We start from the raw sequence: 57,033 nt of genomic DNA, 5'->3' as shown, positions 1-57,033 counted from the left end.
GGACTTCTTCGGCCGCGTGAAAAGCCTGAACGACGCGGCGCTGGCGGCCTACCTGGCCACGGACGAAGCGCGCCAGGCGGCGCAAATCGGCCTGGTGGCCGACGTGGCCAAGGCCTATTACACGGAGCGTGCCTACGCCGAGCAGTACGCGCTGGCCCAGCAAAGCTTCGAGACCCGCCAGCGTACCTACGACCTGACGCGCCAGCGCGCCAACGTGGGCGCCTCGTCGCTGCTCGATTTGCGCACCAACGAAACGCTGATGGAGACGGCCCGCGCGGCCGCGCTCACCCTGGCGCGCCAGCGCGCGCAGGCGGAGAACGCGCTGACGCTGCTGGTGGGCCAACCGCCCGCCCCGGCACCAGCCGCTACGCCGGCCAATGCTGCCGGCAATGCCGGCGCCGGCGGCAGTGCCAGCGGCAGCGCCCTGGCCAGCGACGCCCAGATCGACGCCATGAGCGCCCTGCCGGCCGGCCTGCCATCTGACCTGCTCACGCGCCGCCCCGACATCCGCGCCGCCGAGCAGCGCCTCAAGTCCGCCAACGCCAACATCGGCGCCGCGCGGGCCGCCTTCTTCCCGCGCGTGAGCCTGACGGCGGCCGTGGGCAGCAGCAGCCCCACGCTGGGCGGCCTGTTCGGCAGCGGTTCCGGCAGCTGGTCGTTCGCGCCGCAACTGGTACTGCCCATCTTCGACGCGGGCCGCAACCGCGCCAACCTGAACTTGAGCGAAGTACGCAAGAACCTGGCGGTGGCCGACTACGAGAAGACCATCCAGGTCGCCTTCCGCGAAGTGGCCGACGCGCTGGCCGCGCGCAGCTACCTGGGCGACCAGGTGACGGCGCAGCGCGCCATCCAGGACGCCCAGGCCGACCGCCTGCGGTTGCTGGAACTGCGCTTCGCCAACGGCGTGGCCAGTTCGCTCGACGTGCTCGACGCCCAGCGCGAACTGTTCGCCAGCCAGCAGTCGCTGGTGCAGGCGCGCCTGCTGCGTACCACCAGCGCCATCGACCTGTACCGGGCGCTGGGCGGCGGCTTGAAGTGAGTGTAAAGACCGCATGACGTCACCGATCACCATCCGCCTGGGCCGGCGCGCGCGCGAGCGCATCGCCGCCGATGGCCTGCGGCCGGAAGACGTGGCCATCATCCCCGCCGCGGCCGGCGGCCCCAAGGGCCTGATCCTGAACGGCATCGACTGCTGGCTGTTCGGTTCCTGGCTGCCGCAGGCCCCGCGCCAGCGCGCGCTGGTGGGCGCCTCGATCGGCGCCTGGCGCATGGCCGCCGCCGCGTTCCACGATCCCGTGGCCGCGCAGCGCCGGCTGGCCCGCCTGTACGCGGCGCAGCGCTACCCGGCCAAGGTGGATGCGGCCTACGTCAGCCGCACCTGCCGCGCGCTGCTCGATGAAGTGCTGGACGGGCGCGGCGCCGAAGTGCTGAGCCACCCCGGCCACCGGCTGGCCGTGCTCACCGTGCGCGGCACGGGGCCGCTGGCGGCAACGGGCGGGGTACGCTGGCGCGAAATGGCCGGCTTCCTGCGCGCCGCCGCCAGCAACGCGCTCTCGCGCAATCGTCTGGCCGCATCCATGGAACGTGTGGTGTTTCACGACGGGCGCGACGAGGCGCACTGGTTGCGCCAGCCCTTCGACGCCTTCGCGGGCCACTTCGTCGGCCTGTCCGACGCCAACCTGCGCGACGCGCTGCTGGCCTCCGGTTCCATTCCGCTGGTGCTGCAAGCCGTGTCGGGCATCGCCGGCGCGCCGGACGGCAACTACTGGGACGGCGGCCTGATCGACTACCACCTGCACCTGCCCTACCAGCGCGATCCCGGCCTGGTGCTGTACCCGCACTTCGCCGACCACATCGTGCCCGGCTGGCTCGATAAATCCATGCCGTGGCGCCGCGCGCGCGACGCCGCGCTGGACAACGTGATCCTGGTCTCGCCCTCCCCCGACTTCGTGGCCAGCCTCCCCAACGGCAAACTGCCGGACCGGCGCGACTTCAAGTTCTACGGCCAGGACCACGCGGCCCGCACGCGGGACTGGAGCCGTGCCATCGCCGAAAGCGAACGCATGGCCGAGGCGCTGGCGCGCTGGAGCGAACGGCCCGACTTGCGGCAGGCGCTGGCATTCTGAGGACGGCCCCGCTGTCCTTTCGCAATGAAATATTGTTTCAAAAAAGCAACAAACACGACCGAAAATTTCATGCCGGAAGGCGACGCTTGAGCGCATACTAACAGCGCCGCCGCCCCCAAAATCCCCCGTGGCTGGCCGGCTTTTCAGGGAGATTCGCCATGAAATTCCTGTCCCACCTGCGTATCCGCACCCGCCTCTCGATCGGCTTCGCAGCCGTGTTGTTGATGTCCGTGTTCGCCACCTCGGTCGCGCTGGTGGACGCCCGCGCCAACGCCGAGGCGACCAAGCTGATGATGGCCAAGCCGCTGGCCAAGGAACGCATCGTGTCGGACTGGTATGTGCTGATCTACTCGGCCATCGCCCGCACGGCGCTGATCGCCCGCAGCACGGACGAGACCTTGTCCGTCACCTTCGCCGACGTGATCGCCGACAGCGTCAAGCAGGGCAGCGCGCTGCTGGCCAGCATCAAGGAACTGCTCGTTACACCGGAAGAAAAGGCCTTGTACGACCAGGCCATCTCGCTGCGCAACGCCTACCAGTCATCGAAGAACGCCGTGATGGCGGCCCGCAAGAAAGGCGACGCGGCCGAAGCGGAGCGCCTGTACCAGCAAGTGTTCACGCCGGCCGCCACAGCCTACCAGAACAAGGTCAAGGCGCTGCTGGCCTACCAGCGCAAGGCCATAGACGACACGGCGCTGGCGATCGAGGCGGCCAACGACCGGGGCACGCTGCTGCAAACGATATTGTCGGTGCTGCTGATCGTGGTCGGCAGCCTGGCCGCGTGGGTGATCTCGCGCAGCATCACGGCGCCGCTGCAATCGGCGGTGAGCGTGGCCAGCACCGTCGCCACGGGCGACCTGACCACCAAATTTGAGGCCGAAACCTCACGCGACGAAATCGGCGACTTGATGAAAGCCCTGCACGGCATGAACGACGCGCTGCGCCACGTGGTCAGCCAGGTGCAGCAAGGCACCCACACCATCGCCACCGCCTCGACCCAGATCGCGGCCGGCAACCAGGACCTGTCCTCGCGCACGGAGCAGCAAGCCGGCTCGCTGGAGGAGACGGCGTCCTCGATGGAGGAACTGACCTCCACCGTGCGCCAGAACGCCGAGAACGCGCGCCAGGCCAACGTGCTGGCGAAGGCGGCGTCGGACGTGGCGGAAAGAGGCGGCGCCATCGTCGGCCAGGTGGTCGACACCATGGGGTCCATCGACGCGTCGGCCAAGAAGATCGTGGACATCATCGGCGTGATCGACGGCATCGCCTTCCAGACCAACATCCTGGCCCTGAACGCGGCCGTGGAAGCGGCGCGCGCCGGCGAACAGGGACGCGGCTTCGCCGTGGTGGCGACGGAAGTGCGCAACCTGGCCCAGCGCAGCGCCGGCGCGGCCAAGGAAATCAAGGCCCTGATCAACGACTCGGTGGAACAGGTGGACCAGGGCGCGCGCCTGGTGCAGCAGGCCGGCAGCACCATGCAGGAAGTGGTGGCCAGCGTCAAGCGCGTGACCGGCATCATGGCCGAGATCACCTCGGCCAGCAGCGAGCAAAGCGCGGGCATCGACCAGGTCAACACGGCCATCACGCAGATGGACAACGTGACCCAGCAGAACGCGGCGCTGGTGGAACAAGCGGCAGCAGCGGCGGCCAGCATGCAGGAGCAGGCGGCGCGGCTGGCCGAAGTGGCCGCCTCATTCAAGCTGGGCAACGAAGCCATGCTGGCGCCGCCGGCGCACGCCCCCGCCGTGAAGGTGGCGGCGCAAAAAGCACCGGCAGCCCCGGCGCGCGTCGCGGCAGCGGCGCCCCGGCGCCTGGCCACCGTGCCTGCGCCCGCCCCGGCCAAGGCCAGCGCGCGCAAAGCGGCCACCGTCGGCGGCGACCAGGACTGGGAAGAATTCTGAGCCCTACTCTGGCCATTGAAAATTTCTTGACCTTCCGCCGGTGGTAAGGTGTAGTGTCGCGCACACCGATTCACACCATGCAGAAGGAAGCCGAGAATGAAAGCACTACGCACCGTCATGGTCATCGCCGCCATGGCTGCCGCCACGCTGGCCAGTCCGTACGCGGCCGCGCACGCGAGCCTGAAGAGTTCCAACCCGGCGGCTGGCGCCACCGTCGACGCCGCGCCGAACGAAGTGGCGCTCACGTTTAGCGAAAAGGTCGAACCTGCCTTCAGCAGCATCACCGTAACTGACGGCCAGGGCAAAACTGTCGCGACCGACAAGGCCAAACCCGATACGGCCAACCCGGCCATCCTGCGGCTAACAGTGCCAGCGCTGGCTTCGGGCACCTACACGGTCAACTGGGCGGTGGCCGGCCACGATGGCCACCGCCGCAAGGGCGATTTCAAATTCACGGTGAAGTGAGTGGATGCGGTCTCGCTGCTGCAGCTCGCTTCAACGTTCCTGCTCAATGCCAGCTTCGCCTGGCTGCTTGGCGCCTGGTGCGCGCGCCGCTGGATGCGCGCCGACGGCGCCAGCCGGCGTGACTTCGAGCCCGCGCTGCGCCGGCTGGACAGGATGGCCGCAGGATTGGGCGTTGTCAGCGGTGCGGTGGGTCTGCTGGCCGCCACCGCGATCATGGGCGACGTCGGCCTGCGCGAAGCGTGCCCGATGTTCTGGCAGATGTTGACCGGCACGGACTATGGCCGCGCCGGCTGCGTCACCATCGCGGCGATGGTGGCGCTGCTGGTGCTTCGGTGGACTGGCAGGACTGGCCTGAGCCGCCGTACCGGCGACGTCGGCGTCCTGCTGGCGTTGGGCTTATTTGCACTGACGCGCGCATCGATGGGGCACGCCGGCGAGGAAGGCTATTGGTCCGTGGCGTTGGCGGCGGAAGCCATCCACTATGCGGCCATCGGCGTCTGGCTGGGCGTGGTGCTGCTCTCGGCGTGGTTCTCGCTCGATGATGCGCGCTGCAGCGCCGGCGAAATCGGCGCGCAAGACACCTACCTGTGCCGCATGTCGCACGCGGCCATGGCCGCGGTGATGGCCATCGTCGTCACGGGCGTGTACAGCGCCTGGCGCCGGGTGGGGACGCCGGATCACCTGCTGCACACAGGGTACGGCGCGATCCTGCTGGCCAAAATGGCGCTGGTACTGGCCGCCATCGCACTGGGCGGCTACAACAAGGTGATCGGGCTGCCCGCCGCCAGCCGGTCGCACCGAGGACTAGTGCGGGTTCGCGCCGTGCTGCGGCTGGAAAGCGTGGTCTTGCTGGCAACCTTGCTGGCCGCGTCGATACTGGTATCGCTGCAGCCGCCAGCCGCGCAGTGACCCCGGCAGACTCACGCCCGCAGGAACATCTCCTGCAAATCGTTCAGGAAGCGCTGCCCCAGTTCCGTCGGGCGAATCACCAGGTGGTCGCGGTACAGCAAGCCCTTGGCCTCGGCCGCGTTGAGCGTCTTGTCGATCGCGTTCAGGCTCATGCCGGTGCGCTCGGCGAACAGGTTGGGCGGGAAGCCGCCGTGCAGCCGCAACGTGTTGAGCATGAATTCGAAACCCATGTCCTCGCGCGCGATCTCGAATTCCTCCTGCACCGGGGTGCCGTTACGCACCTGCTCCATGTAGCTTTTCGGCTGCTTGTAGCGGGCCTGGCGCAGCACCCGATGGGGGAACGACAGCTTGGAGTGGGCGCCCGCGCCGATGCCCAGGTAGTCGCCGAACTCCCAGTAGTTCAGGTTGTGGCGCGCCTGCCGGCCCGGCTGGGCGTAGGCCGACACTTCGTACTGGCCGTAGCCGTTGGCCGCCGTCAGCTCCGCGATCATGTCCTGCATATCGGCGCTGGCGTCGTCGTCGGGCAGCGTGGGCGGGTACTTGGCGAACACCGTGTTGGGCTCCATCGTCAGATGGTACAGCGACAGGTGCGGCGGCTTGAACGACATGGCCGTCTCCACATCCAGCCGCGCCTGCGCCAGCGTCTGCGACGGCAGCGCGTACATCAGGTCGAGGTTGAAGTTGTCGAAATTGGCCTGCGCGATTTCCACCGCGCGGCGCGCCTCGTCGCCATCATGGATGCGGCCCAGCGCCTTCAAGTGGCCCGCGTCGAAGCTCTGGATACCGATCGACAGGCGGTTGATGCCGCTGGCGCGATAGGAGCGGAACTTCTCGGCCTCGAACGTGCCGGGGTTGGCCTCCATCGTGATTTCCGCATCGCCATCCAGAGGCAGCAGCGTACGCAGGTCCGACAGCAGCCGGTCCAGCCCCGCCGCCGACAGCAGGCTGGGCGTGCCGCCGCCGATGAAAACGGTATAAATCTTTCTGCCCCAGATCAGCGGCAGCGCCATTTCCAGGTCGGCGCGCAGCGCGTCCAGGTATTCCTGTTCCGGGAAATCGCCGCCCTTGGCCTCGTGCGAGTTGAAGTCGCAATACGGGCACTTGCGCACGCACCACGGGAAGTGCACGTACAGCGACAGCGGCGGCAGCGCCTGCAGGTTCAGGGCGCCCGGCTGCAGGTACTTGACGGCGGCGCCGGCCGCATCGGACGTGGCCATGGCTGGCTTGGCGGGCGCGCCCGCGACTTTGATCGGGATCATCGCAGCTTTTCGACCAGTGCACGCAGCGCCTGGCCACGGTGGGACAGCGCGTTCTTCTCGTCCGACGTCAGTTCGGCCGCGCATTTGCCCAGCGACGCGATGTAGAAGTGGGGATCGTAGCCAAAGCCGCCATGGCCGCGCGGCTCGGCGATCATTTCGCCGTTCCAGCGGCCTTCCGCGATCACGGGCTGCGGATCGTCGGCATGGCGCACGTAGACCAGCACGCAATAGTAATAGGCCGACTTGTCGGCATGCTGCGCCAGGTCGGCGATCAGCTTGGCGCTGTTGGCGGCGTCGGACTTGGGCTCGCCCGCGTAGCGCGCCGAGTACACGCCCGGCGCGCCGCCCAGCGCGTTCACGCACACGCCGGAGTCGTCGGCCAGCGCCGGCAAGCCGGTCAGGCGCGCTGCATGGCGCGCCTTTTCCAGCGCGTTCTCGACGAAGGTGATGTGCGGTTCCTCCGCTTCGGGCACGTTGTATTCGCCCTGCGCGTGCACGGAGAAACCGACGGTGGACAGCAGTTCGTTAAATTCCTTGAGCTTGCCCGCATTGTTGGAGGCAAGGATGAGACGTTGGGTCATGTGTAATCTGGCTAGAGTGGCAATGCGCCCCGCACGCGGGGCTGGAAGTGCCGCCATTGTAAACCCAAACGCCAACGACGACGCCGGCCTCGCCAGCCGGCGTCATGGCCACGGGCCAAGGTCAGCCGCGCGCCACCTGCAGCACCAGCTTGCCGTTGTTACTGCCGTCAAACAGCTTCTGGAACGTTTCGGGGAAGGTATCCAGGCCCTGCACCACGTCCTCGCGGGTTTTCAGCTTGCCTTCCCTGATCCAGCCGCCCATGGCGACGATGGCCTCCATCGCGCGTGGATAGTAGTCCGCCACCATCACACCCTTCATCGTGGCGCGCTTGACCAGCAATTGCAGGTAGTTGGCCGGGCCGCGCACGGGCGTGGTGTTGTTGTACTGCGAGATGGCGCCGCAGATCACGATGCGCGCGTTGAGCGCCAGCCGGTTCAGCACCGCGTCCAGGATCTCGCCGCCCACGTTATCGAAATACACGTCCACGCCCTGCGGGCAGTGCTCGCGCAGCGCCTGCGCCACGTTTTCGTTCTTGTAGTCGATGGCCGCGTCGAAACCCAGCACGTCGACCAGGTAGCGGCACTTGTCCGCGCCGCCGGCGATGCCGACCACGCGCGCGCCCTTGATCTTGGCGATCTGCCCCACCACGGCGCCCACCGCGCCAGCCGCGCCGGAGACCACCACCGTTTCGCCGGCCTTGGGCTGGCCCACATCGAGCAGGCCGAAATAAGCGGTCAGGCCTGGCATGCCCAGCGCGCCCAGGTACAGCGGCAGCGGCGCCAGCTTGGGATCGACCTTGGTCAGGCCCTGGCCGCGCGAGACGGCATATTCCTGCACACCCAGCAGGCCGTTGACGTAATCGCCGGCCGCGAAGCCCGCATGGCGCGACTCGACCACCTGGCCCACGGCGATGGCGCGCATCACTTCACCAATCGCCACCGGCGGGATATACGAATCCTCGCTGGCGTTCATCCAGCCACGCATGGCCGGATCGAGCGAGATGTATTCCAGCTTGATCAGCAGTTCGCCCTCGGCCAGCGCCGGCACGGGCACGGCGGCGTACTCGAAATCGCTGCGCTGGACGGCGCCCAGGGGACGGCGGGCCAGCAGGAATTGGTGATTGGTGGTGGACATGGTGGTCTGCGCTCGCGAAAAGGTGGATAAAGGCGGGTAACGAACAGCAGTATAGGACGTGGCGAGATGCTTGATTAGTCATCAATTAAGCATTACATTGTTGCCCATATGGCGACAATCCCCTCCACACCGTTGCACGCTCCCGCCCTCCATTCGCAGCGGCTGGCCATTTTCGCCGCCATCGTGCGGGCCGGCAGCATCAGCGCGGCCGCGACCCAGCTTGGCTGCGGCAAGTCCGTCGTGTCGCGCCAGCTGGCGCGGCTGGAACTGGAACTGGGCGCGCGCCTGATCCAGCGCTCCACCCGGCGCCTGGCGCTGACGGAGATCGGCGCGCTGGTGCTGCAACAGGCGCAGCAGATCGAACAGGCGCTGGAACGCATCGCTGACATCACCGACCAGTACCAGCAGCAGGTGCGCGGCCTGCTGCGCGTGTCGTGCTCGATCGCCGGGCGCCGTCCGCTGGTGCCGCTGCTGGCCGAATTCGCGGCCCTGTATCCGCAAGTGAAGGTGTCGCTGCAACTGGAAGACCGGCTGGTGGACCTGATCGAGGACCAGATCGACGTGGCCATCCGCACCTCCAACCTGGTCGATTCCACGCTGGTGGCGCGCAAGCTGGCCGATAACGTGACGGTCATGGTGGCAGCCCCCGCCTACCTGGCGCGCGCCGGCACGCCGGCCACGCCGCAGGATCTGCGCGGGCACGCCTGCCTGGTCTACACCAACGGTGGCAAGGTCTACGACGAGTGGACGTTTATCGGCGACGAAGGGCCGTATGTGGTGAGGGTCGATGGCCCATTGCAGGTCAACGATGGCGGCTCGCTGGTGACGGCCGCCGCGGCCGGCGCCGGCATCCTGCGCATCCCGCAGGTGCTGGCGCGCGAGGAGCTGGCGCGCGGCGAACTGGTGCCGGTGCTGGCCGATTACCGGGTGCCGCCGGCGCCGGCCAGCTACGCCGTCTATCCGGCGCGCGATTTTCTGGCGCTGAAGACGGTCGCCTTTGTCGACTTCCTCCAGCGGAGGATGGGTGGCGCGGGTGGCGTCAGTCCGCCAGGCCCAGCGCCTGCTTCTGCATCCTGATCAGGTCCGCGATGCCGCCCTGGGCCAGGTCCAGCAGGCGGTTCATGCAGGCGCGGTCGAACGCCGCGCCTTCGGCCGTGCCCTGCACTTCGATGAAGTGGCCGGCGTCCGTCATCACCACGTTCATGTCGGTATCGCAGCCCGAGTCTTCCACGTAATCCAGGTCCAGCACCGGCACGCCCTGGTACACGCCCACCGAGATGGCGGCGACAAAATGTTTGAGGGGGATGGCCGGCACGGCGCCGCGCGCCACCAGCTTGGAGAACGCGTCGTAGGCGGCCACCATGGCGCCCGTGATGGACGCGGTGCGGGTGCCGCCGTCGGCCTGGATCACGTCGCAGTCGAGGTGCAGCGTGCGCTCGCCGATCGCTTCCAGGTCGAACGCGGCGCGCAGCGAGCGGCCGATCAGGCGCTGGATTTCCTGGGTGCGGCCGGACTGCTTGCCGCGCGCCGCTTCGCGGTCCATGCGGGTGTGGGTGGAACGGGGCAGCATGCCATATTCGGCCGTCATCCAGCCCTGCCCTTTGCCTTTCAGGAAGCCGGGCACCTTTTCCTCGATGCTGGCGGTGCAGATCACCTTGGTGTCGCCGCATTCGATCAGCACCGAACCCTCGGCATGCTTGGTGTAGTCGCGGGTCAGGCGCAGGGGGCGCAGCGCATCGACAGCGCGGCCGCTGGGGCGGGATACAAAAGTCATCAAGATTCCTATTTCAATATTTGGGAGGATTTTTCGATCGCACCGCGGATTTCCGCGATGGCGCGTTCGATTTCGTCGTCGTTGAAGGCGTCCACTTCCGGCGCCGGTTCAGCTGCGGCGTCGGCTGGGGCCTTGTCTGGCGCACCGCCATGGATGGTGGTGCTGTGCAGGTCTTCCGGCAGCGCCTCGGTCGAGATCACGGTGGACATGTCGGGCGCCGTCACGCTGGCGATGCCGTCGGTGACGCCGCCACCTTGCCACATGATGGCCAGCGCCGTCACATTGTCGCTGCCGGCACCGGCCTTGGCCAGCGCCGTGCTGACCAGGTCAGGGACGGCACGCACCACCGTCTGCGTGGTCAGCCGGCGCGCCATGTCTTCGTCCGGCAGCATAGACCACAAACCGTCGGAGCACAACAGCAGCTGGTCGCCCGGCAGCAGGCTGGCGCGGCCCGATATCTCGATGCGCGGCACCACGCCCGCCCCCAGGCAGTTATACAGCTTGTTGCGGTCTGGATGGGTGGCGCGCGCCGATGGCGGCACCACGCCGCGTGCGATCAGGCTTTCCACGTGCGAGTGGTCGCGCGTGCGCGCCAGCACGTGGCCGCTGCGCAGCCAGTACAACCGCGAGTCGCCCACATGGGCCCAGATGGCCGTGTTGTGCTGGACCAGGCATACCACCACCGTGGTGCGCGGCGTGTCCGGCAGGTTGTTGGCGGCGCTGTAGCGGTGGATCTCGTGGTGCGCCGCCATGCAGGCCAGCTCCAGGAAGCGCTCCGGCTTTTTCACGTAGGGCGTAGCCTGCTGCTGGAACATGGTGGAAATCGTCTGCAGCGCGATGGTGGCCGCCACTTCGCCGCGCAAATGCCCCCCCATGCCGTCGGCCAGCACCAGCAGCAGCGCGTCGCGGGTGAAGCTGTAGCCCATGCGGTCCTGGTTGACCTTGCGGCCGCCGATGTGGCTTTCCTGATAGACGGAGAATTGCATGGTGAGGCCCTGAGTAGGTTGATGCGTAGGTTGATGCCGTCGTTAGACGCTAATGCTGCGTGTCGGGTCCCGCCTTGGCGCCGGCCTTGTCCTTGCCGCGTCCGATGCCGCCCAGTCGGCCCACCAGGCCGCGCAAGCCGCCGCCCAGCTTTTCCAGCGTGCCCTGGGGCGCCGGCGCGGGCGCTTCCGGGGCCGGCGCCTGCAGCACCTTCTGCAGCGCGAACAGGCTTTGCGGCCGGGCCAGCGGGTCGAGCTCCAGGCACCAGCGCACCAGCTTGATCAGCTCCTCCGAATACAGCCCATCGAGCTTCTGGAAATGCGCCTCCATTTTATCCTCAGTCTTGCGCTGGTCGGCCGGTTGTGGCGGCGAACCCACCATACAGGCGAACATCGAGGCGCCGATGCTGTACACGTCCGTCCACGGCCCCAGCGCCGCATTGCGCGTGTACAGTTCGGGCGGCGCGAAGCCGGGCGTGTACATGGGCGTGAGCTTGGGCAGGTCGGTGTTGACGGTCTGGCGCGCCGCGCCGAAGTCGAGCAGCATGGGCGTGCCGTCCGTGCGCAGGTAGATGTTGGCCGGCTTGAGGTCCAGGTGCAGCAGCTTGTTGGCGTGCACCTCGCGCAAGCCGCGCAACACCTGGGTGAAGATCTGGCGGATGAACGCCTCGTTGGGCCGGCTGCCCTTGGCTTTGAGACGCGCGATATGTTCCTGCAGCGAGTGGCCGGATTCGTAGGCCATCACCATGTACACCGTGTCGTTGGCGCGGAAGAAATTGAGCACGCTCACCACGTTGGGGTGGGCGATGCGGGCCAGCGCCCGCCCCTCCTCGAAAAAGCACTTGAGGCCGATGCGAAACACGGGCAGGTTGGCCTTGGAAATGGCGGGCACCAGTTCACCTGGCTGGCGTAACGCCAGCGAACTGGGCAGATATTCCTTGATCGCCACCGCATTTCCATCCGGATCGTAGGCCAGATAAACAATACTGAACCCACCGGACGCAATTTTCTTTACAATGCGATATCCAGCAATTTCCAGGCCATCTGGTAACGGGGCGTTGTTTTGTGCAGCCATAAGTTTCCTCGCCTCAACAACCGGATTGTGTGGATAATTCACTGATTTGTAAAGATTAAACCGGGGACATCCTTTGAGCATTTCCAGCATGACAGGCTACGCGGTTGCCACCAGCGAGAGCGCGGCGGGAACCTTGACGATCGAAATCAAGAGCGTGAATTCGCGTTTTCTTGACCTACAGTTTCGAATAAACGACGATTTGCGCGCCCTCGAACCGGACTTGCGCGCCGCCATCATGGCCGCCATCACCCGGGGCAAGGTGGAGATTCGTCTGAGTTTCGGACGCAAGGCGGCCACCACCGGCAGCACGGCGCTGAACATGGCGCTGCTCGGTGAATTGCAACGTTTGCAACTCGAAGTGGGCAAGCATTTCGTCAACGCGCCGGCCATGACTGTGGCGGAATTGCTGCGCTGGCCAGGCGTGATCGAGGAAGCCCAGATCGGCCAGGAATCGCTGCAAGCGGACGTGGCCGCGCTCACGGCCCGCACCGTGGCCGCCTTCGTCACCAGCCGCCAGCGCGAAGGCGCGGCGCTGGAAGCCATGCTGACGGCCCGCATCGACGCCATGGAAGCCATCGTCAAGCGCATCACCCCGTTGATCCCGCAAGTGGTGGCCGCGTTCCAGCAGAAAGCCGTGGAACGCATGCAGGACGCGCTGGGCCTGGCCTGCCAGGGCTCGAATTCGTCGCTGTCGCGCCAGGACGCCTTGGAGCGCATCCGCCAGGAAGTGATCCTGTACGGCATCCGCATCGACGTGGCCGAGGAACTGGGCCGCCTGTCGGCCCACCTGACGGAAACCCGCCACATCCTGAAAAAAGGCGGCCAGGTCGGCAAGCGCCTGGACTTCATGATGCAGGAACTGAACCGCGAAGCGAACACGCTGGGCGCCAAGGCTTCCGTCAAGGAACTGGCCGACGCGTCGATGGAACTGAAGCTGCTGATCGAGCAGATGCGTGAGCAGGTGCAGAACCTGGAGTAAGCGCAAGGACAGGGCGTCCCCCGGCGCCCTGCCGCGTTCTTCCTGTCCTCAATTGTCACGTTACGGCATTCGATACCGTACTACCTGACGTCGGGCCGCTGTCCGCCTCCGCACTTTCTTCTTGCGTAACCTAAGTTGATTTGGTGACATTGCGACCTTTGCACGGCCATCGGCCCATAGGCGTTCGCCGCAAAACTATTGTCGCTATTGGTCTTGCTCAAAATATCGTTATCTGGCATGTTGGCTTTTTTAGAATATTGGCACAACATCCGTTCATGCTGGCCCCATTGATGATTCAGCTCGAAGTTCTCGAGGAAAGCGTTTCGTGGCCATTCACAATTCCTCCTGGCCGGAGCAATCACGACGGAGTGCCGTCGAATGTAACCAAACTTAGCGTCAACGCAAAACCTTGGCATTTAATCGGATGGAAGGACAGTAGCTCAAATTCGATTGGTATCGCCCGTAATCATCAAGCGATTTCGATCAACACGGAAAACCTAGACGGCCTATCAATTTGTTTTATGCGCAAAGCGAAGGGCGCAGGCTTCGTGTCATTTGAAGCGACGATTCTGGGGAATCGAAACAAGGTTGTCTTCTTCGAGGTCGATCATTTTAATGAGGATGCTTTGCTCTGGCTTCAAAGCAAAGCCAATAAATTGGAAACCTTGTTTGGCGTCCAAATTGCCGTCAATGACTATGGCTTTGATTACTAGCAAGTAGCCCGACATTGCGGTCAACCGGACAGCTTCCACGCCAGCCTGAACTGAAAGTAGCCCCACTCATGACAGCACTCGACTGGTTTAACAGCGCACTTTCAATTACTGGACGCCTTCTCGGATACATCAGTGCCAGGGGAGAACTCCAGCGTCTTCGAGGCATTCGCAAAGTTCCCAAGCTCATTAAGGAGAAGGCTTTCTATGAAAGACTTCGGGCTTCACCACCCGCCCAGCAAGCGTACCTATTGGAATCGGTGCTTATCATTTTGGCAATAATCGGAGCCGGTACGATGTGTGCCGCCTTGGTTTCTTTGCCGCCATCCAACTTCGCAAAATACGAGCCCCTTCGAAACTGGGCTGTCGGTGGGACGACTTATCTTTTCTCTTTATACCATCTGGGTAAGTACTGGAACGTCACCAAGCGATACGAGAAAACAATGAACCGCTTAAATGCAGAAATCACGCATTATCGTCAAGACTAGCCCTTCCATCTTGCAGTTATGTAGCAGTTACCCAACGTCAAGCTTTACTTGGTCACTGCTCATGTCCAATATCGGCGTCTCATACATGCGCGGTGAATTGCTAGTAGGAGGCGCTAGCACTAACGATTGCCAATAGTATCGATCAGCAGTACTATCAACCATGCCCATTGTTTCCTTCGCATGCGCTGAAACGAAGAGCTTGTTCCATGGCTGCCGCATCCAGCGCTTCGTCAAATTCGAAGCCGTCGCAATGCGCAAACTTGCCATGTTGAACCGTGCCGCCGTGCTCGATGATCTGCGCATACCACCTGGCAACAGGCTAGAGGCACTCAAGGGCAATCGCAAAGGCCAACACAGCATTCGCATCAATGATCAGTTCCGCATTTGTTTTTGTTGGACCCCAGCTGGTCCGGCCAACGTAGAAATCGTCGATTATCACTAATTGAGCTAGCATCATGCGCAGCGTCCCCTACCCTCACCCCGGCGAAATCCTCCTCGAAGAGTTTCTGAAGCCCATGGGCATCACCCAGTACCGACTGGCCAAGGAAATCGCGGTGCCACAGCGCCGCATCGGGGAAATTGTGGCCGGCTCGCGCGGCATCACGGCCGATACCGGCTTGCGCCTGTCCCGTTTCTTCGGGATGTCGGATGGGTTTTGGATCGGGTTACAAATGGACTACGAGGCTGCCATGGCGAAAGACCGCCTTGCCGAGACCTTGGCCAACATCCGGCCGTGGACCAGCAATCCTGCCCAGGGCCAACACCGCGCCGCAGCGGACGAGCCCTGTGCAAACTGACTGCCACCCTGCCGAAGTAGCGGTCAACCATTGCTTTTGGTAAAATGCGCCTTTGGGCGACGCCCACGTTTGGAAAGATCAACATGAGCCAACCTACCGCCTTCTCCGGCAGCCTGTTCATGGTAGTGGCGCCGTCGGGCGCCGGCAAATCGACCCTGGTCAACGCGCTGCTGGCGCAGGAACCGGCCATCAAGCTGTCGATTTCCACCACCACCCGCGCCCCCCGTCCGGGCGAAACCCACGGCAAGGAATACTATTTCACCAACGCGGAAGACTTCGTGGCCCGCGCCCAGGCTGGCGAATTCCTCGAATGGGCGGAAGTGCATGGTAATTACTACGGCACCTCGCGCATCATGGTCGAGCAGCAAATGCAGACCGGCACCGACATCCTGCTCGAGATCGACTGGCAGGGCGCCCGTCAGGTGAAAAAGCAGTTCCCGCAGGCGGCCGGCATCTTCATCCTGCCGCCGTCGATCGACGCGCTCGAGGAACGCCTGAACAAGCGCGCCACCGACGCGCCCCACGTGATCACGCGGCGCCTGCTGGCGGCCGGCGGCGAAATCGCCCACGCGCCGGAGTTCGAGTATGTTATTATCAACCAAGACTTTTCGGTCGCCCTGTCGGAGCTGAGCGCGATCGTCCGAGCGGCCCGTTGCCGGTTTGCGCAACAAGCGGCCCGCAACGCATCGCTCTTCGCCCAACTGGGCATCCACGCAGAATAATTACACCCGCTTTTAGGAGTTAAGATGGCCCGCATCACGATTGAAGATTGCCTCAAGAATATCCCCAACCGCTTCCAGCTGACCCTGGCCGCCACCTACCGCGCGCGCCAGCTGCTGCAAGGCCACACGCCTAAAGTGGAAGCCAAGGACAAGCCGACCGTGGTCGCCCTGCGCGAAATCGCGGCCGGCAAAGTCGGTCTGGAAATGCTGAAAAAGGTTCCGATGTAAGTGGCACCCGCGTTCCCGCAAAGTGATGATGGTCAGGACCTGGGCAGTTCTGCAATAATGCAGCTGGCGTGTTGACCATTTCACTGCGACGGAACGCGAACAAGATGAACCTGACTCCTGCCGATACCCTCACTTCCGGCACCCGCGCCAAGACCCCGCCCACGGCGGCTGGCGCCAGCACCGTCACACCTGCAGCAAACCCCGCCCCAGTTTCGCCCACGCCCATGTCGCCCCCATTAGCCGCCCCCGTTGTCACCGCCGGCGTGGCCTCCGTCACCCACCTGACGGAAAAACTGGCCGAATACATGAGCCCGGCCGACCTGAAAAAAGTCAAGGAAGCCTACCGCTTCTCGGATGAGATGCACCTGGGCCAGGTGCGCAAGTCGGGCGAACCGTACATCTCGCACCCGATCGCCGTGGCCGAGATCTGCGCCGACTGGAAGCTGGACGCGCAAGCGATCATGGCCGCGCTGCTGCACGACGTGATGGAAGACCAGGACGTCAAGAAGGAAGAACTGATCGAGCGCTTCGGCGCGCCCGTGGCCAGCCTGGTGGATGGCCTGTCCAAGCTGGAAAAGATCGAGTTCCAGAGCCAGATCGAAGCGCAGGCGGAAAACTTCCGCAAGATGCTGCTGGCCATGGCCTCGGACGTGCGCGTGATCCTCATCAAGCTGGCTGACCGCCTGCACAACATGCGCACGCTGGACGTGATGGCGCCGGCCAAGAAGGCCCGCATCGCCGGCGAGACCATGGAAGTGTACGTGCCCATCGCGCACCGGTTGGGCCTGAACAACATCTACCGCGAACTGCAGGACCTGTCGTTCTGCCATCTATACCCGCTGCGCTACCGCACGCTGTCCAAGGCCGTCAAGGCGGCCCGCGGCAACCGGCGCGAAGTGGTCAAGAAGATCCTGGAAGCGGTCAAGAGCACGCTGGCCATGGCCAACATCCATGCCGAAGTGTATGGCCGCGAAAAGACACTGTATGGCATCTACAAGAAGATGCGCAGCAAGCACCTGTCGTTCTCGCAGGTGCTGGACGTGTACGGCTTCCGCGTGGTGGTCGACAGCTTCCCCAACTGCTACGTGGCACTCGGTACGCTGCACTCGCTGTACAAGCCCATGCCGGGCAAGTTCAAGGATTACATCGCGATCCGCAAGCTCAACGGCTACCAGTCGCTGCACACGACGCTGATCGGCCCTTACGGCACGCCCGTCGAATTCCAGATCCGCACCCAGGAAATGCACCGCACGGCCGAATCGGGCGTGGCGGCGCACTGGCTGTACAAGAATGGCGACTCCAACCTGTCGGACCTGCAGCAGCGCACCCATGCGTGGCTGCAATCGCTGCTCGACATCCAGCAGCAGACGGGCGACTCGGCCGAATTCCTGGAACACGTGAAGGTCGACCTGTTCCCCGATTCCGTCTACGTGTTCACGCCCAAGTCCAAGATCATCGCGCTGCCGCGCGGCGCCACGGCGATCGACTTCGCGTATTCGATCCACACCGGCATCGGCGACCACACGGTGTCGGTCACCATCAACAACGAGCCGGCCTCGCTGCGCACGGAATTGCGCAATGGCGACATCGTCGAGATCGTCACGGACAACAACTCGCGGCCCAGCCCCACGTGGCTGTCGTTCGTGCGCACCGGCAAGGCGCGCTCGGCCATCCGCCACCACCTGCGCACCATCAACCTGCCCGAATCGATCACGCTGGGCAAGCAGTTGCTGGCCCAGGCCCTGACCACGCTGGGCATCGACCCGTCGATGGAAGACCAGCTGGTGGAACGGCTGCTCAACGAATCGAGCGCCAAGTCACTGGACGAGTTGTATGCCGACATCGGCATCGGCAAGCGCATGGCGGCGTTGGTGGCGCGCCACATCTTCGGCCTCAAGGGGGGCGAATCGGCCAGCGCGCCGATCGACCACAACAGCGCGACCGAGCTGGACCCCGTCACCATCTGTGGCAGCGAAGGCGTGTCCGTGCAACTGGCCCAGTGCTGCCTGCCGATCCCCGGCGACGCCATCATCGGCCAGCTGCGGCGCGACCAGGGCTTGCTGGTGCACACCAGCGACTGCACGCTGGCCAAGCGCCAGAAAGGCAAGGAGCCGGACCGCTGGATCGCCGTCAAGTGGGGCAGCGAGCTGAACCGGCGTTTCGATTGCCGCATCAAGCTCTTGATCAACAACGAAAAAGGCATCCTGGCGCGGGTGGCGGCCGAGATCGGCGAATCGGACGCCAACATCACCTACGTGGGCATGGACGAGGACAAGGAACACATCCTGCACCAGCTGCGCTTCACGATCCAGGTCAAGGACCGCGTGCACCTGGCCGGCCTGCTGCGCAACGTGCGCCGCGTGGCCGGCGTCAACCGCATCCTGCGCGAGCGCAGCTGATAAATCGGGGACGGACTCCGGTTTTCCCACAAGGGAAAACCGGAGTCCGTCCCCGATTTTTCAGCCTGCGTCGGGCGCCGGATAATGCACTTCCAGGATTTCCAGCTCCTCCAGCCCGTGCGGCGCCTGGAAGCTGACCACGTCGCCCACCCGCGCCTTGGTCAGCGCGCGCGCCACCGGGGCCACCCAGCTGATCTTGCCCTTGAGCGGGTCCAGTTCGTCGATGCCGACGATGGTGATGGTGCGCTCCTCGCCCGTCTGGTTGCAATACGTGACGGTGGCGCCGAAGAACACCTGGTCGCTGCCATGGTGCACGCTGGGATCGACCACGGCCGCCAGGTCCATGCGCTTGGTCAGGAAGCGGATGCGGCGGTCGATCTCGCGCAGCCGCCGCTTGCCGTAGATGTAGTCGCCATTTTCGGAACGGTCGCCGTTGGAGGCGGCCCAGTGCACGATGCGCACCACTTCCGGGCGCTCGACATCGATCAGCTGCAGCAGCTCATCCTTGATGCGCTGGTAGCCGGCCGGCGTGATGTAGTTCTTCGACCCGGGCGGGATGGCCAGCGCCAGCGCGGCCGCTTCCTCATCGTCGTCGTGGTCGGATTCTTTGACAAAGGCTTTGTTCATGGCGTCTATTGTAGCGGCTCGCCGGCGCCCTGCGCAGCAGGTGTTTTTTCACGTATGATCTGCGCATGCGCGCACTCGCCCTCCCGGCCAATCCGGCATGAAACTCTCGCCCACCGCGCGGCGCCGGCTGACGGCGCCCCTGGTCTACGTGGCCGCCCTGTTCCTGCTGCTGGAGGACTGGCTGTGGGACCTGGGCGCGGCCCTGATGGCCTACCTGGCCCGCTGGCCGCCGCTGCACCGGCTCGAAGCGTGGCTGCAGGGCCTGCGTCCGATGGCCGCCATGGCCGTGTTCGTGCTGCCGGCCCTGCTGCTGTTTCCCGTCAAGCTGCTGGCCCTGTTCGCCATGGCCCGCGGCCACGCCGTCATGGGCCTGGCCGTGATCGTGACGGCCAAGGTGGCCGGCGCGGCGGCCGTGGCCCGCCTGTACGCACTGACCCGCCCCACGCTGCTGACCATCGCCTGGTTCGCCAGCCTGCTGGCCTGGTTCCTGGCGCTCAAGCAGCGCTGGATCGCCCGCCTGCAAGCGACGGCCGCGTGGCGCGAAATGCAGGCGCTGGCCGCCGCCGTGCGCCGCTGGCGCCGCCGCCTGCCGCGCAAGCGCTGGTGGCCAACGCGGGTATTGCGCCGCTACGCGGCCCGCTGGCGCGCCCGCCGCCGCCGTTTTTCCGATGACCACGAATGATGACTGATCCTACCGTTTCCACCGACCCGGCCGCCGTGGCCGCCGAGCTGGCCCAGGTCCGGGCCCGCCTGGACGCCATCGTCTCCAACACGCCCGGCCTGGTGTACCAGTTCGAGCTGCACCCCGACCAGCGCGTGTCCTTCCCCTACCTGAGCGAGGGCTGCCAGGCCCTGCTGGGCCTGACGCCGGCCGCCCTGCACGCGGCGCCCGAATGCTTCCTGGCCCTGATCCTGGAACCGGACCGGCTGTCCTACCTGGACGCCATGCAAACCTCGGCCAGCACCCTGTCCAGCTGGAACTGGGAAGGCCGGATCTGGATCGAGGCGTGGAAAGACATCAAGTGGATCAACCTGCGCGCCACCCCGCACGCGCTGCCCGGCGGCGCCGTGCGCTGGGAAGGCATCATGACCAACATCACGGAAAGCCGGCGCGAGCAGCAGGAAGTGCGCCAGTCGCGCGCCCGGCTGGCCGAGCTGACGGCCCACATCGAGAAGGTCAAGGAACAGGAACGCACCCGCATCGCGCGCGAGATCCACGACGACCTGGGCGGCAACCTGACGGCCATCAAGATGGCGCTGGCCATGCTCTCGGCCCGCCTGCCCGAGGGCGACACGACGCTGCACGACAAGGCCGCCTACGTCGATGCGCTGGTCGACCGCACCATCGACGCCGTGCACCGCATCTCACTGGACTTGCGCCCGCCCCTGCTGGACCTGGGCCTGGTGGTCGCCCTCGAATGGCTGTGCAAGGAATTCGAGCAACAGGCCGGCGTCCATTGCGCCTTCAGCGCCAACGCCCGCGAGTTCGCGCTCGACAACGACCAGACCACGGCCCTGTTCCGCATCGTGCAGGAAGCGTTGACCAACATCGCCAAGCACGCCGGCGCCACCCGCGTCACCGTCAAGCTGGCCCGCACCCGCCACCACGTGAGCCTGAAAATCAGCGACAACGGCGGCGGCATCTGGCAGGGCGACCGCGCCAAGCCCGAATCGTTCGGCATCCGCGGCATGACGGAACGGGCGCGCGCGCTGGGCGGCACGTTGACGCTGAGCCACGCCGTCGGCGGCGGCACCGTGGTGGCCGTCAAAATTAAATGCGATGGCCAGCATCCGGGCGCCATTCCGGCCCCGGCCGGCGCTACAATAGTGGATCAGAGTGTTTCCACCGCGAAATAGCGTAACCGGGTATAAGATTCATCCATGACAGAAAAAGCCATCATCAAGGTCTTCATCGCCGACGACCACGCCATCGTGCGCGAAGGCTTGAAACAGATCCTGGCCGAGACGGGGGACATCGTCGTGGCCGGCGAGGCCGAGAACGGGCTGGACGCCATCAAGCTGTTCCGCAAGGCCGACTGCCAGGTGATCCTGCTCGACATCTCCCTGCCTGACCGCAACGGCATCGAAGTGCTCAAACAGATCAAGAAGGAAAAGCCGGACCTGGCCGTGCTGATGCTGTCCATGCACCGCGAGGATCAATATGCGATCCGCTCGCTCAAGGCGGGCGCGGCCGGCTACCTGACCAAGCAGAGCGCGCCGCGCGAACTGGTGACGGCGATCCGTCAGGTGGCCGGTGGCCTCAAGTACATCAGCCCCGCCCTGGCCCAGGAGCTGGCCAACCACGTGGGCGAGGACCACGAGGCGCCCCCGCACGACGCCCTGTCGGACCGCGAATACCAGACCCTGACCATGATCGCCTCGGGCAAGACGGTGGGCGCCATCGCCAAGGAATTGTCGCTGTCGGTCAAGACGGTGAGCGAATACCGGGCCCGGCTGCTGGTGAAGATGAAGCTCAAGAACAGCGCCGAGCTGACCCACTACGCCATCAAGAACCAGCTGATCGAGTGAACCCGGCGGCATGGCGTTGCCAGGAAGAATACTTTGTATGCGTTTAATTAAGACCTGTTCCGGCCGCTAATCATCGCTATGCATGGCCAGCGTGTCGCCTATCATGATAGGAATGAGTCACTGAAAGAGGCTGTGCGCAACCATGTCTAGCAAAACCACCCCTGCGGCCGCGGCGGAGCAGAACCCGGCCGACATCGCCCGCGAAGCATTCCGCCGCCTGGCCGTGCGCCGCATCGCGCCCACGCCCGACGCCTATCGCGACATCTACCTGGAAATCGCCGGCCTGCCGCCGGCGGCGCCGGCGACCGCGCCGGCCGTGCTGGGCAGCGCCGACCCGGGACCGGAAACCGTGCTGACGGGCTTTGCCAACCGCATGGCCGACGGTGTCGGCGACCTGGCCGAGTTTGGCCGCCGCTTCAACCGCGCCGTCAAGTCGCGCGACTGGGATGGCTACGCCAAGGCCCTGTCGCAACTGGTGGACAAGCACATCACCGTCAAGAAAGGCATCGAGACGGCCGCCGCCCCCGATTCCGAGCAAAGCCGCATGCTGCGCGACTTGCTCAGCCGCACCCTCACCTTCGCCGTCGCCTCGCTGCTGACGGGCGCGCCGGCCCTGGTGGCCGAGGCCGAATCGCTGGGCGCGGCCACCAAGCAAGCCCACAGCGAGGAAGCGCTGGCCGAGATCGCCGTGCGCCTCAAGCAACTGTGCTACCAGATCGAACTCAAGAGCGGCGACTCGGCCGAGCAGCAGGAATTGCTGTTGCGCCTGTTCAAGTTGCTGCTGGAGAACGTCAGCGAACTGCTGGACGACGACAGCTGGCTGCGCGGCCAGATCGACGCCGTGCAAAACCTGATCGCCGGCCCCATCGACCAGCGCGCGCTGGAGGAAGCCACGCGCAGCCTGAAGGATGTGATCTACAAACAAAGCCAGCTCAAGCACAGCCTGTCGGACGTCAAGCTCACCGTCAAGAACATGATGATGACCTTCATCGACCGCCTGGGCCAGGTGGCCGCCTCCACGGGCGACTTCCATGAAAAGATCGGCGGCTATTCGGAAAAGATCAGCCGGGCCGAGAACATCGCCGAACTGAACCAGATCCTCGACGACGTGCTGCGCGAGACCCGCATCGTGCAGAACGAGGCCCTCAAGGCGCGCGACAAGATGGTGCTGGCGCGCCAGGAAGTGCAGGACGCCGAGCAGCGCATCCACGCGCTCGAAGCCAAGCTGCAGCACATGAGCGAGCTGGTGCGCGAAGACCAGCTCACGGGCAGCCTGAACCGGCGCGGCCTGGACGACGTGTTCGAACGCGAGACGGCCCGCTCGGACCGGCGCGGCACGCCGCTGTGCATCGCCCTCTTGGACCTGGACGACTTCAAGCGCCTGAACGACACCTACGGCCACATCGCCGGCGACGCGGCCCTGAAACACCTGGTCAAGATCGTCAAGGAAACGCTGCGCTCGATGGACGTGATCGCCCGCTTCGGCGGCGAGGAATTCCTGATCCTGCTGCCCGAGACGACGGTGGAGGCGGCCTCGCAGACGATGACGCGGCTGCAGCGCGAGCTGACCAAGCATTTCTTCCTGCACGATAACGAGAAAGTGTTGATCACCTTCTCGGCCGGGGTGGCGCTGCGCCGTCCCAACGAGGACCAGGGCGAACTGGTCAAGCGGGCCGACAAGGCCATGTACCAGGCCAAGCAGTCGGGCAAGAACCGGGTGGTGGTGGCCGACTGACGGGCTCGTCCCCTGATCCGACCCGCCCAGGGCCGGCGCCAGCGATGGCGCCGGCCTTTTTTTCGCTTGGGCGGCCCGCGATAGTTACTTTCCAGACCATGAAATCGGCCCCACCCTGCCCAAATTCCACGGAAATAGAGGCCAAAATATAATTATTTTCGCCCTAAAGATTCGCCAAACGCGGTCGTTTAAGCGGGCATGGGCGGCCAACGTTTAGCCCCGCAAGTGAAAATTTCGCGCCTTTTTTTACCTAAATTTTCCCGTGGGGCAACCGTTACACATTACAACAGCGGTTTGATTGTCTCGGAACGCGGAGACAGACCAAAGTGAAATGAGCACGTAGCCCAACCTAGTCTGGAGAAACATCATGACCCAAACCATCAACACCAACATCGCTTCGCTGAACGCTCAACGCAATCTGAACACCTCGCAAGCTTCGCTGTCGACTTCGTTGCAACGCCTGTCTTCCGGCCTGCGCATCAACAGCGCCAAGGACGACGCCGCCGGCCTGGCCATTTCCGAGCGCTTCACTTCGCAGATCCGCGGCGATACCCAGGCAGCCCGCAATGCCAACGACGGCATCTCGCTGGCGCAAACTGCCGAAGGTGGTTTGAGCACCGCTGGTGACCTGCTGCAACGTATCCGCGAACTGGCCGTGCAGTCGGCCAACGGCACCAACTCCGATTCGGACCGCAAGTCGATCCAGAATGAAGTCTCGTCGCTGGCCAAGGAATTGGACCGCGTCGCCAACACCACCCAGTTCAACGGCCAGAACGTGCTGGACGGCTCGCTGACCTCGTCCCAGTTCCAGGTCGGCGCCAACGCCAACCAGACCATCAATATTGGCGTGCAATCGGCCAAGGCGACCGACATCGGCAACAACACGCTGACCTCGGCCTTCGGCGGCACCGCCATCTCGGAAGCCGTGGGCGGCACCGCCAACAACGTGACGGCCAACGAAACGCTGACCTTCACCTCGGGCACGGGCACCAAGACCGACATCGCCGTCACCACCGGCGACAGCGCCAAGAAGATCGCCGCCAACGTCAACGCGCAAAGCGGCACCTCGGGCGTGACGGCACTGGCCACCACCAGCGCCACCCTGCAAGGCCTGGTCACCGGCACCGACGGCTCGGTCCAGTTCCAGCTGCGCGGCGACAACTCGATCGAAGCGGACGCCAACTCGACCGCCGTGACCATCTCGGCCAAGATCAAGGGCGGCGACCTGTCGTCACTGGCCCAGGCCATCAATGCCCAGAGCAACACCACCGGCATCTCGGCCTCGATCAAGTCCAACCCGACCACCGGCACCAAGGAACTGGCACTGGTCAACAGCTCGGGCGCCGACATCCAGATCACCAACACCAACGGCGCTTCGGATGACTTGCTGACCGCCGCCACCATGCGCGGCTACGACAAGCCGGCCAATGGGTCGGTCGCCGCCGTGCTGGCCACGACCTCGGCAGCCATCGGCGGTTCCGGCTCCAGCATGACCGTCGGCGGCCACCTGGACTTCTCGTCCGACTCGGGCTTCTCGCTGTCCTCGACCGGCACCACGGCCATCGTCACGGCCGCCACCGGCTCGGATCTGCAATCGGTGGCCAAGATCGACGTGTCCACCGTGGCCGGCTCGAACGCGGCACTGAAGACCATCGACTCGGCGCTGAACGCCATCAACAGCAACCGCGCTTCGCTCGGTGCGATCCAGAACCGTTTCGCCTCGACCATCTCGAACCTGCAAACGACGACGGAAAACCTGTCGGCCTCCCGTAGCCGGATTCAGGACACCGACTTCGCGGCGGAAACGGCCAACCTGACCCGTGGCCAGATCCTGCAGCAGGCTGGCACCGCGATGTTGGCTCAAGCCAACTCGCTGCCGAACGGCGTGCTGTCGCTGCTGCGTGGTTAAACCCGTGTGACGATGGACCTACATCGTTAAAACCCGGTTCCCCGGTCGACTTGTGCGGCCGGGGATTTTGCACAAACAGGAACCATCATGACCATCGACGCATTAAGCACTGCCCCGGCAGCACGCCCGATCGAGCGCCATCCTGCCGGCTACGATGCGGCCCCCGCCGCCAGCGGCGCGGCGCGCGCCCCCGCCACGGCCGTCGAGACGGCGGCCGCCGTGAAAGGCGCGGGCGCCGTCCCCACGCTGGACCAGGTGTCGCAAGCCGTGTCGCAACTGAACCAGTCGCCCCAGGCCCGCGCCCAGGGACTGGAGTTCTCCATCGACAAGGACAGCAAGCGCACCGTCGTCAAGGTGATCGACCAGACCACCAAGGAAGTGTTGCGCCAGATCCCCTCGCCCGAGGCGCTGGAGATCGCCAAATCGCTGGGCAACGCCAGCCACAACGCCGGCCTGCTGATCAAGCAGACCGCCTGAAGCGGCCGTACCGCCTTGGCGCACCGCCTTGGCGCACCGCCTTGGCGCGCCTGGGGCGCGCCGCTTTTCCTTCCATCATGGCATGCTTGCGCTAAGCTATAGGCATGCGTCCCGTGCCGATCAGGCCCGCCCCGTCCCCGCGTGGCCATCCATCCCGCCCGCCGCCGCACCCGCGCGACCGTGTTGGTCGCTGCACATTTTTTGAGCGAAAGCCAAACAGACTGGCATTTCCCCCTCTCAAGTCCTCTTTGAACGCGCCGATAATGTCTTATATTGTTGCTTTCTACAGGAGTCCAACGTGGGCATTTCTTCTCCCGGCATCGGGTCCGGTCTCGACATCAATGGCATCGTCAGCAAGCTGATGCAGGTGGAGTCCGCCCCACTGGCGGACTTCGACAAAAAATCAGCCAGCTACCTGGCCCAGGTCTCGGCATTCGGCAACCTGTCCAGCGCGCTGGGCGCGTTCCAGGGCGCGCTCTCCCCGCTGACGTCGCTGTCGAGCTTCCAGTCGCTCACCGCCACGCCCAGCGATTCGAGCGTGCTGTCGGCCAGCGCCACCACCAAGGCGCTGCCGGGCAACTACCGGGTCAACGTCACCCAGGTGGCGCAGGCGCAAACGCTGGCCTCGGGCGGCTACAAGAGCACCACCTCGACCATCGGCCTGGGCGGCACCACCACCATCAATTTCTCGCTGGGCTCGGTCAGCGGCGGCAGTTTCGGCCTGAACGGCACCACGCTGGGCGCCGGCGTGCTCACCGGCGGCTTGACGCCCGGTGCGCTGACCATCAACGGCACGGCCATCGGCACCGATGGCAGCACCCGCAGCGCGCGCCTCTTGGCCGACGCCATCAACGCCAAGAGCGGCACCACCGGCGTGTCGGCCAAGGCGGCCGCCACCGTGACCTCCGCCACCCTGTTCGGCGCGGCCGGCGCCAGCACCTTTGGCGCCGTCGACACCAGCGGCGGCGGCACCTATGCGCTGACGGTGGGCGGGGTGCAGGTCGCCAGCCAGGCGGCCGGCGTGGCCGCCGGCGCGGCCGGCAGCATCAACGCGGCCGCGCTCGACACGGCCCTGACCGGCGACACGGCCGTCACGCGCGCGCTGGCCGACGCCAACATCACCGTCAGCGGCAGCGCGGCCGCCGGCACCTTGCAGTTCACCAACGCCGACGGCGCCAACATCAACGTGAGCGAGGCCGTCAGCGGCGCCGTCACGGGCGGCATCGGCAACAGCGGCACGGCCAACAGCGGCTCGAGCACCACCGCCATCAGTGCCATCAGCCTGGTGTCGGCCGACGCCAGCCCCATCACGGTGGGCGGCACCAATCCGGCCGCCGCCGGCCTGACGGCCGGCGTGGGCGGCGCCTACCAGGGCGCCACCTTCGCCGCCGACCCCGACCGCACCTCCGGCAACATCGTCATCGACAGCAAGAACAACACGCTGCAAGGCATCGCTGACGCCATCAACAAGGGCAACTTCGGCGTCACGGCCAGCCTGGTATCGGACGGCGCCACCGGCACCAACGCCACGCCCAACCACCTGGTGCTGACCTCGAGCGCGACGGGCGCCTCGTCGACCATGCGCATCACCCTCAGCGGCAGCGGCGGCAATCCGCCCGACGCCGACCTCGTCAACCTGCTCGGCTACGATCCCGGCGGCACCCAGAACCTGAGCCAGAAGGCGTCGGCGCTCGATACCCTGGCCAACGTGAACGGCATCGCCGTCAGCAGCAGCAGCACCTCCATCAGCGGCGCCATCGCCGGCGTCACGGTCAACGTCAACAAGACTGGCAGCTCGACGCTGGCCGTGGCCAGGGATACCAGCACGCTGACCACGTCGGTCAACGGCTTCGTCAAGGCGTATAACGACCTGAACAACCAGATCAGCCAGCTGAGCGGCTACAATGCCGACACCAAGACGGGCGGCCCGCTGCTGGGCGACTCCACCGTGCGCAGCCTGCAATCGGCGCTGCGGGCGCAAATGTCGCAGCAGCTGACTGGCCTGAAGGGCAACCTGACCAATCTGTCGCAGGTCGGCATCGCATTCCAGAAGGATGGCTCGCTGACGCTGGACTCGTCCAAGCTGAACAAGGCCATCACCAGCAACTTCAACGACATCGCCGGCCTGTTCGCGGCCGTCGGCAAGACCACCGACAGCGACATCAATTTCGTCAGCTCGGGCGCATCGACCCAGGCCGGCGACTACGCGGTCGACATCACCACGCTGGCCACCCAGGGCAGCCTGACCAGCGCCGCGGCCTTGCCCGCCACCACCGTGATCGACAGCGACACCACCTGGACCGTCAAGCTCAACGATACGGCCACGGCGTCCAGCACCGCCACCATCACGCTGCCTGCCGGCAGCTATACCCCCAGCCAGCTGGCCACCGAGCTGCAATCGTCGATCAACGGCGTGAGCAGCTTCGCCAACGCGGGCTGGTCCATCAGCGCCACGGTCGGCGCCGACGGCACCCTCAAGCTGCAATCGAACCGTTATGGTGCGCAATCGAATATCAGCCTGAACGATGACACGGGCACCAGCGTGGCCTCCGTGTTCGGCGCCGCCACCCCGGTGGCCGGGGTCGACGTGGCCGGCACCATCGGCGGCTATTCGGCCACCGGCGACGGGCAAACCCTGACCGGCGCGGACGGCGCCCCGGTCGCCGGGCTCAAACTGACCGTGGCCGGCACGGCCATCGGTTCACGGGGCAGCATCGGTTTTTCCCAGGGTTACGCTTACCAGCTCAACACGCTGGCCGGCAATTACCTGGGCGCCAAGGGCTATATCAATGGCCGCACCACCGGCCTGAACCAGTCGGTCAAGGACATCGGCAAGCAAAAGGATGCGCTCAGCGCCCGCCTGGTGGACGTGGAGGCGCGCTACCGCGCCCAGTACACCAAACTCGACACGCTGGTGGCCAGCTTGAACTCGACCGCCTCGTATTTGACGCAACAATTGGCGTCCATCGCCAAGAACGGTTAATTGACAGGAGATACCCTATGTTCGGATCCCGACAAACTGGCGTGCACGCCTATGCCAAGATCGGCATGGAAACGGGCGTGCTCGCCGCCAGCCCACACAAGCTGATCGTGATGCTGTTCGATGGCGCCCTGGTGGCCATCAACACGGCGCTGGCGAGCATGCGCAGTGGCAATATCGGTGAAAAAGGCAAGTCGATCTCGAAGGCCATCATGATCATCGACAGCGGCCTGCGGGCCGCGCTCGACAAGAAGGCCGGCGGCGAGATCGCCGAAGGGCTGGACGCCCTGTACGAATACATGAGCGCGCGCCTGCTGACGGCCAACCTGCAGAACGACCCGGCCATCCTGGAGGAAGTGCAGCGCCTGCTGACGGAATTGCGCGACGCCTGGAACGCCATCGGCGATGCCCCGGCCGCCACCGGCCGCGCCACCCCCACCCCTAGCCTTGCGAGCGCCTGAACGATGATGACCAGCAAAGAAGTGTTGACCGTGTACGCCGCCATGGCGGAACTGACGGAACAGATGGTGCGGGCCGCCACGGCCAGCGACTGGGACCTGCTGGTGCTGCTCGAGCAGCGCGTCGCCGCCCACGCCCAGCGCCTGCGCGCGCACGAGCCGGCCGCGCCCATGCAGGGCGCCCAGCGCGAACAAAAGATCGAACTGATACGGCAGATGCTCAACGCCGACCGCCAGATCCGCGACCTGACCATGCCGTGGATGGCCCAGTTGTCCAAGCTGATCAATAACACCGGCACGGAACGGCGCCTGGTCAACGCCTACGGCAGCGTCTGATCCCGGCGGGAGCCATGCTGCCGCGCCTGGACGTCAACGTCGGCCCGCTGACCGCGGCCGACGCCGTGCACGGCACGCCGCCCATCGGCGACGGCCGCCAGGCCGCGTTCCAGCGCAACCTGCAGGCGCTGGTGGGCCAGTCGCTGCAAGCGACGGTGCTGTCGAAATACCCTGACGGCAGTTTCCTGGTGCGGGTGGCCGACAACGCGGCCCGCATGCTGCTGCCGCCCGGGGTGCAAGTGGGCAGCGAGGTGCCGCTGACGGTGATCGCGGCCCAGCCCCGTCCCACTTTCCAGCTCGGCAACGCCCCCGGCGCCGGCGCCCCCCTCGTCTACAGCGAAGCGCCGCCCGGCGGCGCCGCCGCCGACGCCCAGCTCTATCACCCCAGCCCGCCTGCTGCCGACACGGCCGCCGCCGGCGCGGCCCGCCTGCCGGGAACGGCCAGTGGCGCCCCGTCGGGCGCGCCCCCCGGTACGGCCGCCAGCGCGCAGGCTGCAGCCCAGGCCGCCACCGCACAGCAACCGTTGCCGGCCGGCCCACAAAATGCCGGCGCCGCGGCCAACGGCGCGGCGCCGGCGGCCACCGCCACCGCCGCGCAGGCCGCCAACCTGGCGCAGGCCGGCGCGGGCGCCAGTGCCGCCGATCACGCGCGCCCGGCCACGGCCGGCGCCGCCCTGCTGGCCAAGGCGCCCCTGATTCCCGCCAGCGCATTGCCGTCATTGGATGCCAGCACGCCGCCACCCACGCTGAGCGCGGCCGCGCGCGTGCTGACCACCGTACTGACGGCCGCGCCCGCCACCGCGGCCGGCGCCGCCGTCGTATTGACGGGCAAGTCGCCGCTGGTGGCGGCCGGCGCCCCGCCCGTGCCCGAACAACTGGCCCAGCACCTGCAAGCGGCCATCTCGCAAAGCGGCCTGTTCTACGAATCGCACGTGGCCGAATGGGTCAAGGGCGAACGCAGCCTGGCCGAGCTGATGCGCGAGCCGCAGATGCAGCGCCAGCAGCAAGCCCTGGCCGATGGCGGCGCCCGGCCCCAGGCCAGCGGTCCGGACCTGTCGGCGGCCCTGATGATCAACCAGCAATTGCACGCGCACGAGCAAGGCCGGGTGCAGTGGCAGGGCGAGGCATGGCCGGGCCAGCCCATGCAGTGGGAAGTGCGGCGCGAACCGCACGAGCAGCACCAGCGCGACGGCCGCGACAGCGCCGGCGGCCAGCCGGAGCAAGTGTGGCGCAGCGGCGTGCGCTTCCGCTTCCCCCTGCTGGGCAAGGTGGCCGCCACCGTCACGCTGGCCGGCGACCAGGTGCAGATCCAGCTGCAAACGGACACCGACCAGTCGGCCGTCACGCTGCGCGCCTACGCGGATAGGCTGGAACAGGCGATGGCGGCGGCCGGGGCGCCGCTGTCCTCGCTCACCATCGCCGCCGATGCCACCCAGGCCGGAGACAGCCATGAGCCGTGAGGCGCCGCGCCGGCCGCTGCAAAGCGCCGTGGCGCTGGCCTACCAGACGGGCGCGGCCGCGCCCAAGGTGGTGGCCAAGGGCCGTGGCCTGGTGGCCGAGCAGATCATCGCCGTGGCCCAGGAGCACGCTGTGTTCGTGCATGAATCGAAGGAACTGGTGTCGCTGCTGATGGAAATCGACCTCGACCACCAGATCCCGCCCACCCTGTATCGTACAATTGCGGAACTGTTGGCCTGGCTATATCATATTGAATCAGCGCAAAAGGCTGGCGCCCCGTTGCCCGCGCCGCCCGACACCAGCCTGCCGCTCACCGAACCCTAGACCCCGATTTGGACGCGATGCAATCACTACGACTGGAAGCAGACTTGGAAAACTGGCATGACTTCGAAGTCGAGTCGCGCCGGGAGATCATCGCCCTGCTGAAAAGTATCGGCGAAAAGAACCAGCTGATCCGCATGGTGGTGCAGGGCGAGGCCGACGTGTGCGTGACGTCCATCCTGGAAGTGCAGCCAGACAACAACACCGTCATCCTCGATTGCTCGATCGACCGCGAGCAGAACCAGCGCGTGCTGGGCGCCAAGGCCGTCCATTTCGAGACGACGCTGGACAAGATCCGCATCCTGTTTTCCTCCGACAAGGTGGAAAAGTGCCTGTACCGGGGCAACCCGGCCTTCCGCATGGCCGTGCCGGCCACCTTGATCCGCCTGCAGCGGCGCGAGTACTATCGCATGAACACGCCCGTCAGCAACCCGGTGCGGGTGGCCATACCGCTGCCGGCCGAGCTGGGCGGCGGCAACCACCCGTTCCCGCTGGCCGACATCAGCTGCGGCGGCATCGCCATCCTCGACAACAAGCTGTTGCTGGGCGACACCATCGGCCGCAACTACGCCGATTGCCGCATCGACTTGCCCGACGTGGGCGCCATCGTCACGACCTTGCAGATCCGCAATTCGCTCGACATGACTTTGCTCAACAACAAGTCGAACCGCCGCCTCGGTTGCCAGTTCATCGACATCCCCCGGACCATGCTGGCCCAGGTGCAGCGCTACATCACCAAGCTCGAGCGCGAGCGCAACGCGCGCCTGGCCGGCCTGGGCTGAGCGGGCGGGCCAGCGCGGCCCGCTGCCGCCCTATTATCATTGAATGATCATTTGATTACACTTGCATGTTCATGATGTCGTGATACGCCGTCACCAGTTTATTGCGCACCTGCATGGTGGCCTGGAAGTTGATGCTGGCCTTCTGCATCGAAATCATCACGTCCGACAAGCTCACGCTTTCATCGCCCATGGCGAAGCGCTGGCCCTGGGTCTCGGCCTTGACCTGGCTGGCGTTGACGGCGTCGAGCGAATTTTTCAGCGCGTCGGCGAAATTGACTTTGGCGGCCGGGGTTTCCGTCTGGACCACGGGCGGCGTGGCCTGGGGCCGCGTGGCGTGGGCTTTCAGCTGCGCGATCATGGCCTGGATCTGGCTGCTGTCGATACCACCTGTTCTCATAGTGACTCCAATTTGTTGCTACCGCGGAACACTTTCCGGCGGTCAGGGAGACAGTGCCACGTTACAATAGGCACTGTCAGGCTGCCAGAATAGCAGTCCGGACGCCAGCGGCAGCCTCGAGCAGGCGGGCAAACGGGGCTCTGTTTGACCGTTTGAATCGCCCGTTTCCCGGCGATAATCCGTATCAGGCCCAATTCCCGTGCCGGGATTGGATAGCGACACTCAGAGAATCTCACACCCACCATGGCCGTAGCCGAAGAACGCGAAATCGACGCAGCAGAGCAAGCGAGCGCGCCCGACGAGGCGGCGGAAAAGCTGCCCTTCATCCAGACGCCGATGGGCAAGAATTTCATGCGCGGGGGCGCGGCCGCCGGCGTGCTGGCCGTGATCCTGGCCCTGTGGCTGTGGAACAAGCCGCCCGAGTACGGCGTGCTGTTCTCCAATTTCACCGACCGCGATGGCGGCGCCATCACGGCCGAGCTCGACAAGATGAACGTCAAGCACAAGTTCTCCGACAACGGCACGGCCATCCTGGTGCCCACGGAACAGGTGCACGACATCCGCCTCAAGCTGGCGGCCCAGGGCTTGCCCAAGGGCGGCAACGTCGGCTTCGAGCTGATGGAAAACCAGAAGCTGGGCGTGTCGCAGTTCCTGGAACAGGTCAACTACCAGCGCGCGCTCGAAGGCGAGCTGGCGCGCTCGATCCAGTCGCTGTCGGCGGTCGAATCGGCGCGCGTGCACCTGGCCCTGCCCAAGCCGTCCGTGTTCGTGCGCGACCAGCAAAAACCGACCGCGTCCGTGCTGCTGAACCTGCACCCGAACCGCGTGCTGGACCCGCAGCAAACCAGCGCCATCGTGCACCTGGTCGCCTCCAGCGTGCCGGAACTGTTGCCGGCCAACGTGACGGTGGTGGACCAGGCCGGCAACCTGATTTCCGACCTGAACAAGAACGGCAACGCGGCGCTGAACGCCAAGAACATGGACGAGACTCAGCTCAAGTACGTCAAAGAGCTGCAGAACGCCGTCATCAAGCAAGTCGAATCGATCATCATCCCCATCGTGGGCGAGAACAATGTGCGGGCCGAAGCGACGGCCGATGTCGACTTTTCCCAGGTCGAACAGGCGGCCGAGACCTACAAGCCGAACTCGCCGCCGGCCGCCTCGGCCATCCGCAGCCAGCAGACCAGCGAGACTGGCGGCACCGGCAACACCAACCCGTCCGGCATACCGGGCGCGCTGTCGAACCAGCCGCCGGGCACGGCCACGGCGCCGCTGACGGCCAACGGGCCCGGCGCCACGGCGCCCGCGCCCGGCACCCCGCCCGGCGCCACCACCGGCAGCGGCAATGGCCAGACCCACAAGGAATCGACCACCAACTATGAAGTCGACAAGACGGTGCGCTACGAGCAGCGCGGCATGGGCGGCCTGCGCCGCCTGACCGTGGCCGTGGTGGTCAACTACCGCCGCATCATCGACAAGAACGGCAAGGTCACCGTCAAGCCCTACACGCCTGAGGAAATGGCCAAGATCAACGACCTGGTCAAGCAAGCGATGGGCTACAATCAGGAGCGTGGCGACGCCGTCAGCGTGGCCAACTCGCCGTTCGACGGCGTGGACCGGCCGGCCGAGGCGGCGCTGGACTGGTGGCGCGATCCGGCCAATTTGCCGATGGCCAAGGAACTGGCCAAGTTCCTCATCACAGCCCTGATCCTGCTGTACATCTTCCTGCGCATCGTGCGCCCGATGATGCGCCCCGTGTTCAAGAAGATCGACGAAATCAACGCGCCGGAGCCGGAACCGGAACCAGAGCCGGAGCCGGTGGTGGAAGAACCGGACGCGGCCCTTATCGCGGAAGAGGAATTGCGACAGATGGAAGAGAATACGGCCCGCTCGTACCGGGATAACCTGGCCATGGCCAAGAAACTGGCGGCCGACGATCCGCGCATCGTGGCCAACATCATCAAAGCGTGGGTAGGCGCCAATGACTGAGAATACCGGACTGCAAAAAGCGGCCATCCTGATGCTGGCCATGGGCGAGACGGAAGCGGCCGAGGTGATGAAATTCCTGGGCCCGCGCGAAGTGCTCAAGCTGGGCGCGGCCATGGCCACCATGAAGAACGTGCCGCACGAGCAGGTGGTCGACACCCTCGACGACTTTCGCGACCAGGTGGCAGCCGCCTCCACCGTGGGCCTCGATTCGGACGAGTATATCCGCCAGGTGCTGACCAAGGCGCTGGGCGACGACAAGGCGTCCGTGCTGCTGTCGCGCATCCTGGGCGGCAAGGACGCCTCCGGTATCGAAAGCCTGAAGTGGATGGATTCGAACTCCGTGGCCGAACTGATCCGCAATGAGCACCCGCAGATCATCGCCACCATCCTGGTTCACCTGGAACGCGACCAGGCTTGCGAGATCCTGGGCAACTTCACCGACCGCCTGCGCAACGACGTGGTGCTGCGCATCGCCACCCTGGACGGGGTGCAGCCGGCCGCGCTGCGCGAACTGAACGACGTGCTCACCAAGCTCTTGTCCGGCAATGAAAACATCAAGAAATCGTCGCTGGGCGGGGTGCGCGCGGCGGCCGAGATCCTGAACTTCATGAGCGGCGAGCAGGAAGGTTCGGTGATGGACAACATCAAGAACTACGACAACGACATGGCGCAAAAGATCATGGACGAGATGTTCGTGTTCGACAACCTGATCGACATCGACGACCGCGGCATCCAGCTGTTGCTGCGCGAAGTGCAGTCGGAAATGCTGATCATCGCCTTGAAGGGCGCCTCGCAGGAGCTGCGCGACAAGATCTTCAAGAACATGTCGGCCCGCGCCGGCGAAATGATGCGCGAAGACCTGGAATCGAAAGGTCCGGTGCGCCTGTCCGAAGTGGAAACCCAGCAGAAACAGATCCTGCAAATCGTGCGCCGGCTGGCCGACGAAGGCCAGATCGTGCTTGGCGGCAAAGGTGAGGATTCCTTCGTCTGATGGCTACCATCCCGAAAGAACAGCAGACCGCGTTCCAGCGCTGGGAGATGACGTCGTTCGGCGACCACCGCCCCAGCACGCTGGCCGCGCGCGAAGCCGAGCAGCACGCGCAGGAGGCGGCGCGTGCCCAGCAATTGCTGGAACAGCGCATGCAGGAAGCCTTGCAGGAACACGAGCGGCAACTGGCCGAGGTCGGCCCGCCGCCGCCACCGCCGCCCAGCTACCCCAGCGTGGAGGAAGTGGAAGCGATCCGCGAACAGGCCCGGCGCGAAGGCTACGAGGAAGGCCACGCGGCCGGCCACGCCGACGCGCTGGCGCTGGGCAAGATCGAGTCGGCCAGGGAACTGGAACAGTTGCGCGCGCTGACGGCCTCGTTCAGCACGGCCGTGCAGCAGGCCGACCAGCTGATCGCCAACGACGTGCTGGAGCTGGCCCTGCAACTGGCCAAGGGCATGCTGAAGACGGCGCTGCAGGTCAAGCCCGAACTGGTGCTGCCCGTGGTGCGCGAAGCGATCGAATACCTGCCCGTACTGCAACAGCCGGCGCTGCTGGTGCTGCATCCCGATGACGCGGCCGTGGTGCGCGAAGGCATAGGCGAGGAACTGGACAAGGGCGGCTGGCGCGTGATCGAGGATCCCAGCGTGGGCCGCGGCGGCTGCAAGGTCGATACGGCCAGCAACCAGATCGACGCCCAGGCCGCCTCGCGCTGGCAGCGCCTGACCCACGCGCTGGGCAAGGACGTGGACTGGCTGGCCTGACGCACCATACATGGACAGCATGGACAGCATGGATACCCTCGCCGCGCCGGCCGGTCCGGCCGGCCCCGCCACCCCGGCCAACGCCCACGCCGGCCGCTGGCAAGCCTACCTGCACGACTGCGCCACCCTGGTCAGTTTCGTGGAACCGATGCAAGTGTCGGGCCGCGTCACGCGCGTGGCCGGCCTGGTGATGGAAGCGGTCGGGCTGCGCCTGGCCGTGGGCGCGGCCTGCACCGTGCCCCTGCCCAGCGGCGGCAAGGTCGAGGCCGAAGTGGTGGGCTTCGAAGGCGACCGCCTGTTCCTGATGCCGCAAAGCGACGTCGAAGGCATCGTGCCGGGCACCCGCGTGTTTCCGGTCGAACCGGCCATTCCCCGCCCCGGCAGCGTGGCCCATCCGCGCCGCCGCCCCAGCGACCGGGCCCGTCACCTGCCCGTGGGGCCGGAACTGCTGGGCCGGGTGCTCGATGGCGCCGGCCGCCCGCTCGACAACCTGGGCCCGCTGCATGCGCACGACAGCGCCCCCATCAACGTGCGCCCCGCCAACCCGCTGGGCCGCGCCCCCATTGTCGAGACGCTGGACGTGGGCGTGCGCGCCATCAACGCCATGCTGACCGTGGGCCGGGGCCAGCGCATGGGCCTGTTCGCCGGGTCCGGCGTCGGCAAATCCGTGCTGCTGGGCATGATGGCGCGCTACACGGAGGCCGACGTGATCGTTGTCGGCCTGATCGGCGAACGGGGCCGCGAAGTCAAGGAATTCATCGAGCAAATCCTGGGCGAGGAAGGCCTGGCCCGTTCCGTGGTGGTGGCCGCGCCGGCCGACACGCCGCCGCTGATGCGCATGCAGGGCGCCGCCTATGCCACGGCGATCGCCGAACACTTCCGCGACCAGGGCCAGAACGTGCTCCTGATCATGGATTCGCTCACCCGCTACGCCATGGCCCAGCGCGAGATCGCGCTGGCCATCGGCGAGCCGCCCGCCACCAAGGGCTATCCGCCGTCCGTGTTCGCCAAGCTGCCGGTGCTGGTGGAGCGGGCCGGCAATGGCGAACTGGGCGGCGGCTCCATCACGGCCTTCTACACCGTGCTGACGGAGGGCGACGACCAGCAGGATCCGATCGCCGACTCGGCGCGCGCCATCCTGGACGGCCACATCGTGCTGAACCGGCGCCTGGCCGAGGCCGGCCACTACCCGGCCATCGACATCGAACAATCGATCAGCCGCGCCATGCACTCGATCACCTCGCACGAGCACCAGGTGCAGGCGCGCAACCTCAAGCAATTGTTCTCGCGCTACGAGCGCAGCCGCGACCTGATCAGCGTGGGCGCCTACGCGCCGGGCACCGACCCCGTGCTGGACCAGGCCATCGCCCTGCATGACAAGATCGAACACTTCCTCCAGCAACAGATCACGGAACGGGTCACCATGAGCGAGAGCTTGGGGCAACTTACCTCGCTATTCGACTGATTGCCCGTCAGACAGGGCGCCTATAATGCTTGATCATGGCATCCCAATCTCAACTGAAAACCCTGATTGAGCTGGCGCAGCGGGAAACCGACGACGCCGCCAAGCGGCTGGGCGCGGCCCTGCAAGCCGTGGCCGAGGCCGAGCAAAAGCACCAGATGCTGATCGGCTACCGGGACGAGTATGTCAAGCGCTTCGAGGCGGCCCAGGCAGCCGGCATCACCCCCATGGCCTACCGCAACTTCCAGGCCTTCATGGGCAAGCTGGACAACGCCATCACGGGCCAGCAGGAAGTGATCCGGCACGCCGAGCAGCGCAGCGCGCAGGAAAAGCAGGCCTGGCAAACCAGCGAGCGCAAGCGCATGTCCTACGCCACGCTCAACGAGCGGGCGGCGGCCGCCGCGCTCAAGCTCGAAGCCAAGCGCGACCAGAAGCAGATGGACGAACACGCAGCACGACAGGCATATTACAAACGCTGAATCGCACCGCTCAGCTGAACGCGGCGGCAACCAACCATAACGGCGCAACCATGCAAACTCCCATCCTTCCCCTGCCCACCATCACCGCCAACGCGGCCGCGGCGCCCAAGGTGAGCCTGAACGCGAACGGCCAGGACAACCAGTTCCAGCGCGCCCTGTCGCGCGAAATGGAACAGCGCCAGTCGGCCAACGCCAGCAGCAACGCGCCCACCCGCGCGCCCGAGCGCCAGCCGGCCGCGCCGGCCGCCCCGCGCCAGAGCACCATGCCGACGCGCCAGGCCACGCCCGCCAGACAGGCCCAGGCACCGGAGGCGCCTGCGGACAAGGATGCCGCTCCTCCCGTGCAGCCGGGCGCCCGGAGCGCCCCCGACAGCACCAGCGCGGCCGCCGCCACCGCCAAGGCTGCCGACGGCGCGACGGACGATGCCCAGAGCGACGCCAAGGCCGCGCTCGACGGCCCGGTGGCCGACATGCTGGCCCTGGTCGCCGCCTTCAACCCGCCAGCAGCGCCCGCCGCCGCGCCGGCAGCTGCGGCCAGCCAGACGGCCCCGGCCGCACAGGGCGCCGCCGCCGGCGCCGCTGTGCCCGACGCAGCCGCCGCCACGGCCAGCGCCACCGCCCCTGCGCTGCTGCAGGCGGCAGCCGACCAGGCGGCCGGCACGGAAGATTTCCAGGCCACGCTGACGCAAGCGAACGCAGCCCTGGCAAGCGCCAAGGCCGATCCCGCGGCGACGGCCGGTGCCGCCGCTGCCGCCGCCGCGGCCGCCGCCGACAGTGCCGCCGCCAGCGCCGCGGCCATGCCCGCCCTGCCCGCCACGCCGGCCGCCGTACGCGACGCCAAACCGGCCGCCGCCAGCGCCGGCGACGCCGCGCCAGACACCAAGGACACCACCCTGGCCCAGCTGGGCGCGGCCGATGGCGCCAAGGCCGATGCCGGCACCGACAGCGCCGGCCAGCTCAAGGCCAAGGCCGCGCCGGCGGACCAGGCTGCACTGCAAGCCGGTGGCGAACGGCCGGCGCCGGACGCCCCCATCCCCGTCGCCGTCGCCAAGGCCACGCCGGCCGAAGCGGCCGCCGTACTGAAGGCGGCCACGCCCGCCGCGGCCGCCCCGGCCCCCAATACTGTCGCCCCGGCCGCCGTGGCCGGGCTGGAAGTGGCCAAGGCCGCCACCGCCGCCGTGCCAACGGAGCGCCTGCCGGCCCGCGTCGGCACGCCGGGCTGGGACCAGCAACTGGGGCAGAAGATCGTCTTCATGGCCGCCGGCGGCGAGCAAAGCGCCACCATGGAACTGAACCCGCCGGACCTGGGGCCGCTGCAAGTGGTGCTGAGCGTGTCGAACGACCACGCCACGGTGGCGTTCTCGTCGGCCCAGCCGGAAGTGCGGCAGGCGCTGGAGGCGGCCGTGCCCAAGCTGCGTGAGATGATGGGCGACGCCGGCATCCAGCTGGGCAACGCCACCGTCTCGGCCGGCATGAGCAACCAGGACAACAACTTCCAGCAGCAAGCCGCGTCGGCCCAGTCGGGCGGCGGCGGCGCTGGCGGCCACGGTGGCGCCCGCTTTGGCCGCGACAGCGCCGAACCGGCGCCGCGCAGCGCCCCGCCCGTGCGGCGCCTGCCGGCCGGCGCGGTCGACACCTTCGCCTGAGCGCCCCACCCCGAACCTGCGGGGACGTGACACACGCCAGCCAGTGTGTCATGTCCCCGTTGTGCTGCGCATTGTTGCCTGTTTCATCAAGGAAACGCCGAGCAAGGCCCGCTTCCGCCCTCTTTTCCACAGATGCTGATGCGCAGTCTTTCCCGATAATGACATAATGACGGCATGAACCACTACCGCACGATGCAAGGCTTATTTTGAAAGCGAATCCCAAATTGAAGGCTGACCCCAAAGCGGATGCCGCACCGGCTGGCGGTGGCGGCAAGAAGAAGCTGATCATCATCATCGTGGCGGCCGTGCTGGCCCTGGGTGGGATCGGCGGCGGCGCGGCCTGGTTCTTCCTGCATGGGAAAGCGGACGAGGCGGCGCCGGCCAAGGGCAAACACAAGCAAGTCAAAGCCGGGCCGCCCGTGTTCGTGCCGATCGAGCCGTTCACCGTCAACCTGCAGCCGGAGGATAGCGGCGAGCAATACCTGCAACTGGCGTTCACGCTGCAGGTGTCGGGCCTGGAGGAAGTGGAGCTGATCAAGAACAACATGCCCAAGGTGCGCAGCCGCTTATTGTTGCTGTTGTCGGGCAAGCATGCGTCGGAGATCAACACGCCCGAGGGCAAGAAGCAGCTGAGCGCGGAAATCATCGCCCAGGTCAAGGAGCCGTTCGAGGAACACGGCGAGCCGCAGGACGTGACCGACGTTTTATTTACCTCGTTTATTATTCAGTAACACTGTCATGGCCGATAATTTTCTCTCCCAGGAAGAAGTCGATGCCCTGTTAAAGGGCGTCAACGGCGATCAGGACGACGCGCAGGCGCCGGAAGAAGTCGCGGGAGTCAGAACCTACAACCTGGCAACCCAGGAGCGCATCGTGCGCGGCCGGATGCCTACGCTGGAGATCATCAACGAGCGCTTCGCGCGCCTGTTGCGCGTCGGCCTGTTCAATTTCCTGCGCCGCAGCGCCGAAGTGTCGGTCGGCTCGGTGCGGGTGTCCAAGTACAGCGAGTTCATCCGCAACCTGGTGGTGCCCACCAACCTCAACCTGGTGCACATGAAGCCGCTGCGCGGCACGGCCCTGATGGTGTTCGATCCGGGCCTGGTGTTCCTGCTGGTCGATAACCTGTTCGGCGGCGATGGCCGCTTCCACACCCGGGTCGAGGGCCGCGATTTCACCCAGACCGAGCAGCGCATCATCCTGCGCATCCTCGACATCGTGTTCGAGGCTTACACCAAGTCGTGGGAGCCGGTCTACCCGGTCGAGTTCGAATACATCCGTTCCGAGATGAACACCCAGTTCGCCAACATCGCCACCCCCAACGAGGTGGTGGTAGCGTCCACCTTCACGGTGGAACTGGGTTCCGTGTCGGGCCAGATCCACTTCTGCATGCCCTACTCCATGATCGAGCCGATCCGCGACGCGCTCACCTCCAGCCTGCAGGGCGAGGCGCTGGAAGTGGACAAGCGCTGGATCCGTTTGATGACGCAGCAGATCCAGATCGCGGAAGTGGAACTGGTGGCCTCGCTGGGCACGGCCCGCGTGTCGTTTGATGAAATCCTCAACATGCGGGTGGGCGACATCATCCCCCTGAACATCCCGGAAATGATCTCGGCCACGGTCGATGGCGTGCCCGTCATGGATTGCAGTTACGGCGTATTGAACGGACAATACGCGCTCAAGGTTGAGAAATTGCTGGCCAATGCCGATAACATCAAATAAGTGGTCCAGCGACCCTAGCTACACAGGAGAGAAACATGTCGGATAATCAAGACGATCAAAGCTTGGATGACGATTGGGGCGCCGCGATCGCCGAGCAGGCCAAGGCCGAGGCCGAGGCGCTGCAGAACCAGCAGGCCGCCACGGCCGCCGTGTTCCAGGATTTTTCCAAACAACAAAGCAAGACGGAAACCCACAACGATATCGATTTCATCCTCGATATCCCGGTCCAGCTGACGGTGGAACTGGGGCGCACCAAGATCGCCATCAAGAATCTGCTGCAACTGGCCCAGGGTTCGGTGGTGGAACTGGACGGCCTGGCCGGCGAGCCGATGGACGTGCTCGTGAACGGCTGCCTGATCGCCCAGGGCGAGGTGGTGGTGGTGAACGACAAGTTCGGTATCCGCCTGACCGACATCATCACGCCGTCCGAACGCATACGCAAACTCAATAAATAAATGAAACCTGCCCTCCTCCTAGGCCTGCTGTTGGCGGCGCTGGCCGCCGCTCCGGCGCAGGCCCAGCGCAGCGTGTCGGGCACCATCGGCGCCGCACCGGCGGCCCCAGCCACCGCAGCCACCGCAGCCACGGTGGCGACGCCAGCGCCGGCCACGCCGGCCACGCCAGCCACAGCGGCCATCGGCGCTGCGGCCGCGGCCAGCCAGCCAGCGGCGCCCGACGCGGCCACGCCAGCGCCCGGCCCCGCCGCCACCTTGCCCCCCCGTCCGGCGCCATTGCCGGCCATGACCTTGCCGGCGCCGGCCCCGTCGCCCACGGGCGGCCTGCTGCAAAGCATCTTCGCGCTCGGTTTCGTGCTGGCCCTGCTGGTGGGCGCGGCCTGGCTGCTCAAGCGCTTCGGTCCCAAGACCATCACCGGCGGCGCCCATGTGCGCCTGGTGGGTGCGCTCAGCGTGGGCGCGCGCGAACGCATCCTGGTGGTGGAAGTGGGCGAACAGTGGATCGTGGTGGGCGCCTCGCCTGGCCGCATGAACGCGCTGGCCACCATGCCGCGCCAGCCGCACGACCCGGCCGACGACGCCGTGGCCACGCCCGCCCTGCCCGGCGCCCAGTTCGCCGAGTGGCTCAAACACACGATAGATAAACGTAATGGTAAATAAGCAAGGCGGCCTGACGCCGGCCACGGCCTGCAAGTGGCTGCTCACCCTGGCCGCCCTGGCCCTGCCGCTGTGGGCGGCGGCCGAACCGGGCATCCCGGCCTTCATCAGCAGCCCGGCGCCGGGCGGCGGCACCAGCTACACGCTGCCGATCCAGACCATGCTGCTGATGACGGCGCTGTCGTTCATCCCGGCCGCGCTGCTGATGATGACCAGCTTCACCCGCATCATCATCGTGCTGTCGCTGCTGCGCCAGGCCATGGGCACCCAGTCGGCGCCCCCGAACCAGGTGATGGTGGGGCTGGCCCTGTTCCTGACCCTGTTCGTGATGGGCCCCGTGTTCGACCGGATTTATACGGAAGCCTACCAGCCTTTGCAGGAAAACAAGATCACCATGGGACAGGCGATGGACAAGGGCGTGGCCCCGCTCAAGGATTTCATGATGAAGCAGACGCGCCAGGCTGACCTGGCCCTGTTCGTCAAGCTGTCGCGCACCCCGGCCCTGCAGGGACCGGAGGACGTGCCGCTGCGGGTCCTGATCCCGGCCTTCGTCACCAGCGAACTGAAGACGGCGTTCCAGATCGGTTTCGCCATCTTCATCCCCTTCCTCATCATCGACATGGTGGTGGCGTCGGTGCTGATGTCGATGGGCATGATGATGATGTCGCCGGCCGTCATTTCGCTGCCGTTCAAGCTGATGCTGTTCGTGCTGGTCGATGGCTGGCAGTTGCTGCTGGGCTCGCTGTCCCAGAGTTTTTACTGACGAGGCGCCGCGATGACTCCGGAATCCGTCATGACCATGGGCCGCCACGCGATGGAGGTGACCTTGATGATCGCCGCCCCGCTGCTGCTGGTGGCCCTGATCATCGGCCTGGTGGTGAGCATTTTCCAGGCCGCCACCCAGATCAACGAGGCCACGCTGTCGTTCATCCCCAAGCTGGTCGGCATTTTTGTCGCGCTGGTGGTGGCCGGGCCGTGGATGCTGGCCGTGATGCTCGATTACATGCGCGAAGTGTTCGGCGGCATCCCGGGCCTCGTGGGTTGAGGCCGCCATGCCGATCCTGAGCGCGGGCGGTGGCGCATGATCACGCTGACCACGGCCGAGATGAACACGTGGATCGCCGCGCTGCTGTGGCCGCTCACGCGCATCCTGGGCTTGATCGCGGCCGCGCCCGTGTTTGGCAATTCGGCCGTGCCCGTCAGCGTCAAGGTGGGGCTGGGCGTGCTGCTGGCGCTGATCGTGGCGCCGGCCGTGCCGGCGCTGCCGGCCACCGATCCGCTGTCGCTGGCCGGGCTGCTGATCCTGGCGCAGGAGTTGCTGGTGGGGCTGGCGATGGGCTTTGCCATCCGCATCGTGTTCGCGGCCGTGGAAATGGCGGGCGAGATCAGCAGCCTGACCATGGGCCTGGGGTTCGCCACGTTCTTCGACCCCAACACCCAGGGCCGCTCGTCGGCCATCAGCCAGTTCCTGGCGCTGGTGGCCACCATGGGTTTTTTGGCCGTCAACGCCCATCACGTGCTGCTGTCGGCCCTGGTGGAGAGTTTCAGCAGCCTGCCCGTGTCGGCCCGGCCCCTGTATGGCGGCGGCTTCAAGCAGCTGGCCGACTGGGGCGCCATCATCTTCAGCACCGGGGTGCAGCTGTCGCTGCCGATCGTGGCCGCTTTACTGATTACCAACGTGGCGCTGGGCATCCTGACACGGGCCGCGCCGCAACTGAATTTGTTCGGGATCGGATTTCCGGTCACCTTGGGTGTAGGTCTGCTGGTCGTCGCCATGTCTCTCCCCTACCTGGCGACACCCATGCAGAACCTGTTTTTGGAAGGTATTGAACGGGCCCGGCTCATGCCGCGCACGTGGTCGCAACGGCACGACGTGGTCAGGACGCCAACATCGCCGTTGGCGCCGCCACCGCGGCCATAGCGAAAATCAATAGCCAGACACGACAATTAGGTTTCCATGAGGCAAGCAAAATAGTATCATGGAGAATACCGGGAGAAGCGGCATGACGTCTATCATCACTGACTTTACGACTGACCAGATCGCCGCCTTGCGCAGCGATCAGATCGCCCTATTGTCGACCGAGGACATGCAGGCCCTGAACTCGGACCAGCTGCAAGTGCTGAGCAGCAGCCAGTTGCGCCTGCTCACCAGCACCCAGTTGCTGGCGCTGAGCACGGACAATATCGCCGCGCTCACCACCGACCAGTTACCCACCCTGCTGCCCCAGCAAGTAGGGGGACTGAGCACCGCCCAGACGACAGCCTTGCGCACCGACCAGCTGCCGGTCCTGACCACGGCCGAAACCCAGGCCCTGCGCAGCGACCAGTTGCGCGCGCTCGTGTCCAGCCAGGTGGCGGCCTTGCGCACCGATGACGTGCGGGCCTTGCAAACGAACCAGGTGGCCGTGCTGGGCTCGGACCAGGCCGCCGGCCTGTCCAGCGACCAGCTGGCCGCCATGAATTCGGTCCAGCTGCGCGCCTTGAACACGGTGGCCATCGCCGCCCTGGGCAGCGACCAGCTGACGTCGCTGGCCACGAGCGCCGTGGCCCAGCTGCTGACCAGCCAGATCAACGCCCTCACCCCGGCCCAGTTGCTGGCCCTGACCACCGACCAGGTGGCGGGCCTGAACACGACCCAGGTAGCCAGCCTGGCCACCCAGAGCCTGGCCGGCCTGTCGACCGACCAGCTGGCGGCCATCGAGACGCGTGATCTGGTCTGGCTGAACAGCGCCCAGGTGGCCGCCCTGACGGCGATCCAGGTGGTGGCGCTGACCACCCAGCAAAGCGCCGCCTTGCGCAGCAACGAGGTGGCGGCCCTGACGACGGACCAGATTCCCCTGCTCAGCAGCGACCAGATCGCCGCCCTCAGTTCGCTCGCCCCGCTCGGTTCGGCCCAGATGCAAGTGCTCACGACGGACCAGCTGGCCACCATGGCGACCCGTCAGGTTGCCAGCCTGAACAGCCTGCAACTGGCAGCCTTGCAAGACTTCCAGCTCGACGCGCTGACGACGGACCAGATCGTGGCCCTGTCCTCGCTGCAGGTGGGCGCACTGAACACGGCCAGCCTGTCCCTGCTGACCACCGACCAGGTGGCGGCGCTGGAGACGCGCGACTTCGCCGTGCTCGACACGCGCCAGATCAATGCCCTGACGACGGCCCAGCTGACGGCCGTGACGACGGCCCAGATGGCCGCCCTGAGCAGCGCCGACCTGGCCGCGCTCCGCACTGACTTGCTGCCCGTGCTGAGCAGCGACCAGCTCGCCGCCTTGCCGTCACTGGCGCCGCTGGGCAGTGCCCAGATCGGCGTGCTCACCACCGACCAGGTGGCCACGCTGGAAACGCGCGCCGTGGCCGCCCTTGGCAGCAGCCAGCTGGCGGCCCTGAACGGCCCGCAGCTGGTGGCCCTGACCAGCGACCAGTTGATCGCCCTGACGGCGGCCCAGGTGGGCAGCCTGCCGACGGCCACCCTGAACCTGCTGACGACGGACCAGATCGGCCAGATCGAGACGCGCGACATCACGGCGCTGCGCTCGACGCAACTGGCGGGCCTGGCCACCGACCACCTGGCCGCCCTCACGACGGCCCAGTTCGCCGCCCTGGGCAGCGCCACCATCGCCGGGCTGACGACGGACCAGATCGGCGCCTTGACCACCGACCAGCTGGGCGCGCTGAGCTCGCTGGCCGGCCTGTCGAGCCGCCAGATCGGCGCCTTCACGACCGACCAGCTGGCCAGCCTGTCCACCCGCAGCCTGGGCACGCTGGCCGCCGCCCAGCTGGCCGTGCTCAATTCCGACCAGATCCGCGCCCTCAACACGGACCAGATCGTCGCGCTCAGCACGGCCCAGTGGCGGGCCCTGAATTCGGACGCCATGGCCGCCCTCACCACCGACCAGGTGGCGGCGATCGAAACGCGCGACGTGGCGGCGCTGGCCAGCAACCAGCTCAACAAGCTGAGCACGGACCAGATCGCCGCGCTGACGACGGCGCAGGCGGCGGCCCTGACCTCGGCCGAGACGGCCGCCCTCACCACTGACCAGGTGGCCGCCCTGTCGAGCAGCCAGCTGGACGCCCTGAAGACCCTGACGGCCCTGACCACGCGCCAGATCCAGGCCCTGAGCACGGACCAGGTGGCCACCCTGAACACGGCCGACGTGGCCGCGCTGCAAACGCGCCAGATCGCCGCCCTGACCAGCGACCAGGCCCTGGCGCTGGGCACGGACCAGATCGTGGCACTGGGCAGCGCCCAGTTGCAGGCGCTGGCCACGGCCACCCTGGCCCAGTTGTCGACCGACAGCATCGCCGCCATCGAAACGCGCGACATCCCCTACCTCAAGACCAGCCAGCTGGCCAGCCTGAGCACCAGTCAGATCGTCGCCATGACGACGGCCCAGCTGGCCGCGTTCACCTCGGCCGAAATCCGGGCACTGACCACGGACCAGGTGCAGGCGCTCAGCAGCGACCAGATCATCGCGCTGACGGGCTTGACGGGCTTGAGCAGCAAGCAGATCGCCTCGCTCAGCACCGACCAGCTGGCCACGATGAGCACGGCCGACTTCGCCAGTTTGCTCAGCAGCCAGATCGCCGCCCTGGGCAGCCTGCAAATGCCGGGCTTGACGACCGACCAGATCGGCGTGCTGGCCACGGCCCAGATCCGGGCCCTGTCCACCAGCGCCATCGCCGCCCTCAACAGCGACCAGATCGGCGCCATCCGCATCGGCGACCTGGTGGCGCTGAGCACGCGCCAGGTGGCCGCGCTGGGCACGGACCAGCTGGCCGCGCTGCACAGCAACCAGCTGGCCGCGCTGACCACGGCCGAGGTGGCGTCCTTGACCACGCTGCAAGTGGCCAACCTGAGCAGCACCCAGCTCGACGGCCTGAGCGCGGCCGCGCTGGCCGCCTTCACCACGCGCCAGTTGGCCGCCTTCACCACCGACCAGCTGGCCACGCTCAACACGGTGGACTTGAACGCCCTCAAGAGCAGCCAGATGGCCGCCTTGAACAGCGACCAGCTGGCCGCGCTCACCACCGACCAGTTGCGGGCCTTGAGCAGCACGCTGCTGCGGGCGCTGGGCACGCAGGCCATCCCGTCGCTGACGACGGACCAGGTGGCGGCCTTAACGCCGCTGGAAATGGCCAACCTGCGCACCGCCCAGCTGGCCGCGCTGACGACCGACCAGATCGCCGCCCTGAGCACGGCCCAGATGGGCGCCCTGAGCACCCAGGAAATCGCCGCCCTCACGCCGGTCCAGAAAGCGGCCCTGAGCAGCAGCCAGCTGGCCGCGCTGGCCACGCTGGCCTCGTTCTCGACGGCCGCCATCGCTGCCCTCACGACCGACCAGATCGCCTCGCTGTCGCTGGCCGCGCTGACCGGCTTGACGACCGTGCAAGTGGCCGCCCTCACCAGCGACCAGGTGGCCGCCCTCACGACGGCCGAGATCGTGTGGCTGACGTCGGCCCAGTTCCGCGCCTTGACGCCGACCCAGCTGGCCGCCCTGACGACCGACCAGGTGGCGGCCATCGAACTGGCCGACATCGCCGCCCTCAAGACCAGCCAGGTGGCGGCCCTGACGACGGACCAGATGGCGGCCCTCACTACCGACCAGTTCGCCACCTTGAGCACGGCCGACATCGCGGCCTTGACGACGCGCCAGATCGCCGGTCTGTCCACCGACCAGATCGCCAGCTTCGCCACGCTGGCGCCGCTGGGCAGCCGCCAGATCGCCGCCCTCACCACCGACCAGATCGCCAGCCTGGCGGCGGCCCGCATCCCGACCCTGAAGACCAGCCAGATCGCCGGCCTCACCTCGGCCCAGGTGGGCGCGCTCACCAGCGACCAGATCATCGCCCTCACCAGCGCCCAGGTGCGCAGCCTGACGGCCGCCACCCTGGCCGCGCTTGGCACCGACCAGCTGGCCGCGATCGAAGTGGCCGACATCCGGGCCCTGACGACGGCCCAGGTGGCCGGCCTGACGACGGCCCAGGTGGCCGGCCTGACGACGGCCCAGCTGGCCAACTTCAGTTCGCAGGAAATCGGCGCCCTCGGTTCGCGCCAGTTGAACGCGCTCAGCACGGCCCAGCTGGCCGCGCTGACCTCGCTGGCCGGCCTCAGTTCGCTGCAGATCGCCGGCATGAACAGCGACCAGATCGCCGCCCTCACGCCGGCCCAGGTGGCGGCCATGAAGACCAGCCAGATCGCCGCGTTCAGCTCGCAGCAGATCGGGTTCCTGACCACCGACCAGGTCATCGCCCTCACCTCGGCCCAGTTGCGCAGCCTGTCCAATTCCGTGCTGGGCGCGCTGACGACGGACCAGCTGGTGGCCCTCGACGCGGCCGTGGCCGTACTCAAGACCAGCCAGGTCCCTGGCCTGACCAGCACCCAGCTGGGCGCGCTCACGCTGGCCCAGTACGGCGACCTGACGACGGCCGAGATCCGCGCCCTGGCCAGCAACCAGATCAACGTGCTCACCAGCGCCCAGATCGACGCGCTCAGCAGCCTGGCGCCGCTGGGCACGGAACAGATCCGCGCCCTCACCAGCGACCAGGTCAGCACGCTGACCAACGCCGACCTGGCCGCCATGAAGACCAGCCAGATCGCCGCCATGAGCAGCATGCAGGCGGCCGGCCTGACGACCGACCAGATCGTGCTGCTGTCGTCAGCCCAGCTGCGCGCCATGGACAGCCACACGCTGGCGCGCCTGAACACGGACCAGATCGAGGCGATCGAGCCGCTCGACCTGCGCGCCCTGGGCACGGCGCAGCTGCAGGCGCTGACGACGGACCAGATGGCGGCCCTGCTGACCAGCCAGCTCCACGCCCTGGGCAGCGCCTCCATCAACGCCTTCACGGTGACCCAGTTGTCGGTGCTGTCGAACGCCCAGCTCAACTCGCTGGGCAACCTGGCCGACTACAACACGGCCCAGATCGCGGCCATGTCCACCGACCGCATCGTGGCCATCACGACGGACGACCTGGGCCTGCTGTCAACGCGCCAATTGGCGGCGCTGACGGCCGTGCAGGCGGCCGTGCTGACCAGCGACCAGTTGATCGCCCTCACCGGCCCCCAGCTGGGCGCGTTGTCGACGGCCGCCGTGCGCGCCCTCACCACCGACCAGATCCCCTACATCGAACCGGGCGACGTGGCCTACCTGAAAACGGCCCAAGTGGCCGCGCTGGGCAGCGACCAGTTGCAGGCGCTGACCACCGACCAGGTGGCCACGCTCACCACCGTCGAGCTCGCCGCCCTGAAAACGAGCCAGATCCCGGCCCTGACGACCCAGCAGATCGCGGCCCTGGCCGCGCTGCGCAGCCTGACGACGGCCCAGGTGGCCGCGCTCACCAGCGACCAGGTGGCCGCCATCGCGCCGGGCCAGCTGGCCACGCTCAAGACCGGCCAGATCGCCGCGCTGAGCAACGTGCAAGTACCGAGCCTGACGACGGACCAGATCGCGGCCCTGCTCACGGCCCAGTTCGCTTCGCTGTCGAGCAAGGCCATCGCCGCCCTCACGACCGCCCAGATCGCCGCGCTGGCGCCGGCCGACCTGGCCGCGCTCAGGACGGCCCAGGTGGGCGCGCTGACGACCGACCAGCTGGCCGTCATCAACACCGACCAGATCGGCGCGCTGAGCACGGCCGCCATCGCCGCCCTCAGCTACCTGCAAGCGGACAGCCTCAACACCGACCAGCTGGTGGCCCTGACGCCGGCCCAGGTGCGGGCCCTGTCCACGCGCGCCATCGCCAACCTGCTGCCGGCCCAGTTCAGCGCCATCGAACCGGGCGACCTGGCCGCCATGCGCACCGACCAGATCCGCGCCTTCAATTCCGACCAGCTGGCCGCCATCACCACTGACCAGCTGGCGGCCTTGACCACCTCCGAGGTGGCGGCCCTGACGCCGCTGCAGATCAGCTTCCTCGATGCCACCCAGTTCGCCCTGCTCGGCTCGCTGGCCGCGTATGGCACGGCCCAGTTCGCGGCCCTGCCCACGGACCGCCTGGCCGCGCTCGACGACACCCAGCTGGCCGCGCTGACCTCGGTGCAGCTGGCCGCCATGACCAGCCGCCAGGCGCCGGCCCTGACGACGCACGAGATCGTCGCGCTGACGGTGCCCCAGTGGCAAGCCATCAGCACGGCCACGCTGCGCGCGCTGACGACGGACCAGATCGCGGCCATGGAACTGGCCGACCTGGCCGGCCTGAAGACGGTGCAAGTGGCCGCCCTCACGACCGACCAGGTGGCCGTGCTGAGCACCGACCAGCTGGGCGCGTTCACCTCGGCCGAGATCGGCGCGCTGACGACGGCCCAGGTGCGGGCCCTGACCACCGACCAGTTGACCGGGCTGAGCAGCCTGGCCGGCTTCGGCAGCGCCCAGGTGGCCGCGCTCACCAGCGACCAGCTGGCCGCGATCGACGTGGCCCACCTGGTCACGCTCAAGACCAGCCAGATCGCGGCCCTGACCAGCCGCCAGATCCAGTACCTGACGACCGACCAGATCGCCGGCCTGACGACGGCCCAGGCGCGCAGCCTGAGCACGTCCGTGATCGCCAGCCTGAACACGGACCAGTTGCAGGCGCTGACCATCGCCGACCTGCGGGCCTTGACGACGCTGCAACTGAACGCCTTGCGCACGGCCGAGGTGGCCAGCCTGACCAGCGACCAGCTGGGCAACCTGACGAGCCAGGAAGTGGCCAGTCTGGCCACGCTCCAGCTGCGCGCGCTGACGACGGACCAGATCAACGCGCTGGCCAGCCTGGCACCGCTGACCACGCTGCAGATCGGCGCGCTCAGCTCCGACCAGCTGCCGGCCATCGACGCCACCCATTTCGCCACGCTCAAGACCAGCCAGATCGCGGCCCTGAGCAGCAAGCAGATCGTCGCGCTGACCAGCGACCAGCTGATGGCCCTGACCACGGCCCAGGTACGCGGCATCAACCTGGGGTCGCTGGTGGCGCTGACCAGCGACCAGTTGCCCTACTTGCCGGCGGCCGACCTGGCCGCGCTGACCACGCTGCAATTGCTGTCGCTCAAGACGGCCCAGATCGGCGCGCTGACGACGGACCAGATCACGGCCCTCTCCACCAAGTCCTTGTCCATGCTCAGCTCGGCCCAGATCCGCGGCTTGAACACCGACCAGTTCTCGGCGCTCGGTTCGCTGTCCGTGTTCACCACCACCCAGATCAGCGGCCTCACGTCGGACCAGGTCAACGCCATGGACAGCGCCCTGATCGACGGCATGAGCACGCAACAGCTGGCCAGCCTGGGGCCGGCGTCGCTGTCGGGCATGACCACCACCCAGCTCAACGGCCTGAACTCGGACCAGCTCGGCGCATTGACGACCCGCGCGCTGACGGTGCTCAATTCCGACCAGATCGACGCGCTCGACGCCAACGCCGTGCGCGCCCTCAAGACCTACCAGCTGGCCGCCCTCACGACGGACCAGATCGCCGCCATGACGACGGCCCAGATCAGCAACCTGAGCACGCAGCAAGTCCGCTCGCTCAAGCTGGCCCAGATCAAGGCCTTGACGACGAATCAGATGATGTCGCTTGGCAATGGCGAACTGGCCGCGTTCTCGTCGACCCAGGTGTGCGCGCTGACGACCGACCAGACGGCCGTGCTGACGGCCGACCAGCTGGCCGCGCTGCCGCTGGGCAGCCCGCTGATCCTCGACTTGAATGGCGACGGCGTGCACACCCTGTCGATCACGGCCGGCGTGCAGTTCGACCTGTACGGCACCGGCAGCAAGCTGGCCACCGGCTGGGTCGCCCCCACGGACGGCTTGCTGGTGCTGGACCGTAACGGCGACGGCAAGATCGACAGCGGCAGCGAGCTGTTCGGCACCGCCACCGTGCGCGCCGACGGCAGCCGCGCCAGCGACGGCTTCGCCGCCCTGTCCGGGCTCGACAGCAACCATGACGGCGTCGTCAACGCCAGCGACGCCCTGTTCGGTGAATTGCGGGTGTGGGTGGATGCCAACGCCGATGGCGTGAGCACCAGCGCCGAGCTCAAGACGCTGGCCCAGGTGGGCGTGACCAGCCTGGACGTGACGGCCCACAAGACCAGCGTCAACGACCAGGGCAACTGGACCGGGCTGACGGCCAGCTTCCAGCGCAGCGATGGCAGCAGCGGCCAGTTGGCCGATGTGTGGTTCCTCACGGACCGGCCGGCCATGCAGGCGCCGCTGAGCGCTCACGTGAGCGCGCTCACGCACGCGATCGCCAGCTTCGGCCAGCAAGCCGTGACGCCCGGCACGGGCCAGCTCGGCTTCACGGCCGGCGAGGCGCAGACTGCGCCCGCCGCGGCCACGGTGGCGGCCAGCGTGGCCGACCTGGCCCGCCAGTTGCAGCAGTTCGCTGCCGTCAACAGCGGCCAGCCGGCCGCGCCGGCCGAGCTGGGACGCGAGGACTGGCAGCGCAGGCTGGCCATCACCACCTTCCTGGCCAGCAAATAAGCGACGGGGTCTGCCCACATCGTATCGTGGGCGTCCGGCCCGCGGCGTAGGGGACTGACCCGCGCACAGCGGCCCGGATCGAGGCCGGCGGCGTAGCGGGGTCTGTCCCCGGTGCATCCCGGCCGCGGGCTGGGGGACAGACCCTGCGGTTCAGCCGCCCGGGCCAGGCGCGACGGTGCGGCGCCGGGGTCAGTCCCTTGCGGACGCATCACCGGCGCCGGGGTCAGTCCCTTGCGGGCGCATCACCGGCGCTGGAGTCACTCCCTTGCGGACGCAACACGGACGGCGGGGTGCCACAGCCGCGCCCGTGCACGAATGCCGCCCCCAGCAGAAAAAGCGGGGCCGTCGCCGGCCCCGCCTGGTGCTGCACGCCCGTCGCGCCGTCCGGCGCCGTCTCAGCTGATGTAGTTGAACAGGGACAGGCCCGACAGCGTCTTGAACGACTTCTGCGCCGCGTCCAGGTTGATCTGCTGCTGGGTGAACGAGGAAATGGCCTTGACCGTGTCCACATCCTGCAAGTCCGACAGCGTGCTGGCGTATTGCAGGTTCAGGTCGTCGCCGGCGCTGTCGAGGTAATCGAGCTCCTTCAGGCGCGAACCGACGGACGCCCGTACCGACAACACGTTGTCGAGCGCGTTATCGATATTGTTGTTGGCTTGGGTGAGCTTGTTGGTCAGGCTGGCCTGGCCGGCCGCGCCGTCGCCGGGCGCGCGCAACGCGCCGATCAGGTCGGTCAGCGTGGTGAAGATGGATTCCTTGGTGGACGGCTGGACCGTGAACTTGTCCTGGTCGGCCGGCGCGCCCTTGATGTCGAACTGCATGCCGTCGAACGTGATGTTCTGCCCGCTGACATAGGGTATCGGCGTGGCCGGCACGGGGGCCGGCGGCACCGGCTGGTTCAGGGTCACGTCGGTGACGGTGTAGGTGGTCACGCTCGGCGTGCCCGGCGTGGCCGGGGTGACGGCGAAATCGATCTGGTACTGGTGGCCCGTGAGCTGGGTCGGATCCTTGACGGAACCGGGCGAAATGATGCCGCTGCCGCCACGCCCGTAGTTGCCCGGATCGGCGCCCGTGACGAAGGTGCCATTGCCGTTCACATTGTTTTCGAACACGGCCGAACCGGAATCGCTGACGGCCAGTTTGCGGGTCGAACCGACCTGCAGCTCACGCTGGCCCTGGTCGCCCTGGTAGGCCGCGCCCGTGGCCGTCTGGGTGAACGGCAAGGTGGTCGACTTGTAGCCGGAGAACAGGTAGCCGCCGGCGCCATCGGCCGTGTTGGCGATGCCCAGCAGGTCGGTGAGCCGGCCTTCCAGCTCCACGGCCAGCGATTCGCGGTCCTTCTGCGTCATCGAGCCATTGCCGGCGTTCACCGTCAGCGTCTTGACGTCCTGCAGCAGGCTGGTGGTGCTGGCCAGCGCCACTTCCTCCTGCGACAGCCCGCTCTTGGCGTTCTGGCGGTTGGTCACCAGCTGGGTGTTGATGCCCTGCGACTGCGTCACCTCGAGCGCGCGCGCGGTGGCGATCGGATCGTCGGCCGCCGTCAGGTTCTTGCGGCCGGTGGACAATTGCTGCTGGGTGCGCGCCAGCGCCGTCTGCAGGGTGCCGATCTGGTTGACGCCGATGTCGTAGATCGTCTTGGAACTGATGCGCATGTTCATGATGCTATCCCGTCAAAAATTGCTTAGCGTATGTTCATCAGCACGTCGAACAACTGCCCGGCCACCTGCATCACCTTGCCGCACGCCTGGTAAGCCTGCTGGTAACGCAGCAGGTTGGCCGCTTCCTCGTCCAGGTTGACGCCCGACACGCTTTGCTGGGCGTTGGTGGCCTGCTGCACGGCCGCGTCGCTGGCCTGGCCGCTGATCTGCGCTTCGCGCGTCTTGTTGCCCACGAAGTTGACCATTTGCGCGTACGAGGACTGGAACGTGGCGTTGCCGCCATCGAGCACGTTCTTGGTCTGCAAGCCGGCCAGCAACTGGCCGTTGCGGTTGTCGCCCACGCCGGCCGTGTTGGGGCCGACCGTGAAGCTGTCATTGTCAGCCGGCGCGCCGCTGATGGAGAAACTGACGCCGCCGAAACTGATGCTGGCGCCATCCGTGTACGGGATGGACGGCGTGCCGGCCGGGTACACGGTGGGCACGCCGTTGACGGTCACCGTCACGTCCTGCGTGGGCGGGAAGCCGGACAGGGCATTGGCCGCCTTGTTGTAGCTCAGCGTCAGCGGCGCCGTCAGCGCGTTGCCCGGCGTAAGGTAGTTGACATCCACACTGCCGGCGCTGATCTTGGCCGTGCCGGCATTGGTGGTGGGCGCGGCCGTGGCGATGGGCGCGGCCAGCGCCACCTTGGTGCGGTCCGTCAGCACCACCTTGACGCTGGCGGCCGCGTTGACCGTGGGCCGCACCAGGAAGTCGTCGCCCGGCTGGGGCGCGCCCGTGATGGTGTAATCGACGCCGTCGATGGTTTGCGGCCCCGTCTGCGGGAACGGATTGATCTGGGTCTTGCTGCCGTCGGACTGGCGGGTCACGTACAAATTGGTGCCGTCGTAATCGACACTGTAATCGCTGGCCGTGAGCGCGCTGGCGTCCGACACGACGGCCGTCACGCTGGCCGTGCTGAGCGGCGAATTGCGGGTGCTGGCCGCCACCGAGGCCTGGATCGGCGCGAAGAAGTCGCCGCCCATGGCGCCGTTCTGGTCCTGGCCCAGGTGGTGCTGCTGGTTGAACGCGGTGACCAGGCCGGCCGCTACCTGGCCCAGCTCGTTTTGCGCCTTGTCCAGCGCGCCACTGCGAAAGTCCAGCAGGCCGCCCAGCTGGCCGCCGGCGAACACGCTCTCGGGCAAGGCGCTGACCACGCTGCCGGTCTGGTAGCCCACCGTCACGCGGGTGACGTCGGTGGGCGAGGTGGTGGTGGCCAGGTTGTAATTATGATTGCCCACCACCAGCGGCTGGCCAGTACCGATCGACACGGTCAACATGTGATTGTCGCCAGGAATGACGGTGGTCTTGACCAGCTTGTTCAATTCCGTCAACAACTGATCGCGGTGGTCGAGCAAGTCGTTGGGGGCCTTGGACGGATCGCTGCTGAGGCCGGAAATGCTGTCGTTCAGCTGCGCGATCTGGCTGGCGTAGGAGTTGATCTGGGTGACGGTGGACGTGATCTGGCTGTTCACGCCATCGCCGATCTCCGACAGCCGCGCGCTCAAGCCCTGGAAGCGGCCCGCCAGCGAATCGGCGGAGGACAGCATGGCCTGGCGCGACGCGGCCGAGGCCGGATTGGAGGCGGCGTCGTGCACACCGTTGAAGAAATCCTGCATGGCCGGCGACAGGCCGGCCGTGGGATCGGCCAGCAGGTTGTCGATCTGGCTGACTTGCGCATAGTAGGTGTCCAGCGAAGCCTTATTGGTTTCCGCCCCGCGCAGCTGGTTGTTCAGGAAGTCGTCGTAATAGCGCTTGACCTGGACCACCTCGGTGCCGGTGCCGACGAAGCCGAAGCCCATGTCCTGGGTGCCCGTGTCGGACTGGATCGCCACCTGGCGGCTGTAGCCGGCCACGCTGGCGTTGGTAATATTGTTGCCAGTGGTCGACAAACCGACCTGGGCCGCCAATAAACCGCTTTTTCCGATGCTCAGTAGGGACATGATGTGTTCTAACGCTCTGTGTGGTTAATTTACGGCGGTGCGGCGCAAAACTTGAACCGGGCCGCCGCCATGCCGTCAGCCGACCAGCGAATGCTTGATGATGTTGGTCAGCTTGCGGGCGTAATGGGGGTCGGTGGCGTAGCCGGCCCGCTGCAAGCCCTGGGCGAAGCTGCTGGCGTCGCCGGCGCTGGCCAGCACTTTCTCGTAGCGGGGATTACTGGCCAACAATTTGGCGTAATCCTTGAAGCTGTCGGC

Annotated in this window: 51 protein-coding genes (2 of these 51 running past the window's edge); 40 read left to right on the top strand and 11 right to left on the bottom strand. The window is 66.6% G+C overall.

The genetic code is table 11. The annotated features are described in order from the left end of the window. From H3H36_RS09385 to H3H36_RS09365, 5 genes are all read left to right on the top strand, one after another. Positions 1–1,039 carry the 3' portion of an efflux transporter outer membrane subunit gene (locus tag H3H36_RS09385; protein ID WP_182216615.1) on the top strand. Its footprint begins 431 nt before the window's first position, so the window shows 1,039 of its 1,470 coding nt (coding positions 432–1,470); the start codon falls outside the window, past its left edge; the stop codon is at positions 1,037–1,039. A gap of 13 nt (positions 1,040–1,052) precedes the next feature. Continuing rightward, on the top strand, positions 1,053–2,126 hold the full coding sequence (locus tag H3H36_RS09380) for a patatin-like phospholipase family protein (protein ID WP_182216613.1): 1,074 nt from the start codon (positions 1,053–1,055) through the stop codon (positions 2,124–2,126). A gap of 158 nt (positions 2,127–2,284) precedes the next feature. After that, complete coding sequence (locus tag H3H36_RS09375) at positions 2,285–4,027, top strand: methyl-accepting chemotaxis protein (protein WP_182216611.1); 1,743 nt, start codon at positions 2,285–2,287, stop codon at positions 4,025–4,027. A 96-nt stretch (positions 4,028–4,123) separates the two neighbouring features. Continuing rightward, the gene (gene copC / locus H3H36_RS09370) at positions 4,124–4,492 is read left to right on the top strand and encodes a copper homeostasis periplasmic binding protein CopC (RefSeq protein WP_182216609.1); all 369 of its coding nucleotides are present in this window, start codon (positions 4,124–4,126) and stop codon (positions 4,490–4,492) included. Then, entirely contained in the window at positions 4,493–5,401 is a 909-nt protein-coding gene (locus H3H36_RS09365; RefSeq protein WP_182216607.1) for a CopD family protein, read from the top strand. An 11-nt stretch (positions 5,402–5,412) separates the two neighbouring features. Here H3H36_RS09365 and hemW read toward each other — a convergent pair whose 3' ends face one another. The 3 genes from hemW to H3H36_RS09350 form a co-directional block, all read right to left on the bottom strand. Continuing rightward, complete coding sequence (gene hemW / locus H3H36_RS09360; RefSeq protein WP_182216605.1) at positions 5,413–6,660, bottom strand: radical SAM family heme chaperone HemW; 1,248 nt, start codon at positions 6,658–6,660, stop codon at positions 5,413–5,415. Beyond that, positions 6,657–7,241 carry an RdgB/HAM1 family non-canonical purine NTP pyrophosphatase gene (gene rdgB / locus H3H36_RS09355; RefSeq protein ID WP_182216603.1) on the bottom strand — a complete coding sequence of 195 codons (585 nt, stop codon included), beginning with the start codon at positions 7,239–7,241 and terminating at the stop codon, positions 6,657–6,659. Before rdgB ends, hemW begins: the two co-directional genes overlap by 4 nt. A 121-nt stretch (positions 7,242–7,362) precedes the next feature. After that, on the bottom strand, positions 7,363–8,376 hold the full coding sequence (locus H3H36_RS09350) for an NADP-dependent oxidoreductase (RefSeq protein WP_182216601.1): 1,014 nt from the start codon (positions 8,374–8,376) through the stop codon (positions 7,363–7,365). A gap of 108 nt (positions 8,377–8,484) precedes the next feature. Between H3H36_RS09350 and H3H36_RS09345 the strand changes: the two genes are divergently transcribed. Next, positions 8,485–9,453 carry a LysR family transcriptional regulator gene (locus tag H3H36_RS09345; RefSeq protein WP_182216599.1) on the top strand — a complete coding sequence of 323 codons (969 nt, stop codon included), beginning with the start codon at positions 8,485–8,487 and terminating at the stop codon, positions 9,451–9,453. Here the strand turns inward: H3H36_RS09345 and rph are convergent. Genes rph through H3H36_RS09330 form a run of 3 tightly spaced genes read right to left on the bottom strand, consistent with a single transcriptional unit; the run spans position 9,416 to position 12,208 of the window. Continuing rightward, positions 9,416–10,150, bottom strand: coding sequence for a ribonuclease PH (rph, locus tag H3H36_RS09340; protein WP_182216597.1), 735 nt, complete (start codon positions 10,148–10,150; stop codon positions 9,416–9,418). The genes H3H36_RS09345 and rph overlap by 38 nt on opposite strands. Positions 10,151–10,158: 8 nt before the next feature. Next, on the bottom strand, positions 10,159–11,136 hold the full coding sequence (locus tag H3H36_RS09335; protein ID WP_182216595.1) for a PP2C family protein-serine/threonine phosphatase: 978 nt from the start codon (positions 11,134–11,136) through the stop codon (positions 10,159–10,161). Between the two features lie 49 nt (positions 11,137–11,185). Next, a complete protein-coding gene (locus H3H36_RS09330) occupies positions 11,186–12,208 on the bottom strand; it encodes a serine/threonine protein kinase (RefSeq protein ID WP_182216593.1) in 1,023 nt (340 codons plus the stop codon). 88 nt (positions 12,209–12,296) lie between these two features. Between H3H36_RS09330 and H3H36_RS09325 the strand changes: the two genes are divergently transcribed. From H3H36_RS09325 to H3H36_RS09290, 8 genes are all read left to right on the top strand, one after another. Further along, a complete protein-coding gene (locus H3H36_RS09325; protein ID WP_182166579.1) occupies positions 12,297–13,187 on the top strand; it encodes a YicC/YloC family endoribonuclease in 891 nt (296 codons plus the stop codon). Positions 13,188–13,330: 143 nt separating this feature from the next. After that, positions 13,331–13,900 carry a class I SAM-dependent methyltransferase gene (locus H3H36_RS09320; RefSeq protein WP_182216591.1) on the top strand — a complete coding sequence of 190 codons (570 nt, stop codon included), beginning with the start codon at positions 13,331–13,333 and terminating at the stop codon, positions 13,898–13,900. A gap of 68 nt (positions 13,901–13,968) precedes the next feature. Further along, positions 13,969–14,385: a hypothetical protein gene (locus H3H36_RS09315; RefSeq protein WP_182216588.1), complete on the top strand. Its 417-nt coding sequence runs from the start codon at positions 13,969–13,971 to the stop codon at positions 14,383–14,385. Positions 14,386–14,545: 160 nt separating this feature from the next. Continuing rightward, positions 14,546–14,827 (top strand): type II toxin-antitoxin system RelE/ParE family toxin, encoded by a 282-nt coding sequence (locus H3H36_RS09310; RefSeq protein WP_182216586.1) that lies wholly within the window; start codon positions 14,546–14,548, stop codon positions 14,825–14,827. A 13-nt stretch (positions 14,828–14,840) separates the two neighbouring features. Beyond that, on the top strand, positions 14,841–15,182 hold the full coding sequence (locus tag H3H36_RS09305) for a HigA family addiction module antitoxin (RefSeq protein ID WP_182216584.1): 342 nt from the start codon (positions 14,841–14,843) through the stop codon (positions 15,180–15,182). Between the two features lie 83 nt (positions 15,183–15,265). After that, positions 15,266–15,904 carry a guanylate kinase gene (gmk, locus tag H3H36_RS09300; protein WP_182216581.1) on the top strand — a complete coding sequence of 213 codons (639 nt, stop codon included), beginning with the start codon at positions 15,266–15,268 and terminating at the stop codon, positions 15,902–15,904. Between the two features lie 24 nt (positions 15,905–15,928). Next, positions 15,929–16,132 (top strand): DNA-directed RNA polymerase subunit omega, encoded by a 204-nt coding sequence (gene rpoZ, locus H3H36_RS09295; protein WP_056443456.1) that lies wholly within the window; start codon positions 15,929–15,931, stop codon positions 16,130–16,132. 104 nt (positions 16,133–16,236) lie between these two features. Beyond that, entirely contained in the window at positions 16,237–18,531 is a 2,295-nt protein-coding gene (locus H3H36_RS09290; RefSeq protein ID WP_182216579.1) for a RelA/SpoT family protein, read from the top strand. 60 nt (positions 18,532–18,591) lie between these two features. Here the strand turns inward: H3H36_RS09290 and greB are convergent, their stop codons facing one another. After that, positions 18,592–19,158, bottom strand: a complete 567-nt coding sequence (gene greB, locus H3H36_RS09285) for a transcription elongation factor GreB (RefSeq protein WP_182216576.1) — start codon at positions 19,156–19,158, stop codon at positions 18,592–18,594. Positions 19,159–19,255: 97 nt separating this feature from the next. On the opposite strand from greB, the gene H3H36_RS09280 reads away from it, so the two are divergent. The 12 genes from H3H36_RS09280 (at position 19,256) to H3H36_RS09225 (ending at position 32,143) form a co-directional block, all read left to right on the top strand. Beyond that, the gene (locus H3H36_RS09280) at positions 19,256–19,840 is read left to right on the top strand and encodes a hypothetical protein (protein WP_182216573.1); all 585 of its coding nucleotides are present in this window, start codon (positions 19,256–19,258) and stop codon (positions 19,838–19,840) included. Continuing rightward, on the top strand, positions 19,837–21,015 hold the full coding sequence (locus tag H3H36_RS09275; RefSeq protein WP_182216571.1) for a sensor histidine kinase: 1,179 nt from the start codon (positions 19,837–19,839) through the stop codon (positions 21,013–21,015). The genes H3H36_RS09280 and H3H36_RS09275 overlap by 4 nt, the downstream gene beginning before the upstream one ends. Positions 21,016–21,039: 24 nt before the next feature. Beyond that, positions 21,040–21,687, top strand: a complete 648-nt coding sequence (locus tag H3H36_RS09270) for a response regulator (RefSeq protein ID WP_182216568.1) — start codon at positions 21,040–21,042, stop codon at positions 21,685–21,687. Positions 21,688–21,829: 142 nt separating this feature from the next. Then, positions 21,830–23,422: a GGDEF domain-containing protein gene (locus H3H36_RS09265; RefSeq protein WP_182216566.1), complete on the top strand. Its 1,593-nt coding sequence runs from the start codon at positions 21,830–21,832 to the stop codon at positions 23,420–23,422. A 367-nt stretch (positions 23,423–23,789) separates the two neighbouring features. Next, the gene (locus H3H36_RS09260; protein ID WP_182216564.1) at positions 23,790–25,331 is read left to right on the top strand and encodes a flagellin N-terminal helical domain-containing protein; all 1,542 of its coding nucleotides are present in this window, start codon (positions 23,790–23,792) and stop codon (positions 25,329–25,331) included. Positions 25,332–25,418: 87 nt separating this feature from the next. Then, positions 25,419–25,808: a flagellar protein FlaG gene (locus tag H3H36_RS09255; protein ID WP_182216562.1), complete on the top strand. Its 390-nt coding sequence runs from the start codon at positions 25,419–25,421 to the stop codon at positions 25,806–25,808. A gap of 298 nt (positions 25,809–26,106) precedes the next feature. After that, a complete protein-coding gene (gene fliD / locus H3H36_RS09250) occupies positions 26,107–28,791 on the top strand; it encodes a flagellar filament capping protein FliD (protein ID WP_182216560.1) in 2,685 nt (894 codons plus the stop codon). Positions 28,792–28,808: 17 nt separating this feature from the next. Continuing rightward, entirely contained in the window at positions 28,809–29,249 is a 441-nt protein-coding gene (gene fliS / locus H3H36_RS09245; protein WP_182216558.1) for a flagellar export chaperone FliS, read from the top strand. Positions 29,250–29,252: 3 nt separating this feature from the next. After that, positions 29,253–29,582, top strand: coding sequence for a flagellar protein FliT (locus H3H36_RS09240; protein ID WP_182216555.1), 330 nt, complete (start codon positions 29,253–29,255; stop codon positions 29,580–29,582). A gap of 14 nt (positions 29,583–29,596) precedes the next feature. Continuing rightward, a complete protein-coding gene (gene fliK, locus H3H36_RS09235; RefSeq protein ID WP_182216553.1) occupies positions 29,597–31,042 on the top strand; it encodes a flagellar hook-length control protein FliK in 1,446 nt (481 codons plus the stop codon). Then, positions 31,032–31,364 (top strand): EscU/YscU/HrcU family type III secretion system export apparatus switch protein, encoded by a 333-nt coding sequence (locus H3H36_RS09230; protein WP_182216551.1) that lies wholly within the window; start codon positions 31,032–31,034, stop codon positions 31,362–31,364. Before fliK ends, H3H36_RS09230 begins: the two co-directional genes overlap by 11 nt. 44 nt (positions 31,365–31,408) lie before the next feature. Then, positions 31,409–32,143 carry a flagellar brake protein gene (locus tag H3H36_RS09225; protein WP_375539584.1) on the top strand — a complete coding sequence of 245 codons (735 nt, stop codon included), beginning with the start codon at positions 31,409–31,411 and terminating at the stop codon, positions 32,141–32,143. Positions 32,144–32,198: 55 nt separating this feature from the next. On the opposite strand, the gene fliE is transcribed toward H3H36_RS09225, so the two are convergent. After that, complete coding sequence (gene fliE, locus H3H36_RS09220; RefSeq protein WP_182216546.1) at positions 32,199–32,540, bottom strand: flagellar hook-basal body complex protein FliE; 342 nt, start codon at positions 32,538–32,540, stop codon at positions 32,199–32,201. Between the two features lie 243 nt (positions 32,541–32,783). On the opposite strand from fliE, the gene fliF reads away from it, so the two are divergent. The 14 genes from fliF (at position 32,784) to H3H36_RS09150 (ending at position 53,141) form a co-directional block, all read left to right on the top strand. After that, a complete protein-coding gene (fliF, locus tag H3H36_RS09215; RefSeq protein ID WP_182216544.1) occupies positions 32,784–34,529 on the top strand; it encodes a flagellar basal-body MS-ring/collar protein FliF in 1,746 nt (581 codons plus the stop codon). Next, on the top strand, positions 34,522–35,520 hold the full coding sequence (gene fliG / locus H3H36_RS09210) for a flagellar motor switch protein FliG (protein WP_182166554.1): 999 nt from the start codon (positions 34,522–34,524) through the stop codon (positions 35,518–35,520). The genes fliF and fliG overlap by 8 nt, the downstream gene beginning before the upstream one ends. Then, on the top strand, positions 35,520–36,278 hold the full coding sequence (locus H3H36_RS09205; RefSeq protein WP_182216542.1) for a flagellar assembly protein FliH: 759 nt from the start codon (positions 35,520–35,522) through the stop codon (positions 36,276–36,278). Before fliG ends, H3H36_RS09205 begins: the two co-directional genes overlap by 1 nt. Positions 36,279–36,306: 28 nt before the next feature. Beyond that, a complete protein-coding gene (fliI, locus tag H3H36_RS09200; protein ID WP_182216540.1) occupies positions 36,307–37,743 on the top strand; it encodes a flagellar protein export ATPase FliI in 1,437 nt (478 codons plus the stop codon). A gap of 35 nt (positions 37,744–37,778) precedes the next feature. Next, positions 37,779–38,219: a flagellar export protein FliJ gene (fliJ, locus tag H3H36_RS09195; RefSeq protein ID WP_182216538.1), complete on the top strand. Its 441-nt coding sequence runs from the start codon at positions 37,779–37,781 to the stop codon at positions 38,217–38,219. Positions 38,220–38,269: 50 nt separating this feature from the next. After that, a complete protein-coding gene (locus tag H3H36_RS27515; RefSeq protein ID WP_182216535.1) occupies positions 38,270–39,865 on the top strand; it encodes a flagellar hook-length control protein FliK in 1,596 nt (531 codons plus the stop codon). A gap of 224 nt (positions 39,866–40,089) precedes the next feature. After that, entirely contained in the window at positions 40,090–40,596 is a 507-nt protein-coding gene (fliL, locus tag H3H36_RS09185; RefSeq protein WP_182216742.1) for a flagellar basal body-associated protein FliL, read from the top strand. 7 nt (positions 40,597–40,603) lie between these two features. Further along, the gene (gene fliM, locus H3H36_RS09180) at positions 40,604–41,584 is read left to right on the top strand and encodes a flagellar motor switch protein FliM (RefSeq protein ID WP_182152224.1); all 981 of its coding nucleotides are present in this window, start codon (positions 40,604–40,606) and stop codon (positions 41,582–41,584) included. A 35-nt stretch (positions 41,585–41,619) separates the two neighbouring features. Continuing rightward, complete coding sequence (gene fliN, locus H3H36_RS09175; RefSeq protein ID WP_182167765.1) at positions 41,620–42,039, top strand: flagellar motor switch protein FliN; 420 nt, start codon at positions 41,620–41,622, stop codon at positions 42,037–42,039. After that, complete coding sequence (gene fliO / locus H3H36_RS09170; protein WP_182216532.1) at positions 42,040–42,699, top strand: flagellar biosynthetic protein FliO; 660 nt, start codon at positions 42,040–42,042, stop codon at positions 42,697–42,699. Continuing rightward, positions 42,689–43,459 (top strand): flagellar type III secretion system pore protein FliP, encoded by a 771-nt coding sequence (fliP, locus tag H3H36_RS09165; protein WP_182216530.1) that lies wholly within the window; start codon positions 42,689–42,691, stop codon positions 43,457–43,459. The genes fliO and fliP overlap by 11 nt, the downstream gene beginning before the upstream one ends. A gap of 12 nt (positions 43,460–43,471) precedes the next feature. Further along, entirely contained in the window at positions 43,472–43,741 is a 270-nt protein-coding gene (fliQ, locus tag H3H36_RS09160) for a flagellar biosynthesis protein FliQ (RefSeq protein ID WP_182167720.1), read from the top strand. Positions 43,742–43,777: 36 nt separating this feature from the next. Then, positions 43,778–44,617, top strand: coding sequence for a flagellar biosynthetic protein FliR (gene fliR, locus H3H36_RS09155; protein ID WP_182216527.1), 840 nt, complete (start codon positions 43,778–43,780; stop codon positions 44,615–44,617). Between the two features lie 82 nt (positions 44,618–44,699). Then, the gene (locus H3H36_RS09150) at positions 44,700–53,141 is read left to right on the top strand and encodes an SPM autocatalytic domain-containing protein (protein ID WP_182216524.1); all 8,442 of its coding nucleotides are present in this window, start codon (positions 44,700–44,702) and stop codon (positions 53,139–53,141) included. A 395-nt stretch (positions 53,142–53,536) separates the two neighbouring features. Here the strand turns inward: H3H36_RS09150 and flgL are convergent, their stop codons facing one another. The 3 genes from flgL to flgJ form a co-directional block, all read right to left on the bottom strand. After that, positions 53,537–54,799 carry a flagellar hook-associated protein FlgL gene (flgL, locus tag H3H36_RS09145; RefSeq protein ID WP_229219827.1) on the bottom strand — a complete coding sequence of 421 codons (1,263 nt, stop codon included), beginning with the start codon at positions 54,797–54,799 and terminating at the stop codon, positions 53,537–53,539. 23 nt (positions 54,800–54,822) lie between these two features. Next, positions 54,823–56,778, bottom strand: a complete 1,956-nt coding sequence (gene flgK, locus H3H36_RS09140) for a flagellar hook-associated protein FlgK (RefSeq protein ID WP_182216522.1) — start codon at positions 56,776–56,778, stop codon at positions 54,823–54,825. Between the two features lie 75 nt (positions 56,779–56,853). Next, positions 56,854–57,033: the end of a flagellar assembly peptidoglycan hydrolase FlgJ gene (gene flgJ / locus H3H36_RS09135; protein ID WP_182216519.1), read on the bottom strand. It continues 777 nt past the right edge of the window; 180 of the gene's 957 nt are visible here — the last part of the coding sequence; its start codon lies off the right edge, out of view — the gene reads right to left on this strand; its stop codon occupies positions 56,854–56,856.

This window comes from Rugamonas fusca (assembly GCF_014042365.1).
Taxonomy (GTDB): domain Bacteria; phylum Pseudomonadota; class Gammaproteobacteria; order Burkholderiales; family Burkholderiaceae_D; genus Rugamonas; species Rugamonas fusca.
This window is presented reverse-complemented; position numbering and strand designations above follow the sequence as displayed.

What these genes read in the sequence shown, in the direction of transcription:
- H3H36_RS09380 (WP_182216613.1), top strand. Translation starts at nt 1,053, where the DNA reads ATGACGTCACCGATCACCATCCGCCTGGGCCGGCGCGCGCGCGAGCGC.
- H3H36_RS09375 (WP_182216611.1), top strand. Translation starts at nt 2,285, where the DNA reads ATGAAATTCCTGTCCCACCTGCGTATCCGCACCCGCCTCTCGATCGGC.
- copC (WP_182216609.1), top strand. Translation starts at nt 4,124, where the DNA reads ATGAAAGCACTACGCACCGTCATGGTCATCGCCGCCATGGCTGCCGCC.
- hemW (WP_182216605.1), bottom strand. Translation starts at nt 6,660, where the DNA reads ATGATCCCGATCAAAGTCGCGGGCGCGCCCGCCAAGCCAGCCATGGCC.
- rdgB (WP_182216603.1), bottom strand. Translation starts at nt 7,241, where the DNA reads ATGACCCAACGTCTCATCCTTGCCTCCAACAATGCGGGCAAGCTCAAG.
- H3H36_RS09350 (WP_182216601.1), bottom strand. Translation starts at nt 8,376, where the DNA reads ATGTCCACCACCAATCACCAATTCCTGCTGGCCCGCCGTCCCCTGGGC.
- H3H36_RS09345 (WP_182216599.1), top strand. Translation starts at nt 8,485, where the DNA reads ATGGCGACAATCCCCTCCACACCGTTGCACGCTCCCGCCCTCCATTCG.
- rph (WP_182216597.1), bottom strand. Translation starts at nt 10,150, where the DNA reads ATGACTTTTGTATCCCGCCCCAGCGGCCGCGCTGTCGATGCGCTGCGC.
- H3H36_RS09335 (WP_182216595.1), bottom strand. Translation starts at nt 11,136, where the DNA reads ATGCAATTCTCCGTCTATCAGGAAAGCCACATCGGCGGCCGCAAGGTC.
- H3H36_RS09330 (WP_182216593.1), bottom strand. Translation starts at nt 12,208, where the DNA reads ATGGCTGCACAAAACAACGCCCCGTTACCAGATGGCCTGGAAATTGCT.
- H3H36_RS09325 (WP_182166579.1), top strand. Translation starts at nt 12,297, where the DNA reads ATGACAGGCTACGCGGTTGCCACCAGCGAGAGCGCGGCGGGAACCTTG.
- H3H36_RS09315 (WP_182216588.1), top strand. Translation starts at nt 13,969, where the DNA reads ATGACAGCACTCGACTGGTTTAACAGCGCACTTTCAATTACTGGACGC.
- H3H36_RS09310 (WP_182216586.1), top strand. Translation starts at nt 14,546, where the DNA reads ATGCCCATTGTTTCCTTCGCATGCGCTGAAACGAAGAGCTTGTTCCAT.
- H3H36_RS09305 (WP_182216584.1), top strand. Translation starts at nt 14,841, where the DNA reads ATGCGCAGCGTCCCCTACCCTCACCCCGGCGAAATCCTCCTCGAAGAG.
- gmk (WP_182216581.1), top strand. Translation starts at nt 15,266, where the DNA reads ATGAGCCAACCTACCGCCTTCTCCGGCAGCCTGTTCATGGTAGTGGCG.
- rpoZ (WP_056443456.1), top strand. Translation starts at nt 15,929, where the DNA reads ATGGCCCGCATCACGATTGAAGATTGCCTCAAGAATATCCCCAACCGC.
- H3H36_RS09290 (WP_182216579.1), top strand. Translation starts at nt 16,237, where the DNA reads ATGAACCTGACTCCTGCCGATACCCTCACTTCCGGCACCCGCGCCAAG.
- greB (WP_182216576.1), bottom strand. Translation starts at nt 19,158, where the DNA reads ATGAACAAAGCCTTTGTCAAAGAATCCGACCACGACGACGATGAGGAA.
- H3H36_RS09280 (WP_182216573.1), top strand. Translation starts at nt 19,256, where the DNA reads ATGAAACTCTCGCCCACCGCGCGGCGCCGGCTGACGGCGCCCCTGGTC.
- H3H36_RS09275 (WP_182216571.1), top strand. Translation starts at nt 19,837, where the DNA reads ATGATGACTGATCCTACCGTTTCCACCGACCCGGCCGCCGTGGCCGCC.
- H3H36_RS09270 (WP_182216568.1), top strand. Translation starts at nt 21,040, where the DNA reads ATGACAGAAAAAGCCATCATCAAGGTCTTCATCGCCGACGACCACGCC.
- H3H36_RS09265 (WP_182216566.1), top strand. Translation starts at nt 21,830, where the DNA reads ATGTCTAGCAAAACCACCCCTGCGGCCGCGGCGGAGCAGAACCCGGCC.
- H3H36_RS09260 (WP_182216564.1), top strand. Translation starts at nt 23,790, where the DNA reads ATGACCCAAACCATCAACACCAACATCGCTTCGCTGAACGCTCAACGC.
- H3H36_RS09255 (WP_182216562.1), top strand. Translation starts at nt 25,419, where the DNA reads ATGACCATCGACGCATTAAGCACTGCCCCGGCAGCACGCCCGATCGAG.
- fliS (WP_182216558.1), top strand. Translation starts at nt 28,809, where the DNA reads ATGTTCGGATCCCGACAAACTGGCGTGCACGCCTATGCCAAGATCGGC.
- H3H36_RS09240 (WP_182216555.1), top strand. Translation starts at nt 29,253, where the DNA reads ATGATGACCAGCAAAGAAGTGTTGACCGTGTACGCCGCCATGGCGGAA.
- fliK (WP_182216553.1), top strand. Translation starts at nt 29,597, where the DNA reads ATGCTGCCGCGCCTGGACGTCAACGTCGGCCCGCTGACCGCGGCCGAC.
- H3H36_RS09230 (WP_182216551.1), top strand. Translation starts at nt 31,032, where the DNA reads ATGAGCCGTGAGGCGCCGCGCCGGCCGCTGCAAAGCGCCGTGGCGCTG.
- fliE (WP_182216546.1), bottom strand. Translation starts at nt 32,540, where the DNA reads ATGAGAACAGGTGGTATCGACAGCAGCCAGATCCAGGCCATGATCGCG.
- fliF (WP_182216544.1), top strand. Translation starts at nt 32,784, where the DNA reads ATGGCCGTAGCCGAAGAACGCGAAATCGACGCAGCAGAGCAAGCGAGC.
- fliG (WP_182166554.1), top strand. Translation starts at nt 34,522, where the DNA reads ATGACTGAGAATACCGGACTGCAAAAAGCGGCCATCCTGATGCTGGCC.
- H3H36_RS09205 (WP_182216542.1), top strand. Translation starts at nt 35,520, where the DNA reads ATGGCTACCATCCCGAAAGAACAGCAGACCGCGTTCCAGCGCTGGGAG.
- fliI (WP_182216540.1), top strand. Translation starts at nt 36,307, where the DNA reads ATGGATACCCTCGCCGCGCCGGCCGGTCCGGCCGGCCCCGCCACCCCG.
- fliJ (WP_182216538.1), top strand. Translation starts at nt 37,779, where the DNA reads ATGGCATCCCAATCTCAACTGAAAACCCTGATTGAGCTGGCGCAGCGG.
- H3H36_RS27515 (WP_182216535.1), top strand. Translation starts at nt 38,270, where the DNA reads ATGCAAACTCCCATCCTTCCCCTGCCCACCATCACCGCCAACGCGGCC.
- fliM (WP_182152224.1), top strand. Translation starts at nt 40,604, where the DNA reads ATGGCCGATAATTTTCTCTCCCAGGAAGAAGTCGATGCCCTGTTAAAG.
- fliN (WP_182167765.1), top strand. Translation starts at nt 41,620, where the DNA reads ATGTCGGATAATCAAGACGATCAAAGCTTGGATGACGATTGGGGCGCC.
- fliO (WP_182216532.1), top strand. Translation starts at nt 42,040, where the DNA reads ATGAAACCTGCCCTCCTCCTAGGCCTGCTGTTGGCGGCGCTGGCCGCC.
- fliP (WP_182216530.1), top strand. Translation starts at nt 42,689, where the DNA reads ATGGTAAATAAGCAAGGCGGCCTGACGCCGGCCACGGCCTGCAAGTGG.
- fliQ (WP_182167720.1), top strand. Translation starts at nt 43,472, where the DNA reads ATGACTCCGGAATCCGTCATGACCATGGGCCGCCACGCGATGGAGGTG.
- fliR (WP_182216527.1), top strand. Translation starts at nt 43,778, where the DNA reads ATGATCACGCTGACCACGGCCGAGATGAACACGTGGATCGCCGCGCTG.
- H3H36_RS09150 (WP_182216524.1), top strand. Translation starts at nt 44,700, where the DNA reads ATGACGTCTATCATCACTGACTTTACGACTGACCAGATCGCCGCCTTG.
- flgL (WP_229219827.1), bottom strand. Translation starts at nt 54,799, where the DNA reads ATGAACATGCGCATCAGTTCCAAGACGATCTACGACATCGGCGTCAAC.
- flgK (WP_182216522.1), bottom strand. Translation starts at nt 56,778, where the DNA reads ATGTCCCTACTGAGCATCGGAAAAAGCGGTTTATTGGCGGCCCAGGTC.